The sequence below is a fragment of the Pseudomonas chlororaphis genome (assembly GCF_001921865.1).
Lineage (GTDB): Bacteria > Pseudomonadota > Gammaproteobacteria > Pseudomonadales > Pseudomonadaceae > Aquipseudomonas > Aquipseudomonas chlororaphis_D.
This window is the reverse complement of record NZ_MSCT01000020.1, coordinates 564,805-621,551: the sequence shown is the minus strand read 5'-3', so window position 1 is coordinate 621,551 and position 56,747 is coordinate 564,805. Positions and strand designations below refer to the sequence as shown.

50 protein-coding genes (2 of these 50 only partly in view) are annotated in these 56,747 nt (G+C 64.9%); 32 read left to right on the top strand and 18 right to left on the bottom strand.

Going from position 1 to position 56,747, the window contains the following annotated elements; genetic code table 11:
- A protein-coding gene (locus BTN82_RS25880) for a hydroxymethylpyrimidine/phosphomethylpyrimidine kinase (protein WP_045881137.1) crosses the window boundary here: on the bottom strand, positions 1-252 show its 5' end (the start). The gene continues 546 nt to the left of window position 1, outside the view; the window shows 252 of its 798 coding nt (coding positions 1-252); the start codon lies at positions 250-252; its stop codon lies beyond the left edge, outside the window.
- Here BTN82_RS25880 and BTN82_RS31415 point away from each other — a divergent pair.
- The 5 genes from BTN82_RS31415 to BTN82_RS25860 all read left to right on the top strand — a co-directional run bounded on the left by BTN82_RS31415 (position 142) and on the right by BTN82_RS25860 (position 6,941).
- Positions 142-390, top strand: a complete 249-nt coding sequence (locus tag BTN82_RS31415; protein WP_186828459.1) for a hypothetical protein — start codon at positions 142-144, stop codon at positions 388-390. The two genes, BTN82_RS25880 and BTN82_RS31415, sit on opposite strands and share 111 nt — an antisense overlap.
- A gap of 154 nt (positions 391-544) precedes the next feature.
- Positions 545-2,929 (top strand): hybrid sensor histidine kinase/response regulator, encoded by a 2,385-nt coding sequence (locus BTN82_RS25875; protein WP_075121895.1) that lies wholly within the window; start codon positions 545-547, stop codon positions 2,927-2,929.
- Positions 2,930-3,004: 75 nt separating this feature from the next.
- Positions 3,005-4,654 carry an acyl-CoA dehydrogenase family protein gene (locus BTN82_RS25870; protein WP_075121894.1) on the top strand — a complete coding sequence of 550 codons (1,650 nt, stop codon included), beginning with the start codon at positions 3,005-3,007 and terminating at the stop codon, positions 4,652-4,654.
- Positions 4,655-4,756: 102 nt separating this feature from the next.
- Positions 4,757-6,229, top strand: a complete 1,473-nt coding sequence (gene amn, locus BTN82_RS25865) for an AMP nucleosidase (RefSeq protein WP_186828447.1) — start codon at positions 4,757-4,759, stop codon at positions 6,227-6,229.
- Between the two features lie 145 nt (positions 6,230-6,374).
- On the top strand, positions 6,375-6,941 hold the full coding sequence (locus BTN82_RS25860; protein WP_186828446.1) for a pseudouridine synthase: 567 nt from the start codon (positions 6,375-6,377) through the stop codon (positions 6,939-6,941).
- Here the strand turns inward: BTN82_RS25860 and BTN82_RS25855 are convergent.
- On the bottom strand, positions 6,936-7,145 hold the full coding sequence (locus tag BTN82_RS25855; RefSeq protein ID WP_007927060.1) for a DUF2788 domain-containing protein: 210 nt from the start codon (positions 7,143-7,145) through the stop codon (positions 6,936-6,938). The two genes, BTN82_RS25860 and BTN82_RS25855, sit on opposite strands and share 6 nt — an antisense overlap.
- A 211-nt stretch (positions 7,146-7,356) precedes the next feature.
- Positions 7,357-7,836 carry an Lrp/AsnC family transcriptional regulator gene (locus BTN82_RS25850; RefSeq protein WP_075121891.1) on the bottom strand — a complete coding sequence of 160 codons (480 nt, stop codon included), beginning with the start codon at positions 7,834-7,836 and terminating at the stop codon, positions 7,357-7,359.
- A gap of 447 nt (positions 7,837-8,283) precedes the next feature.
- Here BTN82_RS25850 and BTN82_RS25845 point away from each other — a divergent pair, with 447 nt between their 5' ends.
- A complete protein-coding gene (locus BTN82_RS25845; protein WP_075121890.1) occupies positions 8,284-9,300 on the top strand; it encodes a DUF6515 family protein in 1,017 nt (338 codons plus the stop codon).
- On the opposite strand, the gene BTN82_RS25840 is transcribed toward BTN82_RS25845, so the two are convergent.
- Complete coding sequence (locus tag BTN82_RS25840; RefSeq protein WP_075121889.1) at positions 9,294-10,190, bottom strand: cation diffusion facilitator family transporter; 897 nt, start codon at positions 10,188-10,190, stop codon at positions 9,294-9,296. The two genes, BTN82_RS25845 and BTN82_RS25840, sit on opposite strands and share 7 nt — an antisense overlap.
- A 31-nt stretch (positions 10,191-10,221) precedes the next feature.
- Positions 10,222-10,641, bottom strand: coding sequence for a polyribonucleotide nucleotidyltransferase (locus tag BTN82_RS25835; protein ID WP_075121888.1), 420 nt, complete (start codon positions 10,639-10,641; stop codon positions 10,222-10,224).
- A 105-nt stretch (positions 10,642-10,746) separates the two neighbouring features.
- Between BTN82_RS25835 and hrpB the strand changes: the two genes are divergently transcribed.
- The 4 genes from hrpB (at position 10,747) to BTN82_RS25815 (ending at position 16,718) form a co-directional block, all read left to right on the top strand.
- Positions 10,747-13,269, top strand: a complete 2,523-nt coding sequence (gene hrpB, locus BTN82_RS25830) for an ATP-dependent helicase HrpB (protein WP_075121887.1) — start codon at positions 10,747-10,749, stop codon at positions 13,267-13,269.
- 498 nt (positions 13,270-13,767) lie between these two features.
- Positions 13,768-14,781, top strand: a complete 1,014-nt coding sequence (locus BTN82_RS25825) for a TauD/TfdA family dioxygenase (protein ID WP_075121886.1) — start codon at positions 13,768-13,770, stop codon at positions 14,779-14,781.
- On the top strand, positions 14,775-15,692 hold the full coding sequence (locus BTN82_RS25820) for an AEC family transporter (RefSeq protein WP_075121885.1): 918 nt from the start codon (positions 14,775-14,777) through the stop codon (positions 15,690-15,692). Before BTN82_RS25825 ends, BTN82_RS25820 begins: the two co-directional genes overlap by 7 nt.
- 54 nt (positions 15,693-15,746) lie before the next feature.
- Positions 15,747-16,718 (top strand): D-2-hydroxyacid dehydrogenase family protein, encoded by a 972-nt coding sequence (locus BTN82_RS25815; protein ID WP_075122019.1) that lies wholly within the window; start codon positions 15,747-15,749, stop codon positions 16,716-16,718.
- Positions 16,719-16,771: 53 nt separating this feature from the next.
- Here the strand turns inward: BTN82_RS25815 and BTN82_RS25810 are convergent, their stop codons facing one another.
- Together BTN82_RS25810 and BTN82_RS25805 are read right to left on the bottom strand one after the other, a co-directional pair.
- Positions 16,772-17,851 (bottom strand): endonuclease/exonuclease/phosphatase family protein, encoded by a 1,080-nt coding sequence (locus BTN82_RS25810; protein ID WP_075121884.1) that lies wholly within the window; start codon positions 17,849-17,851, stop codon positions 16,772-16,774.
- Positions 17,852-17,941: 90 nt separating this feature from the next.
- Positions 17,942-18,601 carry a hypothetical protein gene (locus BTN82_RS25805; RefSeq protein WP_075121883.1) on the bottom strand — a complete coding sequence of 220 codons (660 nt, stop codon included), beginning with the start codon at positions 18,599-18,601 and terminating at the stop codon, positions 17,942-17,944.
- A gap of 181 nt (positions 18,602-18,782) precedes the next feature.
- Here BTN82_RS25805 and BTN82_RS25800 point away from each other — a divergent pair, with 181 nt between their 5' ends.
- The 3 genes from BTN82_RS25800 to BTN82_RS25790 all read left to right on the top strand — a co-directional run bounded on the left by BTN82_RS25800 (position 18,783) and on the right by BTN82_RS25790 (position 20,826).
- Positions 18,783-19,565 carry a DUF2076 domain-containing protein gene (locus tag BTN82_RS25800; protein ID WP_075121882.1) on the top strand — a complete coding sequence of 261 codons (783 nt, stop codon included), beginning with the start codon at positions 18,783-18,785 and terminating at the stop codon, positions 19,563-19,565.
- 137 nt (positions 19,566-19,702) lie between these two features.
- Positions 19,703-20,182, top strand: coding sequence for an NYN domain-containing protein (locus BTN82_RS25795; RefSeq protein ID WP_075121881.1), 480 nt, complete (start codon positions 19,703-19,705; stop codon positions 20,180-20,182).
- Positions 20,183-20,214: 32 nt separating this feature from the next.
- Positions 20,215-20,826 (top strand): PolC-type DNA polymerase III, encoded by a 612-nt coding sequence (locus tag BTN82_RS25790; RefSeq protein WP_075121880.1) that lies wholly within the window; start codon positions 20,215-20,217, stop codon positions 20,824-20,826.
- 2 nt (positions 20,827-20,828) lie between these two features.
- Here BTN82_RS25790 and BTN82_RS25785 read toward each other — a convergent pair whose 3' ends face one another.
- On the bottom strand, positions 20,829-21,284 hold the full coding sequence (locus BTN82_RS25785) for an Lrp/AsnC family transcriptional regulator (protein ID WP_075121879.1): 456 nt from the start codon (positions 21,282-21,284) through the stop codon (positions 20,829-20,831).
- 161 nt (positions 21,285-21,445) lie between these two features.
- Between BTN82_RS25785 and yedA the strand changes: the two genes are divergently transcribed.
- A complete protein-coding gene (gene yedA, locus BTN82_RS25780) occupies positions 21,446-22,360 on the top strand; it encodes a drug/metabolite exporter YedA (RefSeq protein WP_075121878.1) in 915 nt (304 codons plus the stop codon).
- A 60-nt stretch (positions 22,361-22,420) separates the two neighbouring features.
- On the opposite strand, the gene BTN82_RS25775 is transcribed toward yedA, so the two are convergent.
- Entirely contained in the window at positions 22,421-25,288 is a 2,868-nt protein-coding gene (locus BTN82_RS25775) for a discoidin domain-containing protein (RefSeq protein WP_075121877.1), read from the bottom strand.
- Between the two features lie 227 nt (positions 25,289-25,515).
- The gene (locus BTN82_RS25770; RefSeq protein ID WP_075121876.1) at positions 25,516-25,974 is read right to left on the bottom strand and encodes a hypothetical protein; all 459 of its coding nucleotides are present in this window, start codon (positions 25,972-25,974) and stop codon (positions 25,516-25,518) included.
- Positions 25,975-26,197: 223 nt separating this feature from the next.
- Between BTN82_RS25770 and BTN82_RS25765 the strand changes: the two genes are divergently transcribed.
- Positions 26,198-27,532, top strand: a complete 1,335-nt coding sequence (locus tag BTN82_RS25765) for a DEAD/DEAH box helicase (protein WP_075121875.1) — start codon at positions 26,198-26,200, stop codon at positions 27,530-27,532.
- Positions 27,533-27,711: 179 nt separating this feature from the next.
- On the opposite strand, the gene BTN82_RS25760 is transcribed toward BTN82_RS25765, so the two are convergent.
- Both BTN82_RS25760 and BTN82_RS25755 read right to left on the bottom strand, forming a co-directional pair.
- Positions 27,712-28,953, bottom strand: a complete 1,242-nt coding sequence (locus BTN82_RS25760) for a TIGR03862 family flavoprotein (protein ID WP_075121874.1) — start codon at positions 28,951-28,953, stop codon at positions 27,712-27,714.
- Between the two features lie 1,225 nt (positions 28,954-30,178).
- Complete coding sequence (locus BTN82_RS25755) at positions 30,179-31,099, bottom strand: histone deacetylase (protein WP_075121873.1); 921 nt, start codon at positions 31,097-31,099, stop codon at positions 30,179-30,181.
- 74 nt (positions 31,100-31,173) lie between these two features.
- Here BTN82_RS25755 and BTN82_RS25750 point away from each other — a divergent pair, with 74 nt between their 5' ends.
- The 3 genes from BTN82_RS25750 (at position 31,174) to BTN82_RS25740 (ending at position 33,303) form a co-directional block, all read left to right on the top strand.
- Positions 31,174-31,743 carry a GNAT family N-acetyltransferase gene (locus tag BTN82_RS25750; protein ID WP_075121872.1) on the top strand — a complete coding sequence of 190 codons (570 nt, stop codon included), beginning with the start codon at positions 31,174-31,176 and terminating at the stop codon, positions 31,741-31,743.
- Positions 31,744-31,843: 100 nt separating this feature from the next.
- Positions 31,844-32,713 (top strand): acyl-CoA thioesterase II, encoded by an 870-nt coding sequence (tesB, locus tag BTN82_RS25745; protein WP_075121871.1) that lies wholly within the window; start codon positions 31,844-31,846, stop codon positions 32,711-32,713.
- Positions 32,710-33,303, top strand: a complete 594-nt coding sequence (locus BTN82_RS25740; RefSeq protein WP_075121870.1) for an HAD family hydrolase — start codon at positions 32,710-32,712, stop codon at positions 33,301-33,303. The genes tesB and BTN82_RS25740 overlap by 4 nt, the downstream gene beginning before the upstream one ends.
- A gap of 88 nt (positions 33,304-33,391) precedes the next feature.
- Here the strand turns inward: BTN82_RS25740 and BTN82_RS25735 are convergent, their stop codons facing one another.
- Positions 33,392-34,369, bottom strand: coding sequence for a hypothetical protein (locus BTN82_RS25735; protein ID WP_075121869.1), 978 nt, complete (start codon positions 34,367-34,369; stop codon positions 33,392-33,394).
- On the bottom strand, positions 34,369-35,259 hold the full coding sequence (locus BTN82_RS25730) for a neutral zinc metallopeptidase (RefSeq protein ID WP_075121868.1): 891 nt from the start codon (positions 35,257-35,259) through the stop codon (positions 34,369-34,371). The genes BTN82_RS25735 and BTN82_RS25730 overlap by 1 nt, the downstream gene beginning before the upstream one ends.
- A gap of 139 nt (positions 35,260-35,398) precedes the next feature.
- On the opposite strand from BTN82_RS25730, the gene pcaQ reads away from it, so the two are divergent.
- The 3 genes from pcaQ (at position 35,399) to pcaG (ending at position 37,767) form a co-directional block, all read left to right on the top strand.
- The gene (gene pcaQ, locus BTN82_RS25725) at positions 35,399-36,328 is read left to right on the top strand and encodes a pca operon transcription factor PcaQ (protein WP_075121867.1); all 930 of its coding nucleotides are present in this window, start codon (positions 35,399-35,401) and stop codon (positions 36,326-36,328) included.
- Positions 36,329-36,431: 103 nt separating this feature from the next.
- Complete coding sequence (gene pcaH, locus BTN82_RS25720) at positions 36,432-37,151, top strand: protocatechuate 3,4-dioxygenase subunit beta (protein WP_075121866.1); 720 nt, start codon at positions 36,432-36,434, stop codon at positions 37,149-37,151.
- 10 nt (positions 37,152-37,161) lie between these two features.
- Positions 37,162-37,767 (top strand): protocatechuate 3,4-dioxygenase subunit alpha, encoded by a 606-nt coding sequence (gene pcaG / locus BTN82_RS25715; protein ID WP_075121865.1) that lies wholly within the window; start codon positions 37,162-37,164, stop codon positions 37,765-37,767.
- A gap of 165 nt (positions 37,768-37,932) precedes the next feature.
- On the opposite strand, the gene BTN82_RS25710 is transcribed toward pcaG, so the two are convergent.
- Positions 37,933-39,660: an FAD-dependent oxidoreductase gene (locus BTN82_RS25710; protein ID WP_075121864.1), complete on the bottom strand. Its 1,728-nt coding sequence runs from the start codon at positions 39,658-39,660 to the stop codon at positions 37,933-37,935.
- Between the two features lie 209 nt (positions 39,661-39,869).
- Here BTN82_RS25710 and BTN82_RS25705 point away from each other — a divergent pair, with 209 nt between their 5' ends.
- From BTN82_RS25705 to BTN82_RS25690, 4 genes are all read left to right on the top strand, one after another.
- Positions 39,870-40,646 (top strand): IclR family transcriptional regulator, encoded by a 777-nt coding sequence (locus BTN82_RS25705; protein WP_075121863.1) that lies wholly within the window; start codon positions 39,870-39,872, stop codon positions 40,644-40,646.
- Positions 40,647-40,954: 308 nt separating this feature from the next.
- Entirely contained in the window at positions 40,955-42,016 is a 1,062-nt protein-coding gene (locus tag BTN82_RS25700) for a Gfo/Idh/MocA family protein (RefSeq protein ID WP_075121862.1), read from the top strand.
- Positions 42,013-42,828, top strand: a complete 816-nt coding sequence (locus tag BTN82_RS25695) for a sugar phosphate isomerase/epimerase family protein (RefSeq protein WP_075121861.1) — start codon at positions 42,013-42,015, stop codon at positions 42,826-42,828. Before BTN82_RS25700 ends, BTN82_RS25695 begins: the two co-directional genes overlap by 4 nt.
- Before the next feature lie 125 nt (positions 42,829-42,953).
- Positions 42,954-43,832 (top strand): DMT family transporter, encoded by an 879-nt coding sequence (locus BTN82_RS25690; protein ID WP_075121860.1) that lies wholly within the window; start codon positions 42,954-42,956, stop codon positions 43,830-43,832.
- Between the two features lie 54 nt (positions 43,833-43,886).
- Here BTN82_RS25690 and BTN82_RS25685 read toward each other — a convergent pair whose 3' ends face one another.
- Positions 43,887-45,224: an MFS transporter gene (locus BTN82_RS25685; RefSeq protein WP_075121859.1), complete on the bottom strand. Its 1,338-nt coding sequence runs from the start codon at positions 45,222-45,224 to the stop codon at positions 43,887-43,889.
- A gap of 548 nt (positions 45,225-45,772) precedes the next feature.
- Here BTN82_RS25685 and quiC point away from each other — a divergent pair.
- Together quiC and BTN82_RS25675 are read left to right on the top strand one after the other, a co-directional pair.
- Positions 45,773-47,683 (top strand): 3-dehydroshikimate dehydratase QuiC, encoded by a 1,911-nt coding sequence (gene quiC / locus BTN82_RS25680; RefSeq protein ID WP_075121858.1) that lies wholly within the window; start codon positions 45,773-45,775, stop codon positions 47,681-47,683.
- 104 nt (positions 47,684-47,787) lie between these two features.
- Positions 47,788-48,465 carry a TetR/AcrR family transcriptional regulator gene (locus tag BTN82_RS25675; RefSeq protein WP_075121857.1) on the top strand — a complete coding sequence of 226 codons (678 nt, stop codon included), beginning with the start codon at positions 47,788-47,790 and terminating at the stop codon, positions 48,463-48,465.
- Positions 48,466-48,519: 54 nt separating this feature from the next.
- Here BTN82_RS25675 and BTN82_RS25670 read toward each other — a convergent pair whose 3' ends face one another.
- Complete coding sequence (locus BTN82_RS25670; protein WP_075121856.1) at positions 48,520-49,374, bottom strand: shikimate dehydrogenase; 855 nt, start codon at positions 49,372-49,374, stop codon at positions 48,520-48,522.
- Positions 49,371-49,820: a type II 3-dehydroquinate dehydratase gene (gene aroQ, locus BTN82_RS25665; protein ID WP_075121855.1), complete on the bottom strand. Its 450-nt coding sequence runs from the start codon at positions 49,818-49,820 to the stop codon at positions 49,371-49,373. Before aroQ ends, BTN82_RS25670 begins: the two co-directional genes overlap by 4 nt.
- A 255-nt stretch (positions 49,821-50,075) precedes the next feature.
- On the opposite strand from aroQ, the gene BTN82_RS25660 reads away from it, so the two are divergent.
- The 5 genes from BTN82_RS25660 to BTN82_RS25640 form a co-directional block, all read left to right on the top strand.
- Positions 50,076-50,594 carry an RNA polymerase sigma factor gene (locus BTN82_RS25660; protein ID WP_075121854.1) on the top strand — a complete coding sequence of 173 codons (519 nt, stop codon included), beginning with the start codon at positions 50,076-50,078 and terminating at the stop codon, positions 50,592-50,594.
- 63 nt (positions 50,595-50,657) lie between these two features.
- Positions 50,658-51,662, top strand: a complete 1,005-nt coding sequence (locus tag BTN82_RS25655; protein ID WP_075121853.1) for a FecR family protein — start codon at positions 50,658-50,660, stop codon at positions 51,660-51,662.
- Between the two features lie 131 nt (positions 51,663-51,793).
- A complete protein-coding gene (locus BTN82_RS25650; protein WP_075121852.1) occupies positions 51,794-54,481 on the top strand; it encodes a TonB-dependent receptor in 2,688 nt (895 codons plus the stop codon).
- A gap of 82 nt (positions 54,482-54,563) precedes the next feature.
- A complete protein-coding gene (locus BTN82_RS25645) occupies positions 54,564-55,184 on the top strand; it encodes a heme acquisition protein HasA (protein WP_075121851.1) in 621 nt (206 codons plus the stop codon).
- Between the two features lie 218 nt (positions 55,185-55,402).
- Positions 55,403-56,747, top strand: the 5' portion of a protein-coding gene (locus BTN82_RS25640) for a type I secretion system permease/ATPase (RefSeq protein ID WP_075121850.1). 443 nt of this gene lie beyond the right edge of the window; 1,345 of the gene's 1,788 nt are visible here — the first part of the coding sequence; its start codon is at positions 55,403-55,405; the stop codon falls past the right edge of the window.

The following is a 56,747-nucleotide window of genomic DNA, read 5'->3' as shown; positions in this document are numbered from 1 at the left end:
CATGCCCAGCTTGACCGCGGCGACCGTCGAATCGTTGAGCACGGCGTTGGCCTGGGCCAGCACCCACTCGCGATCCAGCACACGGAAGTCGCTGACGTTGACCGTATCCTGCACGGTCAGCGCGGTCACAGCAGGAGCTGCATGACAACCCTGGGCGAGCAGGGCTTCGATATCTGCCTGCAGGCCGGCGCCACCACTGGGATCGTGGCCGGAGAGACAGAGGACAACGGGGCGAGAGCTATAGATATTCATGGTGCGCGAGCTTACCACCAAACACCTTTTTTGCGCGGCTCCTCGTGCCTGCGCCGGGGGCGGTTTTTGCGCCGTATCGACAAGCTGACCGAGGCAACAGCTCTAGATCAATGGATAGCGCTGAAGCGCCCGTTCTAGAGCCTTTAAACTAAAATTTTCCGTGGTGTTCAATGGCCGGCAACGGCTATGCTAGAGTGGATCCAAACCAATAACAGGTAATGCCGGTTTTACGTCTGCTCAAAGGGAAATGGGGGGCTTCCTGACACAACCGGATAGGCCACGCTGGGGCTTTATGCGCTATTTGCTGATGTTGCTGTTGAGCTTGCCGATGCTGGCTGGAGCGGTCGAGTTCGACGAGTTCACCCAAAGCCTGCCCCTGGGTCGGGTCATGCAGGTGTTCGAGGACGCAGGTGCTCAGGCAACGATCGCGGATGTCAGCGCACCGGCCATGGCCAGCCGTTTCAAACCCCATGACAAGGCCACGCTCAACGCCGGTTACTCACGTTCGGCATTCTGGCTGAAAATCGACCTCGGCTACCGTCCCGCCAACCCGGCCATCCGCCACACCTGGCTGCTGGAACTGGCCTACCCGCCGCTCGATCACCTGGATCTTTATGTCCCCGACGAAGTCGGTGGCTATCGGCTGGCGCAGCGCACCGGCGACGCCTTGCCGTTCGACAGCCGGCAGATTCGCCAGAACAACTACCTGTTCGACCTGAGCTTTGCGCCCTATGAGCAAAAGACCCTGTACCTGCGCCTGCAGAGCCAGGGTTCGGTCCAGGCGCCGGTGACGCTCTGGTCCAGCACCGCCTACCTGGAAGCGCAGCCGGTACGCCTGTATGTGCTTGGCCTGATCTATGGCGTACTGCTGGGGATGCTGGTCTACAACTTGTTCATCTACCTGAGCGTGCGCGACACCAGCTACCTCTATTACATCTTCTATATCGCCTCGTTCGGCCTGTACCAGTTGTCGGTGAACGGCGCGGCGGTGGAGTACTTCTGGCCGAACAACCCATGGTGGGCCAACGCGGCGACTCCGTTTTTCATCGGCGCGGCCGCCCTGTTCGGCAGCCAGTTCGCCCGTAGCTTCCTGCAAACCGCCCGCCACAGTCGCTGGGTCGATCGCCTGCTGTTGGCGCTGATTCTCTGCAGCGTCGTGGTGATAGTCCTGTCGCTGATGACCAGCTACGCCTTGGCGTTGCGCCTGGCCACGGCCCTGGCGCTGATCTTTACCGTGGTGATCTTCGTTTCCGGCGTCGTCGCCTGGTGCCACGGCATGCGGGTGGCGCGGTATTTCATCATCGCCTGGTCGGCGTTCCTGCTGGGCGGGATCATCAATACCCTGATGGTGCTGGGTTACCTGCCTAACATGTTCCTGACCATGTACTCCAGCCAGATCGGTTCGGCCATCGAAGTGGCGCTGTTGTCGCTGGCCCTGGCCGACCGGATCAACTCGATGCGCGAGCAGCAGGCCCAGACCCTGTTCGATGCCGGGCAGAAGCTTGAAGTGCTCAACCAGCAACTGGCCCACAGCAACCGGCTCAAGGATGAGTTCCTCGCCACCCTGACCCATGAACTGCGCACGCCGATGAACGGGGTGATCGGCTCGCTGGAGCTGATGCAGACCGTCGATCTCGACCCTGAACTGGAGCAATACCAGCAGACCGCCGCCAGTTCGGCGCGGGACATGATGCGTATGGTCAACGGCATCCTGACCCTGACCGAACTGCAGGCCGGCAAGCTCCGCGCCGAGCGCGAGACCTTCAGCCTGCGTTCGCTGCTCGATGCCTTGCAGAACCAGTTTTGCGCCAATGCCTCGGCCAAGGGGCTGGGGTTCGACGTCGACCTGGCCGCCGGTTTGCCCGATCGGCTGCAGGGCGACCGCGGCAAGCTGGGCCAGTGCCTGGAATGCCTGCTGGACAATGCCATCAAGTTCACCCGTGTGGGCGGCCTGGTCCTGCGGGTGACTGGCAAGCCGGTGGCCGCGGGTCGGGTGGCGATGACCTTTGCGGTGATCGACACCGGCATCGGTTTCGTCAATCTGGACGAGGCCACGCTGTATCAGCGTTTCTTCCAGCTCGACGGTTCGATGACCCGCGAGTATGGCGGCCTGGGTGTGGGGCTGGCGATCTGCCGGCAGTTGGTGGAGCTGTTGGGCGGCCGTCTGACCCACGAATCGGAACCGGGACGCGGCAGCTGTTTCCGCCTCGAGGCGACGCTCGAGCTGGACGGCGAGCAACTGCTGGCGGTTCAACCGACCTTGCGAGGGGCTCGCTGTGCCCGGCGCATGCCACAGGATTGCAGCGTGCTGCTGGTGGACGACAACAGCATCAACCAACTGGTGATCCGCGGCATGCTGCTCAAGCTGGGTTATCAGGTACGCACCGCCGAGAACGCTCGCGCGGCCCTGGCCTTGCTGCGCCGGGAGTCGGTGGATGCGGTGTTGCTCGATTGCCAGATCGATCAGGCCGACGCGCTTAAATTGTGCGATCAATTGCATGGCATGCCGGGATGCGCCGGGCTGCCGGTGCTGCTGGTGTCGGCCTCTGGGCAGGGGCTGGAGGCCGAGCGCTGCCTGCTCGACTACCTCTCCAGGCCGGTGAAATTCGAGGAGTTGCAAGGTGCCCTGGCGCGTCGAGTGCTCGCTCCGGAGCAAGGCGAAAGCGCCGGTATTTAGGCGGGTATGCCACTTTGAACGTCCGAAAGGGGGTGCTTAACTGAGGTTCTGGCACACCCCTCAAGGAGCCCCGAGATGAACCTGCACCAGTTCGCCGAGACCCACGAAGTCACCAACCAGCCGCCTTCCCTGGACGGAACCAACCTCTATCGAATCGATCTGCCGTTGCAGGAGTGGGTCCGGCGTTTTGGCGCCGGTTGGGCCGAATCGCGGATCGATGCGTATGGGGCCCTGGCCGGTGGACCGTTGATGGAAGCAGGGTTCCTGGCCAATCAGAACAAGCCGGTATTCACCAGTCACGATCGTTACGGCCATCGCCTCGACCTGGTGGAGTTTCACCCGGCGTATCACCAGTTGATGCAGACCGCCGTCGAACATGGTCTGACTTCGATGCCTTGGACCGCCCCCCAGTCGGGCGCTCATGTCGCCCGCGCCGCCATGTCCTATCTGCACAGCCAGGCCGAAGCCGGCAGCGGTTGTCCGCTGACCATGACCTTCGCCTGCGTACCGGCGTTGAAGCTGCAGGCGGATCTTGCCGAGCAATGGTTGCCGAAAGTGCTGGCCACCGAATATGACCCGCGCAATGTCGGTATGGCCCACAAGGCCGGTGTCACCATCGGCATGGCGATGACCGAGAAACAGGGTGGCACCGATGTGCGGGCCAACACCACCAAGGCCTACCCGGTGGGCGTCGCCGGGCCTGGGCAGGCCTATGAGCTGATAGGCCACAAATGGTTCTGCTCGGCGCCGATGTGCGATGCCTTCCTGACCCTGGCCCAGACCGACAAAGGCCTGTCCTGCTTTCTCTTGCCTCGGCATCGCCCGGACGACAGCCGTAACCAGTTCTATATCCAGCGTCTGAAAAACAAGCTCGGCAATTGTTCCAACGCTTCCAGCGAAGTGGAGTTTCGCGGGGCGCTGGCGTGGATGGTCGGCGAAGAGGGGCGCGGTGTGCCGACCATCATCGAGATGGTCGCCATGACCCGCTTCGATTGCATGGTCGGCTCCAGTTCACTGATGCGCCAGGCGTTGACCCAGGCCAGCCATCACTGCGCCCATCGGCTGGTCGGTGGCCGGGTGCTCAGCGAGCAGCCATTGATGCAGAACGTCCTGGCCGACCTGGCGCTGGAAAGCGAGGCGGCGCTGGCCTTGAGCCTGCGCATGGGCCGTGCACTGGACCATCAGGAAGACCCGCAGGAGGCGCTGTTCTCGCGGCTGGTGACGGCGGTGGGCAAATACTGGATCTGCAAACGCGCCCCGGCCATGATCAACGAAGCCGCCGAATGCATGGGCGGCGCGGGTTATGTCGAGGAAAGCATCTTGCCGCGGCTGTACCGCGAGGCGCCGGTCAATTCGACCTGGGAAGGCTCCGGCAACGTGCAGTGCCTGGATGTGCTGCGGGCCTTGTCGAAGGAGCCGGGCGTGCTCGACGCGCTGTTCGCCGAACTGGGCGACGGCCATGGCGACAAGCGCCTGGCCACCCATATCGCCGAGCTGAAAAACGCGTTCCGCGACACCAGCGACATTCAGTACCGCGCTCGCCAGTTGACCGAGGACATCGCCTTGGGTCTGCAGGCCAAGCTGCTGTTGGAAGCCGGCAACGCGGCGGTCAGCGATGCCTTTATCGTCAGCCGCCTGGGCGCGGGCGGGCGGGCCTACGGCACCTTGCCCCGTGGCCTGGATGTACAGGCGATCGTCGCGCGCTCGACCCCGACAGGCTTCTGATCTCGATGCAGGAGCGAGCACGCTTGCTCCTACAAGGTATTCCGGTGTTTCCGTGCGACGGCGTTGCAGGCAAGATGAGGGCCTGCAAGATCAGAACACAGGATGCTTACCGTGACCGAAGCTTTTATTGTCGTTCAAACCGCCGAGCAAGCCGTGGACCGGCTGGCCGCTTTGCATGAGCGAGCCACCACGGCGCTGAGCCAGGCGCTCAAGCGTTACCTCAAGGATCGTATCGAGCCGGATGCCGACCAGCGCGCCCTGTTTCGTTACCCGGAATTGCGCCTGACCTATCATTGCCAGGGTGAGGTCCCGCAGACTACCCGCGCCTACGCCAAGGTCCAGTTGCCGGGCACCTATAGCGTCACCGTGACTCATCCTGCCGCCTTCCGTAAGTACCTGCTGGAGCAGCTGTTGCCGCTGATGCACGACTTCACCGTGACTGTAGAAGTGGGCGTCAGCGAGCAGAACATTCCGTACCCCTATGTGGTCGAGCAAGGCGATGAACTGGCCGGCTCCGGTGTCACCGCCGCGGTGCTGGCGCGGGTTTTCCCCAGCACCGACCTGTCCGCCGCCACCGATGGCATCGCCGATGGCCTGTACGATTGGGAAAATACCGACCCGCTGCCCCTGGCGCTGTTCGATGCCGCGCGGGTGGACTTTTCCCTGCGCCGCCTGGTGCATTACACCGGCAGCGACTGGCGCCATGTACAGCCGTGGATCCTGCTGACCAACTACCACCGCTATGTCGACCAGTTCATCACCCACGGCCTGGAACAACTGCGCAGCGACCCGCGTTTCGTACGCATGGTCCTGCCGGGCAACGTGATCATCGAAAAGGGCATGGACCACGGCGAAGCCTCGGCGATTGCCGCGGGCGTGGTCTGGCACCGCTACCAGATGCCGGCCTACCACCTGCTGGCCAGCGACGGCCACGGCGTGACCCTGGTGAACATCGGCGTCGGCCCGTCCAACGCCAAGAACATCACCGACCACCTGGCGGTATTGCGTCCGCACTGCTGGCTGATGATCGGCCACTGCGGCGGCCTGCGGCAGTCGCAGACCATCGGCGACTACGTGCTGGCCCATGCCTACATGCGTCGCGACGGCATTCTCGACCGTGTGGTGCCGCCGAACATTCCGATCCCGGCGCTGGCCGAAGTGCAGCTGGCGTTGCAACAAGCGGCGGCCAACGTCACCGGGGAGAAGGGCGACGACCTGAAAAAACGCCTGCGCACTGGCACCGTGCTGACTTACGACGACCGCAACTGGGAGCTGCGCTGGGCTCAGGAACGGCCGCTGATCAACCTGTCCCGCGCGGTGGCGGTGGACATGGAAAGCGGCACCATCGCCGCCCAGGGGTATCGTCTGCGGGTACCGTACGGCACCTTGCTCTGCGTTTCGGACAAGCCGCTGCACAGCGAAATCAAGCTGCCGGGTTCGGCCAACGCGTTCTATGAGCGCGCGGTCAGCCAGCACCTGAAGATCGGCATCGCCGCGGTGGACCTGCTGCGTACCGAGCTCAACTCGCTGCACTCGCGCAAACTGCGCAGCTTCGACGAGCCACCGTTCCGCTGATCGCGGGATGGTCATTTGACGGTCGGGCCACTAGCATGGTCGGTCCTGACCGTTAGATGTTCTTTTCGCCATGTCTCGTCCTTCTCGTCCCGCTTCCCGCCGCCCCGGCGCGAAGAGTTCTTCGCCTGCTTCCACATCGCGTCGGGTGGCCAAAGCGCCGCCAGCCGAGCCGAAGCTGGTCCTGTTCAACAAACCCTTCGATGTGCTGACCCAGTTCAGCGATGGCGAAGGGCGGGCGACCCTCAAGGACTTCATCGCGATCCCCGGTATCTACCCGGCCGGTCGCCTGGACCGCGACAGCGAAGGCTTGCTGCTGTTGACCAACGACGGCCAGTTGCAGGCGCGGATCGCCGACCCGAAACACAAACTGGCCAAGACCTATTGGGTGCAGGTGGAAGGGGAGCCGACTGCCGAACAATTGCAGCGTCTGCGCGAGGGGGTGGAGTTGAATGACGGCATGACCCTGCCCGCCGAAGCCCGACAGCTGGAGGAGCCCGAGCTATGGCCGCGCAACCCGCCGGTGCGGTTTCGCAAGAGTGTGCCCACCAGTTGGCTGGAGTTGATCATTCGTGAAGGGCGCAACCGCCAGGTGCGGCGCATGACCGCCGCCGTGGGCTTGCCGACCTTGCGCCTGGTGCGGGTGCGGATCGGCGACTGGACGATCGACGGGCTCGACCAGGGCCAGTGGAAGGAAGTCCCGGCGCGCTTATAAGGCGCCGGATTCGATCAGGCCGATCACCACGCTCTTGATGATGAACGCGGCCACGCCCAGGCCCAGGACGAAGAACAGAATGAACGAGCCGAAGCGCCCGGCCTTGGACTTCTTCGCCAGATCCCAGACGATGAAGGCCATGAAAATGATCAGGATGGTCACCAGGCCGGTCATCATCCACTCTTCGAATACTGCAGGATCCATTGAACATCTCCAGCGCGGGCAGGGCTAAAAGGCGGGGGCGAGTATACGCCAAGGGTGCGCGGCGCGGCATTGACCCAGGTGCGCTTCGTCGTCACAGGCGCAGCATGTCTTTGTAGGAGCGAGCTTGCTCGCGATAGAAACGTCCGGATGCAGCCGATGTGTGGCCTGGAATATTTATCGCGAGCAAGCTCGCTCCTACAGGGAGCAACCGTCAGCTGCGCAGGTGGGTCAGCGGCAGTTCGGTACTGTTGAGCACCTGGTTGAGCACGAAGCTGGAGCGCACGCTGGTCACGCCTTCGATGCGGGTCAGGTGGCCCAGCAGCAGCTTCTGGTAGTGGTCCATGTCCGGCACCACGACCTTGAGCTGGTAGTCGGCGTCCATCCCGGTCACCAGGCTGCATTCCAGGACTTGCGGCAGGCTGCGGATCGCCCCCTCGAAGTTTTCGAAGCGCTCGGGGGTATGCCGGTCCATGCCGATCAGCACGTAGGCGGTCAGGCTCAGGCCGAGCATCTTGCGGTCGAGCAGGGCGACCTGGCGGGAAATGTAGCCGTCGTCTTCCAGTTGCTTGACCCGACGCGAGCACGGCGAAGGCGACAGGCCGATACGTTCGGCCAGTTCCTGGTTGGAGATGCGGGCATCGCGCTGCAATTCCGCCAAAATACTGAGGTCGTATCGGTCGAGTTTGCTCATGGATCAGGCCTTTATATTAACTATTGCGCGATATTATCTATCTTGAGTTAAAAATTGCGCAAGTCATGTTTAATCGAGCAATCTTAGCAATCATCTGTCGGCGCCCCAAGCCTATTCTTATCACCAGAATCACTGCCCGGACATAGAGTCCACTGCGGCCCGCCGAATCAGGCCTGCCGCGGCCGCCAACCCCACAGGGTTGGGCCGGCCCCCGGGCTGCACACTGTCCAGAAGACGGCGTGAGGTGAGCCGGCGCCATAAGCGTCGAGCACGGACGAAATTCTCAAAGGGGGGCCGACGGGTCCCCCTTTTTTATGGCCTGCGCGCAAGGCCGCAAATATCCCCGGTGGCCTCAATAAATAAGTGTTGTGACTGATAACCTGTCGCAGAACCGGCCTGGGCTTTTCCAGTCTTATCTACAAGCCCCAATCCGCAGTGAGGAATAGCATGAAATCGCGCATCTGGCGTTTGGCAGGTGTTGGTTTGCTGTGTGTGAGCGTCGGCGTGCAAGTGCTGGCCGATGACCGTGACAACCGCAATGACGGTCATGGCGGGCCCAATGGCGGCCAGCGCGGCGAGGATGGGCATCCGGGCAACGATCAGGGGCGAGGCGAAAACCATCAGCCGCGGCCACAGAACGAAATCATCCGGGGCGACAACAGCCGGCAGTTCGAGCGCAACGGCCAGGACGAGCCAAGGCAGAGTCGCGGGCAGAACGACGAAGGACGCGGGCGCCCGGCGCAACCGTCCGCCAGCCTGCCGATCCAGGGACGTCCGGACAGCGTCCGCCAGACCCAGGAACCGCGCCAGGGCTACTACCAGGACATCCCTCGGCGCAACGACTACAACCAGCACTGGCCATCCGGCGGCCCGGGCGGGCGCTCCGACGATCATCGCTGGCCGGGGCGCCCGGACGGCCATGGCAACGGCTGGGGCCCAGGCCCGCAATACCGCCCGGGGTATGTGATCGACCGTTTCCCGGACCGCCACTACCGCGTGCCGTATCGCGGCCAGGACTACTTCTTTTCCGGCGGTTACTGGTACCGCCCGCAAGGTCCGCGTTATGTGGTGGTGCGCCCGCCTTACGGGATTCGCGTGGCCTACTTGCCGGACTATGCGCGGGAAGTGTGGGTCGGCAGCGCGTTGCTCTTCCTCGTGGCGGGGGCCTATTACAGCTACGAGGCCAGCACCCAGCAGTACGTGGTGGTCGAACCGCCGGCAGCCAGCCCGCAGCCCCAGCCGCAACCGGCGGGTAATGGTTATGACGTGCTGGCCTACCCGGTGAGCGGGCAAACCCCGCAGCAGATCGACCAGGACCGCTACGACTGTTATCGCTGGGCGGTACAGCAGAGCGGCTTCGATCCGGCGGCGGTGACCTATGCGCCGGCGCCGCAAGTGGTGCAGGCTTATCGCCAGGCCCAGGGCAGTTGCTTGAGTTCGCGCGGTTACCAGGTGACTTACTGAGTCCGCGCGGCCGGCACCACTTCCTGCGGGTCGGCGTGCACCAGCACTTCGGCCCGTGGGTAGGCCGTGTGAATCGCCTCGGCGGCCTGGTCGCTGATGCCGTGGGCCACTGACAGAGTCAGGTCCCCAGGCAGTTCCAGGTGCAACTGGACGAACCAGTGGCTACCGGAAATCCGCGTACGCAGGTCATGGGCGCCAAGCACCCCGGGAACGCCGCACGCCAGCTCCAGCATGTGCTGGCTGACCTCGGGCGGCAGTTCCTCGTCCATCAGTACCGCGACGCTTTCGCGGGCGATCTGGATCGCGCTCCACAGGATGTAGGCGGCGATAGCCAGGCCGAACCAGGCATCCAGTTGCTGCCAGCCGAAACTGGCCAGTACCAGCGCCAGCAGGATGCTGCTGTTGAGCAGCAGGTCGGAGCGATAATGCAGCGAGTCGGCGCGCACCGCGGTGGAGCCGGTTTCGCGGATCACCCGGTATTGCACCATCAGCAAGGCCACGGTCAGCGCCAGCGACAGCAGCATCACGCCGATGCCGACCCAGGGCGCGCCCAGCGGTTCGGGGTGCTGCAGGCGTTCGACGGCCTGGGCCCCGATCAGCACCGCGCTCACCGCGATGAACAGCGCCTGGGCCATGCCCGACAAGGACTCGGCCTTGCCATGCCCATAGCGGTGATCGTCGTCGGCCGGGCGCAGGGCGTAATGCACCGCCAGCAGGTTGAGGAACGACGCGGCGCCGTCGAGCAGCGAGTCGGTGAGACCCGCCAGCAGGCTGACCGAGCCGCTCAGCCACCAGGCGACGGCCTTGGTCACGATCAGGATGCTGGCCACCGCCAGCGAGGCGCGGGTCGCCAGGCGCAACAGGCGTGCGTGTTCCGGGCTACTGCTCATACAAGGCTTTTTCCTTCAAGAAACGCGAGTCTCAGGCTGCCGGTTGCAGCCCGTACAGGGCCAGTTGCTGGACGTTGCCCTTGTGCTGGATCAGGCGTGGATCGTCCAGCGGGAAGCTGCGGCCCAGTTCGCTTTCGAGGATAGCCTGCAACTTACGCTTATCGACCTGGCCGTCGGCGCCTATGGCGTGCTGGAGTTTCTGCGGGTCGACCTGCGCGGTCTTGCCCGGCTCCAGGTAGATGGCCCCGGTGGCGAAGTCGACACCAAACGCGATCAGCCCCGGAATCACGTAGAACAACAGGCCCACGGCATCGAGCACGGCCACCAGCGGGTCGATCTTGCCGTCGATCTGGCCGCGCCGGTCGGGGAAGAAGATCGAGCCGCAGGCAGTGAGCTGGGTCAGCAGAGTGGCGACCAGGACGCCGCCGATGACGCGGAAGGGAATACGCATGTAAATCTCCTGAGCAGGCACGAAGAGCGTTTTCGGTATGAATTCAGACCGTGATTAACGCCAGGCAGTTCGCCGTTATACTCGCGCCTCTGTTTGGGAGCCAGTATGAATTCTTTGCCAATTGATGAAGTTTTGCCCGCGCTGCGTGAAGCCCTGGCGACACGCCACGAGGTCGTGCTCGAAGCACCGCCCGGTGCCGGCAAGACCACCAGGGTGCCCCTCGCACTGCTGAATGAGCCCTGGCTGGGTGACCAGAAGATCCTGATGCTCGAGCCTCGGCGACTGGCTGCTCGGGCGGCTGCGGAACGTTTGGCGAGCGAACTCGGTGAAAAGGTTGGAGAGACTGTTGGCTACCGCATTCGTCTTGAAAGCAAGGTGGGCCCGCACACCCGAATCGAAGTAGTCACTGAGGGCATCCTGGCTCGCCGGCTTCAGGATGATCCTGCGCTGGATGGCGTGGGCGTGGTCATCTTCGATGAATATCACCTGCGAAACCTGGACTCCGATCTTGCACTGGCGCTGTGCGTGAGCGCTCGTGAGCTTCTGCGTGATGAGCCCCCACTGAAGTTGCTCCTGATGTCGGCAACGCTGGAAGGCGCTCGGCTCTCGAAAACGCTGAATGACGCACCAGTGATTACCAGTGAAGGGCGGATGTACCCCGTCTCCACGATCTGGGGAAGCCCATCTCTATCTGGACAGCATATCGACACGCGGGTGACGGACACCTGTTTGGTCGCCCTCAACGAGCAGCCGGGAAGCCTCTTGGTTTTTCTTCCAGGGCAGGCAGAGATCAGGCGGGTTGCCGAGTCCCTCAAGCAGCAACTGGGCAGCCGTCCGGACGTGATGGTGTGCCCTCTGTACGGTGACCTCGACCTGAATACACAGCGCGCAGCGATAGACCCGGCACCCGCGGGTTCTCGAAAAATCGTTCTGGCAACGAACATCGCCGAGACCAGCTTGACCATCGAAGGCGTCAGGGTGGTGGTGGACAGCGGTCTCGAGCGAGTGCCGAAGTTTGATCCTCGTAGTGGCATGACCAGGCTCGATACTCAGCGCATATCAAAAGCCAGTGCAACTCAGCGAGCGGGTCGTGCAGGGCGTCTGGAGCCGGGTGTCTGCTACCGCCTGTGGTCTGAGTCGCAACACGAGCAAATGGTGGGTTACAGCACTCCGGAAATCCTGCAGGCCGACTTGGCCGGCCTCGCGCTTCAGCTGGCACGGTGGGGGATGAAGCCAGATGAGATGACCTGGCTCGACCAGCCGCCTTCTGCCCCCTTCGCTCAAGCCCGAGACCTGCTCAAGCGCCTGGGCGCCCTGGATGACGCTGGACAGCTCTCGCCTCACGGATCGGCCATGAGCGAGCTTCCAGCGCATCCTCGTATCGCTCATCTGCTTATCAAGGGCAACTCGATGGGCTTGGATGATCTGGCCTGCAACATCGCGGCACTGTTGGGGGAGAAGGACATTCTGCGTGGAGCAGGCGCTGATCTTCATACCAGGTTGAGCGCATTGTCAGGCGAGGAGCATGCTCGTCGAGGCAGTGGCTCCTTCCAGCGGGTGAAGCAGTCCGCTCGGCAGTATCGATCCCTGATGCGTGGAAGGGCCTCCAGCCCCGTCAGCGAGGCCGACCACCCTCGATGGGTCGGTTGCCTCCTGGCGTTCGCGTACCCCGATCGACTTGGCCTGAAAAGGCGTGCAAGTGAAGCTGAGTATCGTCTTTCCAACGGGCGCGCCGCAGTCTTCTCAGAGCCGGATGCACTGACCAAGCATGAGTGGCTGGTGGTGGCTGATCTGGGGAGTAGGCAGGGCCAGCGTGAGGAGCGTATCTACCTGGCGAGTGACCTTGATCCGGCCCTGTTCGATGATGAGCTGGCCGACCTTGTGAGTTCAGTCGATGAGATCGATTGGGATGAGAGGGAAGGGGGGCTCAAGGCTGAGCGGCAGTTGAAGGTGGGACAGCTGGTCCTTGCCACGGCGCCTCTGCCAAGCGTGGACGAGCAAGCCCGTTTGCTCGCGCTGGTCAACCTGGTTCGACGCAAGGGTATCGAACTTCTGCCCTGGACCCCTGAGCTTCGCCAGTGGCAAGCGCGGATAGGGCTGCTGCGCCAACTGGATATCCAGAATGGCCAAGGCGATATCAGATGGCCTGATCTCAGCGATAGCCATCTTCTGGATACCCTTGAGGGATGGCTCGCGCCGTACCTGGGTAAGGTCACCAGGCTCAGTCACTTCAGCCAGCTGGATCTTTCTTCGATCGTCAGAAATCTACTGCCTTGGCCGCTTCCGCAGGAGTTGGAAACCCAGGCGCCCCAGGCGATCCAAGTGCCGTCTGGATCGAATATCGGCATCGATTATTTGCAGCATCCACCCGTCCTGGCCGTGAGGCTGCAGGAACTGTTTGGACTGGCCGAAACGCCTCGGATCGGGCATGGGAAACAGCCGCTGACCCTGCATCTCTTATCGCCGGCCCGAAGGCCCGTGCAGGTCACTCAAGATCTCGCCAGTTTCTGGCGCAATACCTATGCGCAGGTGAAGAAGGACCTCAAGGGTAGATACCCAAAGCACTTTTGGCCTGATGACCCCTTGGTGGCAGAGGCGACCGCTAGAGCCAAGCCCAGAAAGCCGTGAGTGTCCAAGTAATCCTCAGTTTGCGGCCAACTGGGTTCGCAATGTCGCCAGCAACGGGTTGCGCGGGTGTCGCGTAGCGGCCCCAATACGGCTGCTGACTGCTTCAACGATAAAAAGTTATCGACGCCCGTCGGGAATCTTGCTGTTGCATTTACATATGCTATTCTTGCGCCGCTGTGATCACCCCCCCTGTTACACAGTGTTGTCAAACTTGGAAGTTTGACCGTCATCGACGAGCCATGACGCCCTCTCAAGGACATGAAATGAAGTTGGCCCCGCCCTGTTCGCTGTCTATCTGCTGCACTTCAAAACGTACTCCGCATTTGACGGCTGTTTTGGCTATTGTCGTGCCTGGCCGTTGTCCTTCATGGCCTGGCCGGTTGTAAGTTCCAGCTCGGAACCATCCCCAAAAAACCTGCACCCTTGATCCAGCAACAGCTGTCACGCTGATGCTGTGGGTGCGCGCTTGTATCATTAATGGAAGATTGTAGGTATTGCATGGACACGCAACACGTTTTCACGTTGACAGACGCCGAAAGGATTCGCTTGGGTAAAGCCCTGAGTGACATTGCCTATGACCCCCACGGAAGCCTGCGCTACATTACCGACCTGCGGATAATGGCGCTGTCGATCATGCCGCGCCGTCTGATTGATGTACTGGCTGAGCAGCGGGCGTCGATCCGGCCGCGTCCCTATCTGGTATTCAAGAACCTGCCCACGGATGAGCAAGTGTTCAGTACCCCTGACCCCCAGATATTCTCGCCCGGCTCGAAAAGCCACTGGATCAGCGAAAACCTGATCATGACCTTCGCTTCGCTGGTCGGAGAGCCTTACTCGATCGATTTCGAAGGCTCCGACATCGTGAACAACCTGATTCCGACCAAAACCGCCAAACGTGAATACACGGGCCTGGGCTCTGAGGTCGAGCTGGATTTTCATATCGAGAATGCCGCCCTGCGGTTCATGGAAGATTTCAACTTCTCGCCTTTGGGCTTGCTGCTGACCGGCGTCCGCCATGACCCGCAAGGCCCCTTGACCCGGCTTGCCGATGCGCGTGCGGCGCTCAAGCGTCTTTCGCCCGAAGATGTTGAATGCCTGCGTGCCCCGGCGTTCCGGATCAAGGTGCCTTACCGCTGGCGTCGTGGCGAGATCATGCAAACCGAGCCGACTGCGCTGGTACGCGGTCATCTGGATCTTCCAGAGGTCAGTGCGGTGTTTTACCCGGATATGGTGGAGCCACTGACAGCCGCTGCGGCAACGGCGATGAGCAACTTCTATGCGGCGATCAAGGAAGTGTCTTTCGGTGTGGACATCACGCCCGGCAGCCTGGTCTATATCGACAATCGCTTTACCTTGCATTCACGCGACAAGTTCAGCGGCTCTTTCGACGAGGCCGGAAATCCCATGCGCTGGGTACAGCGCGTGTTCATTTCCCCCAACTTGTGGAACCACCGAAATCTGACGCAAGTGAAGTCGCGTGTTTTCCAGCCTGTGGATGCTGAAGCATGCTGAATACATTCTTGTCGATTCTGCCGATCTTTCTGTTGATCGTGGCCGGCTATCTGGCCAGGCATTATTTCCTGACGGACGAAGGGTTCTGGAAAACCGCGGACAAAGCGGTCTATTACCTGTTCTTCCCGTCGCTGCTGGTACTGGAAATCAGCCACGCCAATTTTGATGGCGGCGCGACGACCCACGCCCTCGTCGCGACGGTGGGCGGCACGCTGATAGTGGCGGCGGTCATCCTCATCGGCCAGTGCGTCGTCAATGTAAAGAACGATCTGTTCACGTCCATCTTTCAGGGCGGGGTGCGCTACAACTCCTATGTGTTCATCGCACTGTCGCAATCGTTGTTCGGCACTGAAGGTGTCGCACTCTCGGGGGTGTTCGTTGCTTACATGATCGTGCTGACCAATGTCATGAGTGTGCTGTTGATGAACCACTACGGCACCGGTGGCAAGAAATCGGTGGCCGGCAGCGTGCTCGCGCTGGCGAAGAATCCGTTGATCATCGCCGCCTTGCTGGGCGTCGTGCTTAACCTTGTAGGGGTTAGCATCAACGGCGCGATCAGGCAGTTCCTCGCTTATCTCGGCAATGCCGCAACGCCATTGAGCCTGATGTCGGTGGGCGGCGGGCTGGTGCTGAGCATGCACGTCAGCCGGACGATCGCCACGGCCTATGCCACGGCATTGAAACTGCTGCTGTTGCCCATCTGTACCTTCGTGCTGTTGAAGGCCCTGGGGGTGTCTGGTGTTTCAGCCAATATCGCCTTGTTGTATGCGGCCGTGCCGTGTGCCGGCAACGCTTATATCCTGGCGCGACAAATGGGCGGCGACACTGAAGCGATGGCCTCGATCATCACCTGGACAACACTGTTCTCGGTGGTCACGGTGACCGTGATCCTTGGCACTTTCCTGCTCTGATGGGCTGCGGCCGGTGCCTGTTCATTCCAGTCCTGTTGAAATGGCGAGTCGATGATGAATGTATTGATACCTGACGATTATCAAGGTGCGGCCGCAGCCATGCCCTGCTTGCAAATGATGGCGGAGCACAAGGTCACCTGCCTGGGCGACCTTACGCGGGAGAAGCAGCCCGATGCGATTCTGGCTCAGACCGAGTGCCTGGTCCTGATCAGGGAACGCACGCCGGTGGACAAGGCGCTGCTTGGGAAAATGCCGAACCTGCGGATGATCAGCCAGACCGGTCCGGCAGGGCGACATATCGATATGGAGGCCTGCACGGCTGCAGGGGTGGTGGTCATGGAAGGGACCGGCTCACCCCACGCGCCGGCCGAACTTGCCTGGTTGCTGATCATGAGCGGATTTCGGCGTCTTCATGAAGCGGTCACTGCGTTTCAGGACGGCCAATGGCAAGTCAATAGCGGTCGGGAGTTGCACGGCAGAACGCTGGGTATTCTCGGCTTCGGCAAGCTGGGTAAGCGGGTTGCCGGTTTTGCGCAGGCGTTCGGGATGCAGGTGCAGGTCTGGGGCAGCGAGCGGGCGAGGGCAGAGGCGATCGAGGCCGGTCATACGGCCTGCGAGACACGCGAAGCGTTCTTCGCCAGCAGCGATGTCATCACCCTGCACCTGCGACTGGCGGACCAGACACGCGGCGCCATCACGTTCGAGGATCTGTCGCGGATGAAGCCCGAGTCGATGCTGGTCAATACCAGCCGCGCCGAGCTGATCGCCCCCGGTGCCCTGGAGCGCGCGTTGCGCTTCGGCAGACCGGGTTATGCGGCCGTCGATGTGTACGAGTCGGAGCCCGTCTATCACCGGCAGCACCCATTGATGCAGTTGCCGAACGTGTTGTGTACCCCGCATCTGGGGTATGTCGCCGAACAGAGTTACGACGCGTACCTGCGCAGTGCCTTCGGCAACATTCTGCGGTTCCTGTCGGGCGATCACAGCATGGTGCTCAACCCTGGCGCCCTCAACCGACCAGGTTGATTTCATGCCCGGGCGCGGACTCAGGTCCTGCGCCCGCGGCAGCGGCTACAAGGTCATAGCGCGGCGGGCAACAGGAAGCGGGCAATCACCGGCAGATGATCGGAGATGCGCAGGGTGTCGTCCTGGCGTACCTGGGCCTCGACCCGCTTGATCCGCGGGCTGTGGAACAGGTAGTCGACGGTGCGATCCGGGCCGTTCAGGGCCGGGTCGTTGGGGTAGAGGGTCAGCCATTGGGCGCGGTCGATGCCACTGGCTTCGTTGTTGGTGGGGATCATCGGGTACTTGTCCCAGAGCGTGTGCAGCGCGCTGTCGGCGGAGTAGGGCGTGCGCTGCTCGGGGGCGAGCCGCTGGTACTGGCCCAGGGGCAGCAGGTTGAAGTCGCCGCCAATCAGCCAGGGCGTGCCGCGGGCCTCGAAGCGGTCGAGCATTTTCGCCACCGCTGTCACCTGGGCCTGCAAGGTGGCGTCGGTTTTCGTCGCGCGGTCCAGATGGGTGTTGAGCACCGCCACCTGGCCGCCGTCGCTCAAGGGCAGGTAACTCACCAGTACGGCGTTTTTCGGCTGGAACTGACGGCTGACGAGGTTCGCCTCGGGGATCGGCAATTGCAGGCGCTCGGCATGTTCGATGCGGTAGCGGCTGAGGGTCGCCAGTTGCCGGCCGACGCTGCCGAAAATATGCGGGGAAGGAACGAAATCGGCCTTCCAGTCGAAGGCCTGGGTGCTGCATGGGTAGAGGTCCGAGAGGCGTTCCTGCAGCAGCCTGAGCTGGTCCTGGTAGGCGCTGGCCTTGGCGCCGTTGTCCAGCTCCTGCACCAGCACGATGTCCGGCTGCTCGTCGCGAATCACCCGGGCCACTTCGTCCAGGCTGAAGGCCATGTCTTCCAGGGTCGGGCTTTCGTCCGGGCCCTGGGCCTGGTCATTCCAGAACACGTAGCGTTTACCCGCCAGGTACTGCACGTTCCAGGTCAGCACTTTCAGCGCCTGGCCCGGCACCAGGCTGGGCACCTTGCCGGTGCAGGCGACCGGCAGCGACTCCTTGGCGTCGGGACGCCAGGTCAGGCTGTAGACCAGGGCGGACAGCAGGCCTGCGCTGATCAGCAGGCCCAGCAGGATGAAGCGCAATAGACGGGGCATCGGGCTCGGCTTATGGCGTTGCGGGATTGAGCCCGAGCATAACCGAGAGCGGGGCCGCGGCCCAAGAGGCAGAGCGCGCGGCTTGCGGGTTCATTGCCGCTCGGGCGCGTCGCCGATCAGCATGAACAGGCGGAACACCACCACGCTGGTGAACAATTGCAGGAAGCTGTGGGCGCTTTCGATCGCCAGCGACAGCAGCGGGCTCGGCTCGGGGTACGCCGCCAGGCTGGCGCCCTTGAGCACCCACAGCGGCGCCATCACGGCCAGGATGCACACCAGGATCCGCAGGAAATGCCCGCGGGTCAGGCGGAAGCTTTCCTTGATCGCGGCCAGGGGTTGCAGGCCCTTGAGCACCAGCAGGTATTCGGCAAAGGCCAGGGTGACCATCAGCCACAGGCCGGGCAGGAAATACAGCGACAGGCCCAGCAGGATCAGCAGGGTGTTGATGGCGGTCAGCAGGGCGAAGCGCGGCCACAGGCTGACGGTCGCGGCGAGCAGGTCGCGCGCTAATGGCGATTCGCCACGGCTGCGTGCATCGAGAAACAGGATCAGCACGCCGGTGTACAGCGGGTAGATCAGCAGGCCGACGATCACGCTGTAGCCGGGAAAGGCATCGGGGCCCAGCGAGCCATCCACCGCCTGCTGTAGCAGCGCTTCGAGGACCACCAGCGGCAGGCACAGCTGGACGATGCGCCCCAGGTTGCGCTGGCAGAAATACAGGGAGTCGCGCAGAACGGTTAACGGATTCATCAGTGGTTATCGCAGATCACAAAAAAGCGGTTGGACACTTTAACCGATGCAGCCCCGGGGCGAGCAAACGTAAACGTTAGGTAAAGGCCATTGAAAGCTCGTCGGGCAGCCCCATTACTGCTTGCACCCTGTGCATCACGCCCAGGGCCCCGTTTTCTACCGGCAATCTAAAGAGGTCGCCATGAACAGCGAAGAGCAAACCCTGATCGATGGACTGTTTTCACGGTTGCAGCAAGCCGAGAAGGATTCAGCCCCGCGCGACGCCCAGGCCGAGGCGCGGATCAAGGAGCATCTGACCGGACAGCCTGGCGCCGGGTATTTCATGACCCAGGCGATCCTGGTGCAAGAGGCGGCGCTCAAGAGCCTTGACGAACAGAACAAGCAACTCGCCCAGCAGCTCCAGCAAGCACAGGCGGAACTGCAACAGGCCAGGTCCCAGGCCGCGGCGCCGGCGCCCAGCGGCGGTGGATTCCTTTCGAGCATCTTCGGCGGCAGCTCCCGCGATCCGCAGCCGGCGCAAAGCGCTCCGGCGTCCTCCGGCGGCTGGCGCGAACCGGCGCGGCCGGCGTTCAACTCGCAGCCGCAGCCGCCAGGCTACCCGCAACAAAGTTATCCACAGCAGGGGGCTCCCCAGCAGAACTACGCCGCGCCCCAGCCGCAGGCTCCCGCGGGCAGCAGTTTCCTCGGCGGCGCGCTGAAAACCGCGGCCGGCGTGGCCGGCGGCGTGATGCTGGCGCAAGGCCTGAGCAGCTTGTTCCACGGCAATCAGCAGCCGCAGGAAATCGTCGAGGTGATCAAGGAAGAACCGGCGCCGGCCAGCGACAACTCGGGCGGCTGGGGCAACGACGATCAGCGCATGGCCAACAACGACGCCTGGGGTAACAGCGACCAGGGCGGCTTCAGCGATGCCGACTATGGCAACGACGACAGCTCGTTCTTCTCCGACGACGATTCCTTCGTCTGACCCGCCGCCGGTCCGCAACGCCATGGTGTTGCGGACCGATTATTCGCGGAACCGTCCTTCTGGCTGGCATACTGGGCGACTTTTCGGGGGCTGAGCCCCGGCCCAGTTCGCGCGCGTGAGCGCCATGAGGATAAGCGGTGAAAAAAATCGCTGTGTTCGCCGATGTCCAGAACCTCTATTACACCGTGCGTCAGGCCTATGGCTGTCACTTCAACTACGCCGCCTTGTGGGCCGACATCAGCAAGCAGGGGCAGATCGTCGAGGCCTATGCCTATGCGATCGACCGCGGCGACAGCAAGCAACAGCAGTTCCAGCAGATCCTGCGCAACCTGGGCTTCACGGTAAAACTCAAGCCCTATATCCAGCGCAGCGACGGTTCGGCCAAGGGCGACTGGGACGTGGGTATCACCATCGACATCATGGACGCCGCCGATCACGTCGACGAAGTGGTGCTGGCTTCCGGCGACGGCGATTTCGACCTGTTGCTCGAGCGCATCATCGGCAAGCATGGGGTCGAAGCGGTGGCTTATGGCGTGCCGGGGCTGACCGCCAATTCGCTGATTCGCGCGGCCACGCGCTACGTGCCGATCGAGGGCGCGTTGCTGCTCAAGAGCTGAATTGATTATTTTTTGTACGGAGCTGGACAGGTTTGGAACGCATCGCAGTCATCGACTTTGAAACCACCGGGATCTCCCCGAGCAGCAGTTGCCGGGCCACGGAAATCGCCGTGGTGATCCTTGAACAGGGGCACATCGTCGAGCGTTACCAGAGCCTGATGAATGCCGGCGTGCGGGTGCCGGCGTTCATCGAACAACTGACCGGCATCAGCAACGCCATGTTGCGCAGCGCGCCGCCGGCCGAGCAGGTGATGAACGAGGTCAACGAATTCGTCGGCACCACGCCGCTGCTGGCGCACAACGCCGCGTTCGACCAGAAGTTCTGGGATTTCGAGCTGGGCCGGATCAAACGCACCCGCTTGCAGAACTTCGCCTGTTCGCTGTTGCTGGCGCGCCGGTTGATGCCGGCGGCGCCCAATCACAAGCTCGGCACCCTCACCGCGTTCGCCCGCCTGCCCCATACCGGCCAGGCCCACCGGGCCATGGCCGACGCGGAAATGGCCGCCAACCTCACCGCGCACCTGGCGTTGGAGCTGCAACAGAAACACGGGTTGCGCGAGCTGTCCCACGACTTCCTGTGCAAGTTGCAAAAGGTCCCGGCGGCGAAGATCGGCGAACACCTCAAGCGCCATCGCAGCATCTAGGTTCAGTTGCCGTTCTTGCTGTCCAGGTGCCCCAGCGGCACACGTTGTTCGATGGCGCTGGAGAGCACGATCGAGGTCTTGCTGAAACCGAACTGGGCGACGCGGTCGATCAACGCTTCCAGCTCGGGCATCGAGCCGACGGCGGCGCGCATGATCACGCAGGGGTCGCCGGTGACCCGGTGGCATTCGGTCAACTGCGGGATCCGGCTCAGTTCGTCGTAGGTTTTCTGGTTGCCGTGCTGGGCCAGGCGCAGTTCGATCACGCACTGGATCGGCAGGCCGAGCTTGGCCAGGTCGACCTTGGCCCGGTAGCCGGTAATGACCCCGCTGGCTTCCAGTTTGGCCACCCGCTCGGCCACCGCCGGGGCGGAAAGATTCACCTTGCGCGCCAGTTCGGCGTAGCTCTCCCGGCCATTTTCCAGCAGGGCGGCGAGGAGCATGCGGTCATATTTATCCATGATAAGGCTTCCATAGCTCATGACTTACGAAAGCATTGTTTATAGCCAGGATCTCCATGTTTTGAAAAGTGTACCGGCGCTATAAACAGGTTTTGTAACTTAAAATCCGGTCAGCGGGTTTCTAGAATAACCCTCTCCCTTGCCTTGCCTTCGAGCTGCCCATGTCTGGCCTACGCCGTTTTCCCCTGCCTTTGATTGCCGCTTTTTTTGCGCTGTACGTGATCTGGGGATCGACCTACCTGGTGATCCGGATCGGGGTCGAGTACTGGCCGCCGCTGATGCTCGGCGGTATCCGTTTCGTCATCGCCGGTACCTTGATGTACGGCTTTTTGCGCTGGCGCGGGGTGCCGGCCCCGACCTGGGCGCAATGGAAGGCGGCCGGGATCATCGGCATCCTGCTGCTGACCTTCGGCAACGGCGCGGTCAGCGTCGCCGAACACATGGGCGTGGCCTCCGGGGTGGCGGCGCTGGCGGTGGCCACGGTGCCGCTGTTCACGTTGCTGTGCGGCTACTTCTGGGGCACTCGCAACACTCGCCTGGAATGGGCCGGGATCGTCCTCGGGCTGATCGGCATCGCCATGCTCAACTTGGGGTCCAACCTGCAATCGAGCCCGGCGGGCGCGGCCCTGCTGCTGTTCGCGGCGGCGGCCTGGGCCTTCGGTTCGGTGTGGAGCAAGCACTTGCCGTTGCCGCAGGGCGCCATGGCCAGCGCGGTCGAGATGCTGGTGGGTGGCGTGGTGTTGCTGATCGGCAGTTGGCTGAGCGGCGAGCAGCTGGCCGCGATCCCGCCCCTGGAAGGCTGGGCGGCCCTGGCGTACCTGATCGGCTTCGGCTCGATCATCGCCTTCAATTCCTACATGTACCTGCTCAAACACGTGCGCCCGGCGGCGGCCACCAGCTATGCCTATGTCAATCCGGCGGTGGCGGTGCTGCTGGGAATCGTGTTCGTCGGCGAGACCATCGGCCTGGCGGAAGCCCTGGCGATGGTGGTGATCATCAGTGCCGTGGTGCTGATCGGCCTGCCGCAGTGGCGTCGGCCGAAAGCCAAGGCGCTGGCGGAAGAAACGACCGCCTAAGGCCGGCGGTCGCGATGGTTCGAACGTCCGCACGAGCGCGCCGCGCTCGTGCGCAGGGCCTCAGTTGCAGGCGCCGTCGTCGCGCCAGACCTTGCCGCTGCCTTCGCCGCCGGTGTACGCCGGGTTGCCGGGTTCGTTGCCCTGGGTCCACCAGCGGGCGCTATAGAAGTGGCCGTTGTGGCTGACCTTGTTGCCGGTCACGTAGGCCTTCTGCGCCGTCCACTGGCCTTGGCAGACGCCGGGTTGCCCGCCGCCCTCGGCGCTGACCTGGACCTCGTGCTGGCTGACCACGCTGTGATGGCCGTTGCTCAGTTCGAGGCTGAAACGGTAGCGGGTGTCCTTGTCGCGCTTCGGCGCAACGAACGTCAGCTGCGGCCCGTTGGCCTGGAAGCTCAGGCTCGGGGTGACGCTCCAGCGGTACTCTAGCGGCAGGCCCGCGGGGTCGGCGGAACCCGAGGCGTCGAGCCGCACCGGGTCGCCGGCCTTGGCCTGGGAGACGCCGCTGATGTTCGCCACCGGCGGTTCGACCGGGGCGTCGCCGTCGCATGGGCCGAGGTCTTTCCAGACCTTGCCGCTGCCGTCGGCGCCGGTGAAGGCCGGGTTGCCCGGCTCGCTGCCCTGGACCCACCAGCGGGCCAGGTACTGACGGCCCTTGTGCTGCACTTCCTGGTTCCCCGAATAGGCTTTGCCGGCTTCCCACTGCGGCTTGCAACTGGCTGCGTTGTCGCTGGCCTTGACCAGTACCTCGTGGCTGGCGCTGCTGCTCTGCTTGCCGTTGCTCAAGTTCAAGGTGAAGCGGTAGCGGGTATCGCTGCTCAACCGCGGGGCGACAAAGCTCAGGCGTGGGCCGTCGAAGACGAAGTCCAGGGCCGGCGAGGCTTCCCAGGCGAAATCCAGGGCATGGCCTTGCGGGTCGCTTGAGGCCGAGGCATCGAGCAGCACCTGCTGGCCGGCTTCGGCCTCGTGCTTGCCGCTGATGACCGCCACCGGCGGCAAGGCGCTTTCGATGGGCTTGAGCGACGCCGACTTGACCTCGTTGTCGGCGCTGAACTCGCCGTCGGCCAGCAGCGTCCATGGACCGTCCGGGCCGGCGCCGCCATACACCTGGTACGCCTTGATGTTGCCGCTGGTGCCCTGGTCCTGGCGCGGCAGGTAATGCAGCTGGGAGAAGCTGTTCTCGCTGCCCAGGTCGATCACCAGTTGGTGGGGATAACCGACGCCGTTCGCCGAAGCCCAGAAGGACTTGGGGTTGCCGTCGATGACGTTGCTGCCGGGCGAGCCGGCCAGGCTGCTGCTGGCGGAATGGATGCGCCAGCCGCGCGGCAGGGACTTGCCGCGGGCGTCGGCCAGGTGCAGCTCGGCGATGCTCGCGCCTTCCTTGCCGTCCACCGAAGAGTTGGCCACCAGGCGCACATAGCGGGCCTTGACGGTCTCGTCCTGGGCGGCGAAGGCGTGGCCCTCGACCACCATGCCGTCCACGCTCTTGTTGGTTTGCACGCGCAGCGCCAGGTACCAGCGACCGGCCTGGGGATCGTCGACCGCCAAGGCCACGCCATTGTTTTCCAGCGAGCGGTAGTCATAGTCGCTGGTGCTTGGCTGGCTGCCGCGCTTGAGCAGCAACTGGACCTTGCTCGCCGATTCGTTCTGCGGCCCCTGGGTCACGCTGAACACCAGGCGCCGGGTGCCGGCGGGCACGTCCAGCGGGAAGTAGCGCACTTCGTTCTTGGCCAGGTTGACGTTTTCCTGCAACAGCTGGGTGCCTTGCTCGTCGGCCAAGGGCACCACGGCCGGGGCGTAGGCCGAGATCTTCGCCGCGTTTTCGCGCCAGACCCGGGCCATGTTGGCGGTTTGCGCATCGCCCAGCGGTACGCCGCGGGAGTCCTTGACGTCGGGGTTGGAATAGAAGGGTACCTGGTTGCCGCAGAGGATGGTGCCGACCCGGCCGTTGTTGTAGCCGAAGCGGTAGCTCTTGCCGTCCGAGCAGTGGCTGCCACCGATGTTATGCGCCACTTCGTGGCGGAATACGGTCGGGCCGTTGATGTAGTTGATCGAGTAGCGGCCATTGGTGTACGCCCAGCCGACCGCGGTGTCCTGGCCGGGGACGCCGCGCACGAAGCTGGCCACAAGGTCTGGGCTGTACTGTTTGATGCCGTTGGCGAACAGGGTGCCGAGCTGGGCCAGGTTGCCGCCGGTGATCGCCAGGTCATCGCGGACCACCTGGGTGCCGACCAGGCGCACGCGCACGCCTTCGATCAGCGACTGTTTCACGGAGCGGTTGACCGCCGCGACCTGGGCCAGGGCATAGGCTTCGGGGTCGCCGATGAATTCCGCGGATTTATCCGAGAAGCCGGCCAGCAGGTCGATGACGATCTCCCCGGCAGCGTTGCGGTCCAGCTGGTAGCTGCGCTGGCCCGTGCGCGTTTCGAGCAGGTTGGCGACTGCCTGGCTCGGAGCTTCCAAAGCGTCCGGGGCATGGGTGGGGCGCTGGGGACCGTCGAAACGCAGCAGCGTCTGCTGGCCGTCGGCGTGGCCGCGGATGATCGCGTTGGCTTGCGGCAACAGGGCGACGAAGCTGCCGTCGGGACGGCTGGCGACGATCATTTCGTCCTCTGCCGGCTGGCTGCGGCTGAGGCTTTTGCCGATCAGGACCTTGAGGTCCTTGTAGCGGTCGCCCGCGGCCGGCACGACCGCGCGGATGCTCAGGCCGGTTTCCTGGCGCAGGCGCTCGGTGCCGACCTCGGCGGTGCTGCGGGCGCCCGGGGCGAGGGCCTGCAGGTTGATGAAGGGGCCGCTCTGGGCGGCCGCTGGCTGAGAGCGAGTCTCTTGGGCCACGAGCTCGCCGCTCAGGGGCAGCAGCACGGCCGCCGCGAGGCTGGAGCAGTAAAGGCGATGGGCGCGGGAAAACGCGTTCAATCCGAAGCGAGGCATAACCATTCCTGAAACCGCACGGACGCGCTCCAGCCGATCGGATCGACAGAGTGCCTGTGCGGGTATGTGATGAATAAGGAGGTGTGCCGGCGGCCGGGATCATAGGCGGTGGGTCGGTGCCCTGTACATTGACCCGGCGGCTTTTCGTACCCGTCCGATGCGCTTGGCGTACGGGGGTACAAAAACGCCGGGCGTGGCCCGGCGTTCCTGGTTCCAGACGGTCGTGCTCAGTCCGGGTAGAACACCATCACCAGCGGTACCAGCGCGACGACGATGGCCAGCATGAACAGCAGGCTGATCCCGGCCACGCGCCACAACGAGAAGAATGGCCCCTTGCTGAGTTTGTGTTCGATGACGACCGAGCCGAAGAGCTGGCGTGCGTAAGTGTTCATCGCAAAAATCGGCGGCAGGACAAAGACCACGGTCGGAACGCTTTCCGGCAACACCGCGCCCAGCACCATCATCAGGACGAATACGCCGACACCGATGTACCAGGCCTTCTTCACTTCGCTTTCGCGGCCCAGGGCCTTGAGGTTGCTGGCGATCATGTAGGAGCCTGCCAGAGACGTGCCGAGGAAGGTGGCGAGGCCGACGGCGTTGATGCTGTACAGGTGCAATGACGCGCTTGCCGCAGCCGGGGTCTGCAATTCGGCGGCCGGTGTCTGGAAGGGGTTGGGGGTATCCATACGGGTCAGGCTCCTGAGTCTTGAACGGGGTGACAGGGACAAAAGGGGCTGAATTGTCCCCCGGCGCTTCAAGGTGCGTCCACCGGCATTATCCGCGCCGGCTGCCTGTCGCCCCGCGATGATGGCAGGCAAGGCGGCTCGTGCGCCGAAAGAAACCCGCCTGAATTAGGGTAAACTGCCGCCCATTGCACACCCGCGCTGACCCTTTCCCTACGGTACCCCCATGACATTCGCCACTCTTGGCCTGATCGAACCCTTGCTGCGAGCCCTCGAAACGCTGGGCTACCAGACCCCGACACCGGTGCAGGCGCAAGCCATTCCGGCGGTGCTGGCCGGTCGCGACCTGATGGCCGCGGCCCAGACCGGCACCGGCAAGACCGCCGGCTTCGCCTTGCCGCTCCTGCAACTGTTGGCCATGGAAGGGCCGAAGGTCGCAGCCAACTCGGTGCGGGCGTTGATCCTGGTGCCGACTCGCGAACTGGCCGAGCAGGTGCACGAAGCAGTGCGCCAGTATGCCGAACACCTGCCATTGCGCACTTACGCGGTGTACGGCGGCGTCAGCATCAACCCGCAGATGATGAAGCTGCGCGGCGGCATCGACCTGTTGGTGGCCACCCCCGGCCGTTTGCTCGACCTGTTCCGCCAGAACGCGCTGAAGTTCAACCAGTTGCAGACCCTGGTGCTGGACGAGGCCGACCGCATGCTCGACCTGGGGTTCTCCGAGGAACTGGCGAACATTTACCGCGCGCTGCCGAAGAAGCGCCAGACCCTGCTGTTCTCCGCGACCTTCTCCGACGACATCCGCCTGCTGGCCGGACAGATGCTCAACGATCCGCTGAGCATCGAAGTCAGCCCGCGCAACGTCGCTGCCAATACCGTCAAGCAATGGGTGGTGACGGTGGACAAGAAGCGCAAGCCGGAACTGTTCAGCCATCTGCTGCGCAAGAACCGCTGGAAGCAGGTGCTGGTGTTCGCCAAGACCCGCAATGGCGTCGACGCACTGGTGGAGCGGCTGCAGGGCCAGGGCGTGAACGCCGACGGTATTCACGGCGACAAGCCCCAGGCCACGCGCCAGCGCGCCCTGGACCGGTTCAAGGCCAGCGAGATCCAGATCCTGGTGGCCACCGACGTGGCGGCCCGCGGCCTGGACATCGAGGACCTGCCGTTGGTGGTCAACTTCGACCTGCCGATCGTCGCCGAGGATTACATCCACCGCATCGGCCGTACCGGCCGGGCCGGCTCCACCGGCGAGGCGATCTCGCTGGTCTGCGCCGACGAGGTGAACCTGCTGTCGGCCATCGAGATGCTGACCCGCCAGACCCTCGCGCGCCATGACGAGCCGGACTTCATCCCGGACCACCGCGTGCCGGAAACCGACGCCAGCGGCCAGGTGCTCAAGAAACCGAAAAAACCGAAGAAGCCCAAGACGTCCGGCGGTGGCGGCAAGCGCAACCTGGGCAAGTGGGTAGACAGCGGCGAAGTGGCCGAGGCCCCGGCGGTGAAACCGGTGCGCAAAGTGCCGGCGTTCAACACCGGCCCGCGCAAGCGCAAGCCGTAACACCGGCAAGGGAGCGGCCAACACCGCCCCTGTAGCCGCTGGCGCAGCCTGCGAACGGCTGCGCAGCAGCCGCCAAACCGAACGACCCGGTTTCTCCAGGAGAACCGGGTCGTTTGCTTTTACGAGGACTGCGTCCTCGTGCGCAGGCTGCGCCAGCGGCTACAGGGGGCGCGGTGGGTTCAGGCCTGGCGTTGCAACCACTCGAGCATGCCCAGCCCTGCCACACGCCCGCTGGCGAAGCAGGCGGTGAGCAGGTAGCCGCCGGTCGGGGCTTCCCAGTCGAGCATCTCTCCGGCGCAGAACACCCCGGGCAACTGCTTGAGCATCAAGCGTTGATCCAGCGCCTCGAAGGTCACGCCGCCCGCGCTGCTGATGGCTTCGTCCAGTGGCCGGGTGTTCACCAGGGTCAAGGGCAAGGCCTTGATCGCCGCGGCCAGCAGGGCCGGCTCGGCGAAGCATTCGGCGCCGGTCAGTTCGCGCAACAGCGCGGCTTTCACTCCGTCGATGCCCAACTGGCTGTGCAGATGCTTGGCCATGGAGCGCGAACCCCGGGGCTTGCTCAGGGCAGCCTGGATCTTGTCGCGCGGCCTGCCCGGCAACAGGTCGATATGCACGGTGGCCGAGCCGTGGCGGTTGATTGCTTCCCGAATCGGCGCCGACAGTGCGTAAACCAGGCTGCCTTCGATGCCGGTGGCGGTGATTACGCATTCGCCCAGGCGCGGCGTGTCGTCGTTCAGGCCGATGGCCACGTTCTTCAACGGGGCGCCGGCGAACTTGCTGCGCAACAGGTCGCTCCAGCCTTGTACCTCGAACCCGCAATTGCTCGGTTGCAGCGGCGCCAGGGGGATGCCGCGCTGTTCCAGCTCCAGCATCCAGGCGCCGTCCGAACCCAGGCGGGCCCAGCTGCCGCCGCCCAGGGCCAGCAACAGGGCGTCGGGGCGAAGCGCTGTTTCGCCTTCGGGGCTGGCGATGCGCAGGCTGCCGTCGGCGCTCCAGCCGAGCCAGCGATGGCGGGTGTGGATAACCACGCCGGCATCGCGCAGGCGCTTGAGCCAGGCGCGCAGCAGCGGCGCGGCTTTCATGTCGGTGGGGAACACCCGGCCCGAGCTGCCGACGAAGGTGTCGATGCCCAGGCCGTGGATCCATTGGCACAAGGCCTCGCTGCCAAACTCGCGCAACAGCGGGGCAATCTGCGGCGCCCGTTCGGCATAACGCGAGACAAACGCCGGGTAGGCCTCGGAATGGGTGATGTTCATCCCGCCGACCCCGGCCAGCAGGAACTTGCGGCCGACCGACGGCATGCCGTCGTAGAGGTCGACCCGCACGCCCGCCAGGCTCAGCACCTCGGCCGCCATCAAACCGGCGGGGCCGCCACCGATAATGGCGACTTGATGGGGAAGGGCGGGGCTGGATAAGGTCATGGCAAACGGCGGCGTGGCGGAATAAGCCGCGCATTCTACCCGAGGCCCGCGCCGTGCGACGGTTTTGCAGGTCATACGGTGTCTGGTCGAAAAGTGATCAGCCTCTTGCAGGCCCCGCAGAATGTGGCGTGCAACGGCTTTCCCGCAGGTTATCCACAAGCGGTTCCACAGAGATTGGGGGTAAGGCGCCCAGCGTTCAGTGACACCCTGATGACAAGCCAGGCCCCATTTCCTGTAACCGCTGCCGCAGGCTGCGCAAGGTCCGCAGGACCTCCGGCGATGACAAAAACGCCGCACCCATACCGGTCGTTCGCAGTCTTCGGCAGCTGCCACATGGCGCTGATCAAAAAATAATCGGTACCTTGCGGGCCATATAAACCGTGGCGTGCAACGGCTTTCCCGCAGGTTATCCACAAGCGGTTCCACAGAGATTGGGGGTAAGGCGCCCAGCGTTCAGTGACACCCTGATGACAAGCCAGGCCCCATTTCCTGTAACCGCTGCCGCAGGCTGCGCAAGGTCCGCAGGACCTCCGGCGATGACAAAAACGCCGCACCCATACCGGTCGTTCGCAGTCTTCGGCAGCTGCCACATGGCGCTGATCAAAAAATAATCGGTACCTTGCGGGCCATATAAACCGTGGCGTGCAGCGGCTTTCCCGCAGGTTATCCACAAGCGGCTCCACAGAGATTGGGGGTAAGGCACCCACGTTTCAGTGACGCCCTGATGACAGACCGGACCCCGTTTCCTGTAGCCGCTGCCGCAGGCTGCGCAAGGTCCGCAGGACCTCCGGCGATGGCAAAAACGCCGCACCCATACCGGTCGTTCGCAGTCTTCGGCAGCCGCCACATGGCGCTGATCAAAAAATAATCGGTACCTTGCGGGCCATATAAACCGTGGCGTGCAACGGCTTTCCCGCAGGTTATCCACAAGCGGCTCCACAGAGATTGGGGGTAAGCCACCCACGTTTCAGTGACGCCCTGATGACAGACCGGACCCCGTTTCCTGTAGCCGCTGCCGCAGGCTGCGCAAGGTCCGCAGTACCTCCGGCGATGGCAAAAATGCCGCCCCCCATACCGGTCGTTCGCAGCCTTCGGCAGCCGCCATAGGGCACTGATCAAAAAACAATCAGCGCCTTACGAGCTATATAAGCCGTGGCGTGCAGCAGCTTTCCCGCAGGTTATCCACAGGCGGCTCCACAGAGATTGGGGGTAAGGCACCCAGGTTTCAGTGACACCCTGATGACGTCCACACCCGTTGTGCGCTGTGGTGGAGGATGCCATGGCGCCGGGCCAGGGCCTGGCGGTCCTTGCTGTAGCCGCCGCCGATCACCCCGAGCACCGGAATGTCGCGGCCCAGGCAGTGGCGCATCACGTGTTCGTCGCGGGCGGCGACGCCCTGGTCGGTGAGTTTCAGGTAACCCAGGGCATCGTCCTGGTGCACGTCCACGCCGGCGTCGTACAGCACCAGGTCAGGCTGGTAGAGCGGCAGCAGGTAATTGAGGGCGTCGTCGACCACTTTCAGGTAGTCGGCGTCGCCCATGCCCATCGGCAGGGGGATGTCCCAGTCGCTGGTGGCCTTGCGCGCCGGGAAGTTTTTTTCGCAGTGCAGCGAGACGGTCACGGCGTCGGGGGTATGTTCGAGAATCCGCGCGGTGCCGTCGCCCTGATGCACGTCGCAGTCGAAGATCAGCACCCGGCCGACCCGACCGGCCTCCAGCAGGTAACGGCTGATCACCGCCAGGTCGTTGAAGATACAGAAGCCCGCCGGGTGGTCGTAATGAGCGTGGTGGGTGCCGCCGGCCAGGTGGCAGGCCAAGCCATGCTCCAGGGCCTGCTCGGCGGCCAGCAGCGAGCCGCCGACCGCGCGCACGGTGCGCCGGGCCAGGGCTTCGTTCCAGGGCAGGCCGAGGCGCCGCTGGTCCTCGCGGGACAACTCGCCCGCCATATAACGCTCGATGTACCCGGGGTCGTGGGCCAGGGCGAGGATCTCCGTGGGGCACAGTTGCGGGCGGAGCAGGTCGGCATCGTGGGTCAGGCCGCTGTCCACCAGGTGGTCGCGCAACAGGCGGAACTTGTCCATGGGGAAGCGGTGCTCCGCCGGGAACTCGGGGCTGTAGTCGTCGTGGTAGATCAGCGGCAGTGGCATGGCAATTTCATGTAGGAATCCGAAAAGGATCCTACCAGCGATGTAGACTGGCACGCATGGAAATGGAGGGGACGATGGAGCCGATACTGCAACTCGAGAGCGCTCGACTGCTGTTGCGCCAGTGGCGCGACGAGGATTTGCCGGCGTTCGCGCAGATGTGCGCCGACCCGCAGGTCATGCGTTACTTTCCGGCGCCCCTGAGCCGCCTGGAAAGCGCGGCGCTGATCGGGCGGATTCGCGGGCATTTCGCCGAGCACGGCTTTGGCCTGTGGGCGCTGGAGCGCAAGGACACCGGCGCCTTTATCGGCTTTACCGGGCTGGGCACGGTGGGCTTCGAGGCGCCTTTTACCCCGGCGGTGGAAATCGGCTGGCGCCTGGCGCGCGAGCACTGGGGCCTGGGCTATGCCAGCGAAGCGGCCTGGACCGCGCTGCGCTGCGGTTTCGATCGGCTGGCACTGCAGGAAATCGTCGCCTTCACCACCGCCGGCAACCTGCCGTCGCAGAAGGTCATGCAAGCCATCGGCATGCAACACGACCCGGATGACGATTTTCAACACCCGAAGCTCGGCAGCGAGCATCCACTGCGTCATCATGTGCTGTATCGCATCAACCGCGAACAATGGTTGGAAACCTTGCATGGATAGCAGGCCGGGGGCATCTGGAATGGGCCCGTTGCGTGAATCTGATTGAATCGACCGCGCCAGCCATGACTGCGCGGCATTGCTCTGTGTGAGGAGAGTCTGAATGAGCCAAGTGTTGGATGATCTGGTCGACCTGTTGACCCTGGAACCGATCGAGGAAAACCTGTTTCGCGGTCGCAGCCAGGACCTGGGCTTCCGTCAGCTGTTTGGCGGCCAGGTGTTGGGCCAGTCCCTGTCCGCGGCCAGCCAGACGGTCGAAGACGCCCGCCATGTGCATTCGCTGCACGGTTATTTCCTGCGTCCGGGCGACGCCGCGCTGCCGGTGGTGTACCAGGTCGACCGGGTACGCGACGGCGGCAGTTTCAGTACTCGCCGGGTGACGGCGATCCAGAAGGGCAACCCGATCTTCACCTGCAGCGCCTCGTTCCAGTATGACGAGGAAGGTTTCGAGCACCAGAACGCCATGCCCCAGGTGGTCGGCCCGGAAAACCTGCCGTCGGAACTGGAGATCACCCAGCAGCGCGCGCACCTGATCCCTGAGCACATGCGCGAAAAGCTGTTGTGCCCCAAGCCGATCGAAGTGCGCCCGGTGACTGAGAAGGACCCCTACAACCCGCAGCCGGCGGACCCGGTCAAGTACGTCTGGTTCCGCGCCGACGGCAGCCTGCCGGACCTGCCCGCGCTGCACAAATACCTGCTGGCCTACGCCTCGGACTTCGGTCTGCTGACCACCTCGCTGCTGCCCCACGGCAAGTCGGTGTGGCAGAAAGACATGCAGGTCGCCAGCCTCGATCACGCCCTGTGGTTCCATGCCGACCTGCGCGCCGACGACTGGCTGCTGTACGCCATGGACAGCCCGTGGGCCGGCAATTCCCGCGGTTTCTCCCGCGGCAGCGTGTTCAACCGCGCCGGCCAATTGGTGGCCTCGGTGACCCAGGAAGGCCTGATCCGCCATCGCAAGGACTGGGCATGAGCCTGGCCGAGGTTCGTCACTGGGTATTCGACATGGACGGCACCCTGACAGTGGCCGTGCATGATTTCGCGGCCATCCGCGAAGCGCTGGCGATCCCGCCGGAACACGACATCCTCACCCACCTGGCGGCCTTGCCCGCCGCCGAAGCCGCGGCGAAACACGCCTGGCTGCTGGAGCACGAGCGCGACCTGGCCCTGGGTTCGCGCCCGGCGCCGGGCGCGGTGGAGCTGGTGCGCGAGCTGGCGGCGCGGGGCTATCGCCTGGGGATCCTGACCCGCAATGCGCGGGAGCTGGCCCATGTCACCCTGGAAGCCATCGGCCTGGCCGACTGCTTTGCCGTCGACGACGTACTGGGGCGCGACGAGGCGCCGCCCAAGCCTCATCCCGGCGGTCTGCTGAAACTGGCCGCGGCCTGGGGCGTGGCGCCTGGGGAGATGGTCATGGTCGGCGACTACCGCTTCGACCTCGACTGCGGTCGTGCGGCGGGCACCCACACGGTGCTGGTGAACCTGCCGGATAACCCCTGGCCGGAGCTGACCGACTGGCATGCCGAGGATTGCGGCGCGCTGCAAAGAATGTTGGCGGCTTGAAAGCCATCGCGAGCAAGCCCGCTCCTGCAGACCTTTGCATTCCCCTGCAGGAGCGAGCTTGCTCGCGATAGCGTCCTACCCAACGTACTTACTGGCCGAACAGCGCCTTCTGCCCTTCGGGCGAGGTGAACATCTTGTCGCCGTCATGCCCGACCCCGGGCACTTCGATCAATTGTTGCTGCAACCCCTGGGGATGGCGCTGCTTCAGGTAGTCGAAGAAGTTGTGCCCGCGCACCAGCCGGTAGGCGCCCTGGGCTTCGGCGGCGCAGCTGGTGTCCAGCGCCGGGTGGTGCGGGTCGGTGTCCTGCTTGCCCAGCAGGTAGGTGATATCGCGCTTGATGTAGCTCTGCTCCAGTTGCTGCGGGGTCTGGCCGGCGGCATAGGCGGGCAGCTTGAGCAGGCCGTATTTCCAGTTGTTGAAACCGGGGCAGGCGCCGGCATCGACCTTCACCGGGCGCTGCTCGTCGAAGTAGGCATAGGACGACGGGTTGGCGATCACGTAGCGCAACGCGATGCCGTCGTCCTCCAGGGTCGGATGGTGCTGGCCGAGCAGGGCGAAGCGCTGCACCACCTGGGCGCCGCCGGAGTGGCCGGCGATGACGATCTCGGTCAGGGCGGGGAACTGCCGGCGATCGCTGAGCCGGGTGATGATGGCATCCAGGACCGAGTAGGAGCTCACGGGCTTGGGCCCGCTGGCCGGCTCGCCGGCCATCCAGTCATTGCCCTGCCAGCGCAGCAGCGAGGTCGGCAGCGCGTTGCGCTCGACATCGCTCTGGTTGAGAAACTGCGGGGCGACCACCAGGGTGCGGGCGCTTTGCCCGGCCTGGCTGGCGGCCTGTTCGGCGCTGTGCAGGTAGGTCTGGGCATTGCGCAAGCGTCCGTGGACGATGATCAGTGCTCGCTGGACCTCGGGCAGCGGTTTTTGCCAGTCCTGGCTCAGGCCGACGGCCAGTTCGCTGCCGTCGATGGCCAGCCGCGCCGGGCTGACGCTCTTGACCCCGTGTTCCGCTGCCTGCGCGCCCGCGCAGATCATCCATAACGTCAGCAGCGCCCATGCCCGGCGCATCACAGACTCTTCGCCGCGAAGGTGTCGCACTGGCCGATCTGGCCCTGATTGAAACCGGCCTTGAACCAGCGCACCCGTTGCGCCGAAGTACCGTGGGTGAAGGAGTCCGGCACCACGCGGCCCTGGCCTTGTTGCTGCAGGCGGTCGTCGCCGATGGCGTTGGCGGCGTTCAGGGCCTCTTCGATATCCCCCGGTTCCAGCCAATTCAGGCGTTTCTGCGCATGGTTGGCCCAGACGCCGGCCAGGCAGTCGGCCTGCAGTTCCTGGCGCACCAGCAGGCCGCCGTCGCCTTCCATCTGCCGGCCCTGTTGGCGGGCCGCCTGGATTTTCGCCGAGACGCCCAGCAGGGTCTGCACGTGGTGGCCGATTTCGTGGGCGATCACATAGGCCTGGGCGAAGTCGCCGGCCGCCGAGAAGCGCTGCTCCATCTCGCGGAAGAAGTCCATGTCCAGGTAGACCTGCTGGTCGGCCGGGCAATAGAACGGGCCGGTGGCGGAGGTCGCCGAGCCGCAGGCGGAATTGACCCGGCCGCGGAACAGGATGAGCTTGGGTTGCTGGTAGGAGCGGCCGGCCTGCTGGAAGATCTGGCCCCACGTGTCTTCGGTATCGCCGAGGATGGAGCGCACGAACTCCGCCTGCTCGTCGTTGGCCGGCGGCGCCTGGCGGGTCTGGGTGGTGGCGGGCGCCGAGGACTGGTCCATCTGCCCGGCGAGCTGCCCGAGAATCTGCATCGGGTCCTGGCCGGTGACCCAGCCGATGCCGACGATCAGGATGATCGCGGTCAGGCTCAGGCCCTTGCCGCCGCCGAAACGCAGGCCGCCGCCACCGCCGCCACTGTCGTCGCGAGCATCCACCACGTTGTCGCTGCGCCGTCCTTTCTTCCAAAGCATGGGGTGAATCCTCGTCTTATTTGCTGATCAGTGTTGCTGGTGAGTAGGGCTGGCGCCAGTCCGGTCGTCAGCCTTTTGCATGCGCGCTACCATTGCCCGCAGCCGCATCGACTCTGTTGCGACACATCCGGGGCCTCCTTTGAACATCGATACCCGCATCAAATTCCGTCACCTCGTATGTTTTCTTGAAATGTCTCGCCAGGGCAGCCTGGCGCGGGCCGCGGATGTGCTTGCGGTGAGCCAGCCGGCGATGTCGAAAACCCTCAAGGAACTGGAGGAGTTGCTCGACACCCGGCTGTTCGCCCGGAGCAAGGCCGGGCTCAGCCTGACCGAGGCCGGCCTGGCCTTCCTGCGCTACGCCGGACCTTCGGTGCAGGCGCTGCGCGAAGGGGTGAGCACGTTGCGCGGCGGCGAATACGCCGCCGGGGTGGTGCGCCTCGGCGTGCTCTCGACCGCCGAAAGCCTGCTGCTGCCGGAAGTGGTGCGGCGCCTGCACGAACGGCATTCGGCGCTGGCGGTGAGCGTGGTCACCGGGCCCAGCGCCTACCTGCTGTCGCAACTGCGGGTTGGCGACGTCGACCTGGTGGTCGGGCGCATGACCGACAGCCCGCAGATCCAGGGCCTGAGTTTCGAGCACCTGTACAGCGAGTCCATGACCCTGGTGGCGCGCCCCGATCATCCGTTGCTGCAAGGGGCGCTGGAGCGCGATGCCGTGCAGCGCTTTCCGCTGGTCCTGCCGCTGGCCGGCACCACCATCCGCAAGTTCGCCGACAGCCTGTTCGTGCAGTGCGGCATCAGCCAATCGCGCCAGCGCCTGGAAACCCTCTCGGTGGCCCTGAGCCGGCGTTATGCGTTATCCAGCGACGCGCTGTGGATCGCCCCGCTGGACGCGGTGCGCCTGGACCTGGCCAACGGCGAATTGCGAGAAATCGACCTCGGGCAGCGCGAGCCGGGCGGCTCGGTAGGCATCTGCAGCAACGCCAGCCTGCCGCTGTCGCTGGCGGCGCAGTGGTGCGTCGAGGTGCTGCGGGAGGTGGGGCAGGCTTATCGCGAAGGGCGTTATCCATAACCTTTCGGTTATGCATGGAGGGCGGCTTTTCAATATTCGTCGGGCATCTTTTGTTTGAAACTGCGTGGGCTGTGCTCCATAAATCAAACAACAGGAGAACGACATGTCTGATGCAGACAGCAGTCGCTTCGTCATCCGTGACCGTAATTGGCATCCCAAGGCCCTGACCCCCGACTACAAGACCTCCGTGGCCCGTTCGCCGCGCCAGGCGCTGGTGAGCATCCCGCAATCGGCGAGCGAAACCGGCGGCCCGGACTTTTCCCATCTGAAATTCGGGCGTTTCGACAACGACCTGCTGCTCAACTTCAACAACGGCGGTTTGCCGGTGGGCGAGCGGATCGTCCTCGCCGGCCGCGTCTGCGACCAGTACGGCAAGCCGATTCCCCACACCCTGGTAGAGATCTGGCAAGCCAACGCCGGCGGTCGCTACCGGCACAAGAACGACCGTTACCTGGCGCCCCTGGACCCGAACTTCGGCGGCGTCGGCCGGGCCCTCACCGACCGCGACGGCTACTACAGCTTCCGCACCATCAAGCCCGGCCCGTACCCGTGGCGCAACGGCCCGAACGACTGGCGTCCGGCGCATATCCACGTCTCCATCAGCGGCCCGTCGATTGCCACACGGCTGATCACCCAGCTGTATTTCGAAGGCGACCCGCTGATTCCGCTGTGCCCGATCGTCAAGTCAATCACCAACCCGGAGGCCGTGCAGAGCCTGATCGCGCGGCTGGACATGGGCGGCGCCAACCCGATGGACTGCCTGGCCTACCGCTTCGACATCGTGCTGCGCGGCCAGCGCAAGACCCACTTCGAGAATTGCTGAGGAGCCCGCCATGCCTATCCAATTGCTGCCTGAAACCCCTTCGCAAACGGCCGGCCCTTACGTGCACATCGGCCTGGCCCTGGCCGCCGCGGGCAACCCGACCCGCAACGAGGAAATCTGGAACCGGATGGCCACGCCCGAGGCCCGGGGCGAGAAGATCCTGCTGATCGGCCATGTGTATGACGGCAACGGCCACCTGGTGCGCGACTCGTTCCTGGAGTTCTGGCAGGCCGACCACGAGGGGGTCTACGACCCGGTGTTCGACTCGGAAAAAGCCTTCAACAGCTTTGGCCGGACCGCCACCACCTTCGATGCCGGCGAGTGGACGCTGCACACCGTCAAGCCGGGTGTGGTGAAGAATGCCGCTGGGGTGCCGATGGCGCCGCACATCAACGTGTCGCTGTTCGCCCGGGGGATCAACATCCACCTGCAGACCCGCCTGTATTTCGCCGACGAGGCCGAGGCCAACGCGGCCTGCCCGGTGCTCAACCTGATCGAGCAACCGCAGCGCCGCGAAACCCTGCTGGCCCATCCCTGCGAAGTGGACGGACAGCGGGCGTACCGCTTCGATATCCGGATCCAGGGCGAAGCGGAGACGGTGTTCTTCGATTTCTGATGGGCCATCCGTATTGCGGCTGCTGCTCAGCCGTTCGCAGCCTCGCGGGCTTGGCAGCGGCTACAGGGTCTCCGGCTCCTGTAGCCGCTGCCGAAGGCTGCGCCAAGGCCCGAAGGGCCTTCAAGCGATCTCAAGATCACGTCTCTTTCGCGGGCGATCAGCGCCTTATTCGTAAGCCTCGGCCCCGGCGATATGGCGGCCGGCGATGTAGCCGAAGGTCAGCGCCGGGCCGAGGTTGATCCCGCCGGCGGGGTAGTGGCCGCCCATGATGCTGGCCATGTCGGCGCCGGCGGCGTACAGGCCGGCGATCGGCTGGCCATGGCCGTCGAGCACCTGGGCGTGGGCGTTGACCTTGAGCCCGGCGAAGGTGCCGAAGCAGCCCGGCTGGACTTTCACCGCATAGAACGGCCCCTGCTCGATGGGTGCCACGCAGGGGTTGGGTTGCTGGCGCGGGTCGCCCTGCTTGCGGTTGTAGGGCGTCGAGCCCCGGCCGAACTGCGGGTCCTCGCCTTGCCGGGCGTGCCGGTTGTAGTGCGCCAGGGTAGCGCGCAAGCCGTCTGCCTCGATGCCGCAGGCCAGGGCCAGCGCCTCGATGCTTTCGCCGCGCTTCAGGTAGCCGTTGCGGATCAAGGGCGCCAGCGGCACCGGGAACGGCCGGGAAATGCCCAGGCCGTAGCGGCGCTGGAAGGCATGGCTGCAGATCAGCCACGACGCCACTTCTTCGCCCTCGGGCACGGCCGCGACCATCGCCCGCACATAGTCGTAGTAACCGTCGGCCTCGTTGACGAAACGCTGGCCGTTGCGCAACACGCCGATGACTCCCGGCTTGCCCCGTTCGATGATGTGCGGGAAATGCCCGCGACTGCCGTCCTTGTAGGGCACGGCCGAGACCGGCGCCCAGGCCACCGGCGACTCCAGGTCGGTATTGACCCGCGCGCCGACGCTTTCCCCCAGGCGCAAGCCGTCGCCGGCGACGGCTTGCGGCGGCAGGGCCAGGTGTTCGTGGCCGGTGGGCGTGCGCGGGAACAGCGCCTTGCGCCGTTCGATGTCGTTGGGGAAGCCGCCGGCCGCCAGCACCACGGCCCGGCGCGCGCGGATGCGCAGGGGCCCGCGGTTGGCGCTGCTGACCACCGCCCCAGTCACCGTGTCGCCGTCGCGCAGTAGTTCGATGACCGGCGCCGACTCCCAGAGCTGTACGCCCAGGTCCTCCGCCGATTTGGCCAGGCGCGCCACCAGCGCCACGCCATTGACCAGTTGCAGGGCGCGGCGGTGGATGAGGAGGTCCCACAAGTGGCGGCCCAGGCGTTTGCCCACATGCCAGGCCGCGGGCAGCGAGCGCGTCAGGTTGAGGAAGGCCGCCAGGTCGGCGCCAGCCATGATCGGCATGCCGATGAACGAGGTTTCGCGCAGGGTCTTGCGCAAGCGCTTGAGCAGCGTGCCGAGCTGGCGGCCGTCGTAGGGCGCGGCGATCACCGAGCGCCCGCCGGTGCCGGCGCCCGGGGTGTCGCCGTGGATATCGGCAATGGCGTTGCCGTCGGCGAATTGCAGCGCGGTATGGCGCTCGAAGAACGACACCATGCGCGGACCGGCTTCGAGGAAGGCCTCGATCAGTTCGGGCTGGTAGCGGTCGCCGAGTTCGTGTTTCAGGTAGGTGCGCGGCAGTTCCACGTCCTCGACGATGCCGGCCCGCCGCGCCAGCGGGTTGCACGGTACCCAGGCCCAGCCGCCGGACCAGGCGGTGGCGCCGCCGAACACCGAGTCCTTTTCCACCACTATGACCTTCAGGCCATGCCAGGCGGCGGTCACGGCGGTCGAGAGGCCGGCCGCGCCGGAGCCGACGATCAGCACGTCGCACTCGATATCGGGGTGTTGCGGGGAGGCGGTGGCAGGCATGGAAGAAGTGACTCCGCTAAACGAACGGTTATTATTTTTGGAACTTGATTCCAAAAAATATACGGAGTCGAATAAAGCGCAGCAAGCCGAGGGGGCGATCATCGACCCCCGGGCTACGTTTTTATGGGCGGTTATCGAACGAGGCCGCGTTGTGTTTCCCATTGCGCCGGTTGCCTCTAGAATCGGCCAAATTTCGTCTGGACCCGACCATGGCCGGCAGTCAAATCGAACGCGTCTTCAGCGTTCTGGAAAGTCTTACCAGCGACCCGCGCGGCCTGCCGATGCAGACCCTGGCCGAGCAGCTGGACATCCCCAAAAGCGCCACCCACCGGCTGTTGGCGGAGCTGATCCGCCTGGGTTATGTGCGGCAGAACCCGGACAGCCTGCGTTATCACCTGTCCACCAAACTGGTGGCCATGGGCTTTCGCTACCTTGCCAGCAGCGGCGCGGACATCGTCCAGCCGGTGCTCGACCGGCTGGCCCAGGAAACCGGCGAGCTGGTGCGCCTGGGGGTGATCGAGGACGAGCGCCAGACCTGGATCGCCAAGTCCCAGGGCGCCCGCTCCGGGTTGCGCTACGACCCCGACATGGGGCGCGAGGCGCCGCTGTTCTACACCGCGTCCGGGCACGCCTGGCTGGCCTGCCTGAGCGATGCCGAGGCCTTGTCGCTGGTGGAGCGCCAGGGCGCGGAGACCCCCGCGGACCTTGGCCCGAACGCGCCGCGCTCGAACATCGAACTGCTCGAACGCCTGCGCCTGGCCCGGGAGCAGGGTTACGCCTGGGTCGAGGAAAGCTCGGCGGTGGGCACCTCGGCGGTGGCCGCGGTGGTGCGCCACCCGGTGGACGGTCGGGTGGTCGGGGTGCTGAGCATCGCCGGCCCGAGCGCGCGCATGCCGCTGGAACGTCTGCATGAACTGGCGCCGCTGCTGCTGAAGTTCGCCGACGAACTCTCGGCCGCCAGCCAAGCTTCCGAACTCTTCAACTGACGCCCGATACGCCGCCGCGGCTCCTGCGGAGCCGAACGCCGCCTCGCTGGGGCTACAGGGTTTCGCGTTTTCTGTAGCCGCTGCCGCAGGCTGCGCCCGGGCGCGCAGCGGCCGTAGACCGGGTAATCGGGTTCAGCCTGGTACGCCGCGGTGGTGGATTTGCGGCTCCTGCGGAGCTTCTGTTGGCAACGACGTTCTCTCTCGAAAGCTGTTCGCTGATCGGACACTATTTTTCCTGGCTCTTGTGTGAAAGTGGAACTGAGTTCTAAATATTCGAGTTCCGATAACAATCACAAGAGGACTTCGCCTTGGACGCACCGTTGCGCATTGCCTTGATCGGCGCCGGCAATATGGGCCAGCAGCATTACCAGCATCTCAATACCCTGCCTGAAGCCAGGCTTTGCGCGGTGGTCGATCCTGGCCCGCAAGCCGCGGCCATCGCCGCGGGCTGGGGTGTGCCGCATTACTCAGAGCTGCGGCAGATGTTCGAAGAGGTTCGCCCCGACGCGGCGATCGTCGCCAACCCCAACAACCAGCACGTCAGTAGTGCCCTGGAGTGCCTGGCGGCCGGGGTGCCGGTGCTGCTGGAGAAACCGGTGGGCGTGCACCTGGACGAAGCGCGCGAGCTGGTCGCCGCGGTGAACGCCAGCGGGGTGCCGGTGCTGGTGGGGCATCACCGGCGGCACAACCCGTTGATCGTCCGCGCCCATGAACTGGTGCAGGGCGGGGCCTTGGGCCGGCTGACCACGGTCACCGCGCTCTGGCAGTTGCAGAAGCCCGACCACTATTTCGAGATCCCTTGGCGCCGTGAACCCGGGGCCGGGATGTTGCTGACCAACCTGATTCACGACCTCGACCTGCTGCGGCACCTGTGCGGCGAAGTGCGTCAGGTGCAGGCCATCACCAGCAATACGGTGCGCGGGTTCGCCAACGAGGATTGCGCCGCCGTGCTGTTGCAATTCGCCAACGGCGCCCTGGGCAGCCTGACCGGTTCCGACGCCGTGGCGGCGCCCTGGAGTTGGGAGCTGGGCTCCGGCGAGAACCCGGTGTATCCGCGCCAGGCCGACCAGCCGTGCTATTTGCTGGCTGGCACCGGCGGCGCCTTGAGCATTCCCCAGCTCAAGCGCTGGCAGTACGCCGAGGCCGGCGCCGGCTGGCATCAGCCGTTGCTGGCGGTCGAGGAAGATTTCCGCGCCGGCGAGGCCCTGCGCCTGCAATTGCAGCATTTCGTCAAAGTGGCCCGGCGCGAGGTCGAACCGCTGGTCAGCGTGGCCGATGCGGCGCGGACCCTGGCGCTGATCGAGGCGATCCGCGAAGCGGCCGAAACCGGTCGGGCCTGTGCCCCGGCCCCGGTCGAGGCATGCGCATGAGCGAACGCATCCTGTCCCTGGCCAGCCTCACGGTGCTGGAAGTTTCGCCGCCGCAGATGGTCGAGGTCGCCGCCCGCGCCGGTTACAGCCATGTCGGTTTGCGCCTGGAGCCGGCGACGGCGCAGGAACATCACTTCGCCCTGGTGGCCGACGCCGCTCTGCGCCGGCAGACCCTGGACCGCCTGCGCGACACCGGGGTGCGGGTGCTGGACGTGGAGATCCTGCGGCTCAAGCCGCAGACCCGGGTGGCGGATTTCGAAGCCTTGCTGGCGGTCGGCGCCGAGTTCGGCGCCAGCGAGCTGCTGGTGGCTGGCAACGACCCCGACGAGGGGCGCATGACCGAGCGTTTTGCCGAGCTTTGCGACCTGGCGGCGCTCTATGGCCTGCACCCGAACCTGGAGTTCATGCCCTGGACCGATGCGCGGGACCTGCGGCAGGCGCTGCGGGTGGTGGAGAACGCCGGCCGCGAGAATGCCGCGGTACTGGTGGATGCCTTCCACTTCGACCGCTCGGCGTCGCGCCTGGAGGATCTGGCCTCCGTCGCGCCGTCGCGGCTGCGTTATGCCCAGCTGTGCGATGTCGCCGGCCCGCGCCCGGACGATATGCAGGAGATCCTGCGCCAGGCCCGCAACGAGCGGCGTTTCCCCGGGGAGGGCGATTGCGACCTGGCGGGGTTGCTGGCGTGCCTGCCGGCCAACCTGCCGCTGAGCCTGGAGGTGCCCACGGTGCGGTTGCTCGAACAGGGCGTCAGCGCCCTGGAGCGGGCGCGGATGGCGCTGGACACGACCCGGGCGTTGTTGGCCCGGCTGTAGCGGATGGCCTGTGCGGCCCTTTCGCGGGCAAGCCTCGCTCCTACAGAAAACACAGCGTCTGTAGGAGCGAGGCTTGCTCGCGAAGCTGTTTCTACACCCCAAACCTATCTTGAGAGAGCTCGCGGATGACCCACGGCACGCCCCTTTCCGGTGTCAACCAGCCCTTCAAGGGCATCCTCCTGATCGTCGTGGCGACTTTTCTGTTCGCCAGTCACGATGCCCTGTCGAAATACCTCTCGGGGTTCTATCCGGTGGTGATGGTGGTCTGGGCCCGCTACTTGATCCATACCTTGCTGATGGCCGGGATCTTCCTCCCGCAATCGGGGCTGCGGGTGTTGCGCAGCCGGCGGCCGTTGTTGCAGGTGGTGCGGGCCCTGTGCCTGCTCAGCACCAGCTTGCTGTTCACCTCGGCGTTGCTGTTCATTCCGCTGGCCGAAGCCACCGCGGTCAACTTTCTCGCGCCGGTGCTGGTCACCGCGCTGTCGGTGCCGCTGCTGGGCGAGCGGGTCAGTCGCGGCCAGTGGCTGGCGGTCATCTGCGGCTTTATCGGGGTGCTGATCATCGTTCATCCGGGCGGCGAGCTGTTCACCCCGGCGGTGCTGCTGCCGTTGTGCTCGGCGCTGTTTTTCTGCTTCTACCAATTGCTGACCCGCAAGCTCGCGGAACACGACAGCCCGAGCACCAGCAATTTCTTCGCCGGCCTGTGCAACACCCTGGCGATGAGCGCTCTGGTGCCGTTCTGCTGGCAGTTGCCGAGCGTTTTCCATGGGGTGCTGATGCTGGCGCTGGGGGCCTGCGGGATGACCGCCCACCTGTTCCTGACCCAGGCCTTCCGTCACGCCGCGCCGGCCCTGCTGGCCCCTTTCGGTTATTGCCAGATCGTCTTCGCCGGGTTGTTGGGCTGGCTGTTGTTCGACCATGCGCCACAGCCGATCACCCAACTGGGCATCGCGGTGATCTGCCTCAGCGGCCTGGCGGCTGCCTGGCAACAGCGGTGGGGTTGAATGAGGAGAGGCACAAAAAAGCAGGCCCGGAACCGGGCCTGCGAGAGGTCAGCGTCAGTCTTCGATTTTCGGGATCTTGCGCGGGGCCATGAAGTACATCCAGGTCAGGGCAATGAAGTACATCGCCGGGATCAGGGTGAACAGCAGGGTGTAGTTGTTGTGAGTGACGGTCAGGATATGGCCCACCAGCTGGGTCATGAACATGCCGCCGATGGCCGCGCACATGCCGCCGAAACCGAACACCGTGCTCATCATGTGCTTGGGCGTGTAGTCCATCACCAGGCTCCAGATATTCGCGGTCCAGGCCTGGTGCGCGCCGATGGCCAGGGAAATGGCGAACACCGCCAGCCACAGGTTGCTGGCACCGGCGGCCATGACCACGCCGACGATGCAGCAGGCGAACAGCAGCATCGACATCAGCCGTGCCTTGATCGGGTTGACCCCGCGGCCGATCAGGAACGAGGAGAGGATGCCGCCGCCGACGCTGCCGAAGTCGGCGGTCAGGTAAATGATGATCAGCGGGATGCCCATCTGCGTGACGTTGATGCCCAGGTTGTACTGCTGGTTGAGGAACGGCGGCAGCCAGTACAGGTAGAACCAGAACACTGGCGCGGTGATCGAGTAGGCCAGGGCGAAAGCCCAGGTGCCGCGCATGCGCAGGATGCGCGAGAAGGGCACGCGGGTCTGTTCCGGTTCGACTTCCTGCTGGATGTATTCGAGTTCCGACGGTTTGACTGACGGGTGATCTTCCGGGTTGAAGTACTTCAGGCCCCAGAACAGCAGCCAGATGCCGCCCAGCGCGGCCATGCACAGGAACGCCGCCTGCCAGCCCCAGGCATGCAGGATCAGCGGTAGAAGCATGGGCGTGAACATCGCGCCGACGTTGGTCCCGGCGTTGAAGATGCCGGTGGCCACCGCGCGTTCGCCGGCCGGGAACCACAGGCGCGTGGTCTTCACGCAGGCCGGGTAGTTGGCGGCTTCGGTCAGCCCGAGGATGAAACGACAGACCATGAAGCCCGCGGCCGAAGTGGCCAGGCCGTGGGCGCCGGTGGCCAGGCTCCACAGCAGCACCGCGAAGAAGAACACGCGCTTGACGCCGACCTTGTCGATCAGCCGCCCTTGCAGCACGAAACCGACGGCGTAGCCGACCTGGAACCAGAAGTTGATATTGGCGTAGTCCATCGCCGTCCAGCTCATTTCCTTGGCCAGGATCGGCTGCATCACGCCCAGGGCGGCGCGGTCGATGTAGTTCAGGGTGGTGGCGAAGAACACCAGGGCGAGCATGCCCCAGCGGGTCTTGCCGACCGCCATGGCGCCGCGGATCTTGTCGCCGATGCCGGCGGAGGCGGTGCCCAGGTTCGGGGCCATGCGAGAGCTTTGAGAAGGAATCATGTGTGCCATCCGTTCAATGACTGACGAGGGACGACTCGTCGGGACTCAAGGGCGCGTGATCGATCGTCGGCGGTGCGGACGGGCCGCGTGAGCCCGATGATCGATCGGCTGAGGCTTTCGTCGACGCGCAGCGGGCGCGGGGGTCGAAAGCGGCCGGGTCAGCGTGCAAGCACGGTTCAGCCCAGGGGCCTTGGCGTGTCCGTCTGAAGGTGGCTGTTGGAGGCGTGGCGTGGCGCGAGCCGCAGGTCCAGGCAGAAGCGTGTGGCGTTGAGTGCAAGCATGAGGGTGTACCCGATTTTTGAAATTTTTATGGTGTGTTCTGGGTCTTGGGCGATTGAGGCCGCCGGTTCGGTGACGGCTCAATGTGCTGTCGATGGTGCGCAGCGGACGAAAAATCGTCAATTCGCCAACCGCCATTTTGTTCGATAATCGAACGGAAAACTAACTGGTTCGTACACTTTAGATTGCTGCCTGCCAGGGCCGGCTGAATAATCCGCCCATCCTATAAAAATCGTCCCCGACCCGCCGTCGTTACCGGGAGTTGAAACATGCAGCGTTCCATTGCCACCGTCTCCTTGAGCGGCACCCTGCCGGAAAAGCTCGAAGCCATTGCCGCCGCCGGTTTCGACGGCGTGGAGATCTTCGAGAACGACTTGCTGTACTACGACGGCAGCCCACGTGAAGTGCGGCAGATGTGCGCCGACCTGGGCATCGCCATCACCCTGTTCCAGCCCTTTCGCGATTTCGAAGGCTGTCGCCGCGACCGCCTGCAACGCAACCTGGAACGCGCCGAGCGCAAGTTCGACCTGATGCAGGAACTGGGCACCGACCTGGTGCTGGTGTGCAGCAACGCCGCGGCCGACAGCCTCGGCGACCGGCAGATCCTGGTGGACGACCTGCGCCTGCTGGCCGAACGCGCCGGCCGTCGCGGCCTGCGCATCGGCTACGAAGCCCTGGCCTGGGGCCGGCACGTGAATACTTATCAACAGGTCTGGGACATCGTCCGCGCCGCCGACCACCCGAGCCTGGGCGTGCTGCTCGACAGCTTCCATACCCTGTCGCTCAAGGGCGACCCGAGCGCGATCGCCGAGATCCCCGGGGACAAGATCTTCTTCGTGCAGATGGCCGACGCGCCGATCCTGGCCATGGACGTGCTGGAGTGGAGCCGGCATTTCCGCTGCTTCCCGGGGCAGGGCGATTTCGACTTGCCGGGGTTCCTCGCGCCGATCATCAAGAGCGGCTACAGCGGGCCGTTGTCGCTGGAGATCTTCAACGACAGTTTCCGCGCCGCGCCGCCGCGGGCCAACGCCGCCGACGGCCTGCGCTCGCTGCTGTACCTGGAAGAGAAGACCCGTGAGCGCCTGGCGCAGGAAGCCGCGCCGGTGGCCAATATCGACACCCTGTTCGCACCGCCGCCGGCCAGCGAATACGGCGGCACCGAGTTTCTCGAGTTCGCCGTGGACGATGCATCGGGGGCCAAGCTCGGCGGCTGGCTGGAGCGCCTGGGGTTTGTCAGGGCCGGCCAGCATCGCTCGAAGAACGTCAGCCTGATGCGCCAGGGCGATATCAACCTGATCCTCAACGCCGAGCCGTACTCCTTCGCCCACAGCTTCTTCGAGGCCCACGGCCCCTCGGTGTGCGCCACGGCGATCCGGGTCAAGGACAGCGCCAAGGCGCTGGAGCGCGCGGTGGCCTACAAGGGCCAGCCGTATCGCGGGCTGGTGGGGCCCAACGAGCTGGAGCTGGCCGCGGTGCGCGAGCTCGACGGCAGCCTGATCTACCTGGTGGACCAGGAGCAGGGCGGCCAGCACCTGTACGACACCGACTTCCATATGCTCCCCGGGGCGGTGGCCAAGGGCGGCCTGCAACGCATCGACCACATGGCCATGGCGTTGCCGGCCGACAACCTCGACAGCTGGGTGCTGTTCTACAAGAGCCTGCTGGATTTCACCGCCGACGACGAAGTGGTGCTGCCCGACCCCTACGGCCTGGTGAAGAGCCGGGCGCTGCGCAGCCGGTGCAGCAGCATCCGCCTGCCGCTGAACATTTCCGAAAACCGCAAGACCGCGATCTCCCATGCGCTGTCCAGCTACGGCGGTTCGGGCGTGCACCATATAGCCTTCGATTGCGCGGACATCTTCGCCGAAGTCAGCCGGGCCAAGGAGGCGGGCGTGCCGCTGCTGGACATCCCGCTCAACTACTACGACGACCTGGCGGCGCGCTTCGATTTCGACGACGAATTCCTCAGCGAGCTGGCCTACTTCAATGTGCTCTACGATCGCGACGCCCAAGGCGGCGAGCTGTTCCACGTCTACACCGAGCCGTTCGAGGGGCGCTTCTTCTTCGAGATCATCCAGCGCAAGAACGGCTATGCCGGGTATGGCGCGGCGAACGTCGCGGTGCGCCTGGCGGCCATGGCCAAATCCCGGAGCGGCGGGGTGCGGCAGGCCAAGTTGTAGGAGTTTCGTAACGGCGGCGGCAAAGGGCCGCCGTCCCGCTTTCCTTCGCTGCGCGACGCGGCCCATAATCGCCCGCGTGTGCAGCGATGGCCGTGAGCCCCAGAATGACAATAACCCCAGACCTCTCCGTAGCGCCCGAGCACCCCGTGGCCGAGCCGCGCAAGAGTCGCAAGAACAACCCGGAAAAGACCCGCGAGAACATTCTTCAAGAAGCCATTGTCGAGTTCGTCCAGCAAGGTCTGTCCGGTGCTCGGGTGGATGCCATCGCCGAGCGCATCCACACCTCCAAACGCATGATCTATTACTACTTCGGCAGCAAGGAGCAGCTGTACGTCGAGGTGCTGGAGAAGCTCTACGGCGAGATCCGCAGCACCGAAAGCCGCCTGCACCTGGCCGAGCTCGAGCCGCGCGAAGCGATTCGCCGCATGGTCGAGTTCACCTTCGATCACCATGACCGCAACGTGGATTTCGTGCGCATCGTCAGCACCGAAAATATCCACAAGGCCGAGTACGTGAAGAAGTCGTCGGTGATCCGTTCGATGAACAACACGATTCTCGACGCGCTGAACGAGATTCTGCGGCGCGGGGTCGAGGCCGGGGTGTTCCGCAGCGGGCTGGAGCCGCTGGATGTGCACCTGCTGATCAGTTCGTTCTGCTTCTACCGCGTGTCCAACCGCCATACCTTCAGCGAGATCTTCCAGATCGACCTGCCCGACGAGACGATCAAGCAGCGCCATCGCGAGATGATCTGCGAGTCGGTATTGCGCTACCTGCAGGCCTGACGTTTATGGCGGGCAAGCGCTCCCTGCAGGAGCGAGCTTGCTCGCGATCGCCCCTCAGCCGTTCATGCGCTGGAAATGCGCCAGCATCCGCTGGGCATCCGGCGCCACGCCGCTGAACAGCTCGAACGCCTTCACCGCCTGGAACACCGCCATGTTGCCGCCGTCCAGGGTCCGGCAGCCGAGGGCGCGGGCGCAGCGCAGCAGCTCGGTTTCCAGGGGGAAGTAGACGATCTCCGCGACCCACAGTTCGGCGCGCAACAGCGCGGCGGGCACCGGCATGCCCGGCAGCTTGGCCATGCCCATGGGTGTGGTGTTCACCAGGCCGTCGGCGGCGGCCAGGGTCGCGGGCAGGTCGAGGCCGGCCTTGGCCCGGCCCGGGCCGAAGTGCTGGTTGAGGTTGTCCGCCAGGCTCTGGGCGCGGGCGCTTTCGACATCGAAGATGTTCAGTTGCCGCACGCCTTCGCTGAGCAGCGCATGGGCCACCGCCGCTCCGGCGCCGCCGGCGCCCATTTGCACCACGCGCTCCAGGGCCACGCCCGGCAAGCCGCGGCGAAACCCTTCGGCAAAGCCCAGGCAATCGGTGTTATGGCCGATGCGCTTGCCGTCCTTAAGCACCACGGTATTCACCGCGCCGATACCGCGCGCCTCGGGCGACAGCTCGTCGAGCAGGGGGATGATGCTCTGCTTGCACGGAAAGGTGATGTTCAGCCCGGTGAAGTGCATGCGCTCGGCGGCCAGCAGCAGGTCGGGCAGGGCGCTGCTGTCGAGTCGCAACTGGTCGAGGTCGATCAGCCGGTACAGGTAGCGCAGGCCCTGGGCGTCGCCTTCGTGCTCGTGCAGCGCCGGGGTGCGCGAGGCCTGGATGCCGGCACCGATCAGCCCGGCGAGTACGGTGTTCGGGCGGATCATGCCTGGGCTCCCTGCAAGCGCTGGGCGAAATGCGCCAGCGCCAGGCGATAGCCATGGCTGCCGAAACCGCACATCACCGCCAGGGCGATGCCGGAGACGAAGGAGTGATGGCGGAACGGTTCGCGGGCATGCACGTTCGACAGGTGCACTTCGATCACCGGCAACTCGCTGGCCACCAGCGCGTCGCGGATCGCCACCGAGGTGTGGGTCCAGGCCGCCGGGTTGATCACGATCCCGGCGCAACGGCCACGGGCGCCGTGAATCCAGTCCAGCAATTCGCCTTCATGGTTGGTCTGGCGAAACTCCACGCCCAGGCCGAACTCCTCGGCGGCACGCCCGCACAGGGCGGAAATGTCGGCCAGGGTCTCGTGGCCGTAGGTGGCGGGTTCGCGGGTGCCGAGCAGGTTCAGGTTCGGGCCGTTGAGCACCAGGACGATAGGGCGCATGGGGGGATTCTCCGTTGTTATTGTGGGCGTGGCGCGAGCGGCCAGGGGCTGCGGATAAATTGTACTAACTGGTTAATTTGGTCAATGCGCAGGCCCCAGGCACGGCAATAAGGGTTCGATAATCGAACGCTAGCCGGACGAGATAAGGCGCCGATCAGTGTGTATCGACAAAGATGCGTATTCATGGCAATTGAAAACAATTCTTAATAAGCCGTAAGATGCCGGCCAATTTCCTTCAAGTTCCAGGGAGTCGGTTTGTCGGACGTGGATCTCAAGGGGCTGTTTCTCAAGCACGCCGCTACCTTGCGTGGGTATCTGGCGCGCAAGGTACGGGACCCGCAGTTGGCCGCCGATCTGGTGCAGGAGAGTTTCCTGCGGCTGGCCGAACAGACGCGCGGCGAGCGCATCGACAATTCCCAGGGCTATCTCTACCGCACGGCGAACAATCTGCTGATCGACCATGTCCGTCAGGAGGCACGGCGCAAGACCGACACCGTGTCCCATGAAGCCCTGGCCGAGATCGAAGACGAGCATGCCAGTCTGGAGGCGCAGGCGATGGCGCAACAACAGCGCAAGGCATTAAAGCAGGCCATTCTGGAGTTGCCGCCGCGCACTCAGGAGATTTTCCGCTTGAACCGTATCGAAGGCATGACGCACGCCGAAGTGGCCAGGCACCTGGACATTTCCGACAGTTCGGTGCAGAAACACCTGTCCCGGGCCCTGGCCCACGTGATGCAGCGCCTGGCTACCGACGGTCGCTCGGAGACCGATTGAGTTACGGAAAAACCCGGGGTCAGTCGTCACTGCTTATACATAACGAGAAATCGAGATTCACACGTGAATAGCCAGGGTCCGCAAGAGCGCAGTATCACTGAGGCCGCCGCCGACTGGGCGGTGCGTTTGCATGCCGCTGGACTGAGCGCCGCCGAGCAGGCCGAGCTGGAGCAATGGCTGGCCCGGGACCCGCGCCACCCCCAGGCGCTGGACTTTGCCCGGCAGACCTGGGACGCGCTGGGCGAGCTGCGCCTGGAGCCGGAACTGGCGCAACCGCGCCGGGCGCCCGCCGCCCAGGCCCCGGTCGTTCGTCGACCGCGCCGCCGGCGGTTGCTGCCGCGGGCGGCCAGTGCTGCCGTGTTGGTGCTGGCCGTTACGTTGGGCTGGCTGCAAGGGCCGCAGGCGTTGCTGTGGATGCAGGCCGACTACCTCACCGACAAAGGCCAGGTACGCACTGTGCATCTGGCGGACGGCAGCACGGTGGAGCTGGATTCGGCCAGCGCCATTCGCCTCGATTTCAACCAGACCCAGCGCCAGGTGCACCTGCTCGCCGGTTCGGCGGTGTTCGACGTTGCGCCCATGGGCGGCGAGGAAAGCCGCCCTTTTGTGGTCGAGAGTGCCGGCGGGCAGACCCGCGCCCTGGGCACGCGCTTCGTGGTGGGACGTGAGAGCAGCCAGCAGGCCTGGGTTGGCGTGTTGCAGCACAGCGTTGCCGTGAGCCTGGATACGCCGGCGCGCCAGGGCGTTTCCGAACGCGTGTTGCAGGAAGGACAAAGCGCCCGCTACGACCCGCTGGCCGGCGTGGTCGCCCTCGAGGGCCTCGACCTGCAACGGGCCACCAGCTGGCGCCGGGGCGTGCTGGTCTTCGATCGCCAACCGCTGGCGCTGGTGGTCGAGCAGCTCAACCGCTATCGCCCCGGCCGGGTGGTCCTGGCCGACTCGACCCTGGCCCAGCGCCAGGTCAGCGGGGTGTTCCGCCTGGACATGCTCGACACCGCCCTGGTCACCCTGACCCGCGAATTGCAGGTGCAACACTTCGATCTGGCCGGCGTCAGCCTGATTTACTGAGGCTTGGCGCCGGCTGTTTCCCCTCCATGAAAAATTGTTGAAAAAACCTTACTGAGTTTTCCTGCCTGGCACGTCTAGCTAATTGAGATGCATTCGCATCAACAAAAACAGCCAGCGCAGGAATCACGAGTATGAGTTCAAGCAGTCGCACTGGAGTTCACGCCGCAAGCCGCCTGGCCCTGGCCATTCACCTGGGCGCGGCGGGGCTGCTGCTCGCCGCCGGCCCGGTGCACGCGGCGCAGGCAGGTGCCGTCACCTCGGCGCAGGCCGCGCAGAACCACCTGATGTTCGATATTCCTGCGCAAGCCCTGGACAGCGCCGTGCTGGCCTTCGCCGAACAGGCCGGGCTGCAAGTGCTGTTCGACAGCCAGCGGCTCAAGGGGCTGCGCAGCTCGCCGCTCAAGGGCAGCTACAACGTCCAGGAAGGCCTGGCACGGCTGCTGGGCAACGCGCCGGTGGAGTACCGTTTCACCGGCGACAGCCAGGTCACCCTGAACCGCGTCGCCGCTGAACACGAGGGCGCCCTGGCACTGGCCACCACCACGGTCACCGGCAACCTGGAGGCGCGGAAAAACGACTGGGTCTACAGCGCGCCGCGTTCGGTCAGCGTGGTCGGCCGCGAACAGCTCGATCGCAACCCGCCCCGGCACGCGGCGGACATGCTGGAAGAAGTCAGCGGCGTGTATTCGGCGGTCAGCCAGCAAGACCCGGGCCTGTCGGTGAACATCCGCGGCCTGCAGGATTACGGCCGGGTCAACATGGCGGTCGACGGCATGCGCCAGAACTACCAGCAGAGCGGCCACCAGCAACGCAACGGCACCTTGTACGTCGACCCCGAGTTGCTCTCGGAGGTGGTGATCGAGAAGGGCGCGACGTCCGGCATGGGCGGCGCCGGGGTGATCGGCGGGATCGCCAACTTCCGCACCCTGGAGGCCCGCGACCTGATCAAGCCGGGCGAGGAAATGGGCGGGCGGGTGCGAGTGACCAGCGGCCTCGGCGGGCGTAGCAACGGCACGCACTTTATCGGCAGTTCCGCCTTCGCCGTCGGCACCGAGGTCTGGGACATGCTGATCGCCGCCAGCGAGCGGCACCTGGGCGACTACGACCCGGGAACCCGCGGCAGCATCGGCGAGTTGCGCACCGGCGGCTGGCGCGACCCGTCGATCAACGACCGGGTCAAGCACTCGCCGGTGGCCTATTCCGGCTCGGTGATGCGCTCGCGCCTGGCCAAGCTGGGGCTGAACCTGCCCCAGGACCAGCGCCTGCAATTGAGCTACCTGACCACCCAGGTGTCCTACGACGACGCCAACATGCTCAACACCGAGAACGACCAGCTGTGGGAAAAACTGGGCAGCAGCGACGTGCGCTCGCAGAACTTCGCCCTCGACTACAGCTATATCCCGGACAACCCGCTGGTGGACTTCAAGGCCAAGCTCTACTACGTCGATAACCGCAACGACCAGGACACGCTGCAACGCGGGATCACTCCCGGTTATTCGATCACCTACCAGACCGACACCTACGGTGCCCAGGCGCAGAACACCTCGACCTTTGGCCTGGGCGAAGTGTCGACGCTCAAGGCCAACTACGGCCTGGAGTTCTTCTACGACAAGGTGCGCCCGGACTCCAGCCAGCCCGTGCCGCTGGGTTCGGCGGTGAACGCCCCGGCCTCCGAAGGCATGACGCCCAAGGGCGACCGGGCCCTGGGCAGCCTGTTCGCGCGGCTGGACTACGACTACGACGGCTGGCTGAACCTCAACGCCGGCTTGCGTTACGACCGTTACCGGCTACGCGGCGATACCGGGATCAACACCCGCACCTTCATCCTCGGCACCACCCGCCAGACCACGGTGCCGGTCAACTACGACGTGGACACCGAGGAAGGGCGTTTCTCGCCGACCTTCGGCCTGTCGATCAAGCCCGGGGTGGACTGGTTCCAGCTGTTCACCAGCTACGGCAAGGGCTGGCGTCCGCCGGCGGTCACCGAGACCCTGATCACCGGCCGCCCCCACGGCGGCGGGGCCGAAAGCATGTACCCGAACCCGTTCCTGCGCCCGGAGCGATCCACGACCTGGGAGGCCGGGGTCAATGTGTTCAAGGAAAACCTCTGGTTCAACGACGACCGGTTGGGGATCAAGGTCGCCTACTTCGACACCCGCGTCGAAGACTTCATCTTCATGAACATGGGCGTGCAGCCCCCTGGCTACGGCATGGCCGGGATCGGCAACAGCGCCTACGTCAACAACCTGCAGGACACCCGCTTCAAGGGCGTGGAGTACCAGCTCGACTACGACGCCGGACGCGCCTACGGGCAGTTGGCCTACACCCACATGATCGGCAGCAACGACTTCTGCTCGAAGACCGCCTGGCTGGGCGGGGTGACCCAGACCGTGAAGAACAGCACGGCCGGCCGCGCCCCGGTGGTGGGCATGCGCCCGGACGAGCAGGCCAACAACGCCAGCCATTGCAGCGCGATCCTCGGCTCGGCCGAGCATATGCCGATGGACCGCGGCACGCTGACCCTGGGCGCGCGGTTCTTCGAGCGCAAGCTGGATATCGGCGCCCGTGCCCGCTACAGCGCGGGTTACTCGGAGGGCGGCAGCAACAACCAGCCCATCAGCAGCGTCTACCCGGCGGACTGGAAGTCCTACACCGTCTACGACCTGTACGGCAGCTACCGCGCTACCGACGAACTGACCCTGCGCCTGGCGATGGAGAACGTCACCGACCGCGCCTACCTGGTGCCCATGGGCGACGTGCTGGCCTTCACCCTGGGGCGTGGCCGCACCGTGCAGGGCACCCTCGAATATCAGTTCTGACCGCTTTTGCCCAACGACGGGCAAAACCGCAGCGGGCATTGGTCCGCTGCGGAAGTGACCAACCTATGTACTGGAGTTTTGCATGAGCATTTCAATTTCCTACAGCGCTACCTACGGCGGCGTCAGCGTTGCGAACTACCTCACCGACTGGTCGGCCTACTTCGGCGACGTCAACCATCGCCCGGGCCAGGTGGTCGATGGCACCAACACCGGCGGCTTCAACCCGGGCCCGTTCTCGGGGACCGAGTACGCGCTGAAGAGCACCAACAGCGACGCCGCGTTCGTGGCCGAAGGCAACCTGAACTACACCCTGTTCCAGAGCCCGAGCCACACCCTGTGGGGCTCGCTGAACACCGTTTCGCTGGGCGACACCCTGACCGGCGGCCCGAGCGCCGGCGGCTACGACCTGGTCAGCCAGGAAGTCAGCTTCACCAACCTGGGCCTCAACAGCCTGCGCGACGAAGGCCGCGCCGGCGAGGTGCACAAGGTGGTCTACGGCCTGATGAGCGGCGACAGCTCGGCGCTGGCCGGCGAGATCGATGCCCTGCTCAAGGCGATCAACCCGAGCCTGTCGATCAACTCGACGTTCGACGACCTGGCCGCGGCCGGCGTCGCCCACGTCAACTCGGCCTCCGCCGCCGCGGCCGACATCGGCCTGGTGGGTGTGCAGGACGTGGCCCAGGACTGGGCGCTGGCGGCCTGAGTGGTTGCCTGAGGCATAAAAAAACGAATGAAAGATCGCTCTTCCATTCGTTCGCTTGAATCACCACCGTCGCCCGAGTTTTCGAAGGCCTGGGCGGCGGCGGTGGCAAATTCTGAGGAGCGCCGCGATGCCTGTCAATGCACACGGCGCGCCTCTTGCCGACCCGTTTCGACGGAACGGGTGGCGGTGTTTTCCTCGACTTCCAACAGGACTCCTTGATGAGCAGGCCGAACCCATTCGCCGGTTCCGAGACGCTGGCGGCGCTTGCCGCCTATAAAAGCGGCTTCTTCAACATTGGCCTGTTCTCGGCGGTGATCAACCTGCTGATGCTGGCGCCCGCACTGTACATGTTGCAGGTGTACGACCGAGTGCTGGCGTCCGGCAACCAGATGACCCTGTTGATGCTGACGCTGATGATCCTCGGCCTGTTCGGCTTGATGGGCGCCCTGGAGTGGGTCCGCAGCCAAGTAGTGATCCGCCTCGGCACGCAGATGGACATGCGCCTGAACCGACGGGTCTACGACGCGGCCTTCGAGGCCCAGCTCCAGGGCAGCCCGCAGGCCGCGGGCCAGGCCCTGAACGACCTGACGGCGCTGCGCCAGTTCGCCACGGGCAACGCGCTGTTCGCGTTTTTCGACGCGCCGTGGTTTCCGGTCTACCTGCTGGTGATCTTCCTGTTCCATCCCTGGCTGGGCCTGCTGGCCCTGGCGGGCGCGCTGCTGCTGATGGCCCTGGCCTGGATCAACCATCACATCTGCCAGGCGCCGCTGGCCGAGGCCAGCCAGCTGTCCATCAGCACCAGCCAGCAGGCCACGGCCAACCTGCGCAACGCCGACGCGATCGAGGCCATGGGCATGCTCGGCGCGCTGCGCGGGCGCTGGTTCGCCGGGCACCAGGCGTTCCTCGCCCAGCAGAACCTGGCCAGCGAGAAGACCGCGCTGATCAGCGCCTGGTCCAAGGGCGTGCGCCTGGCCCTGCAATCGCTGGTGCTGGGTCTCGGCGCGCTGCTGGCGGTGCAGGGCGCTATCAGCCCGGGGATGATGATTGCCGGTTCGATCCTGATGGGCCGGGTGCTCAGCCCCATCGACCAACTGATTGCCGTATGGAAGCAGTGGAGCTCGGCGCGCCTGGCCTATGAGCGCTTGTCGCAGCTGTTGCAGGCCCATCCGCCGCGCCCGGCGCGCATGAGCCTGCCCACGCCCAAGGGCGAGTTGAGCGTCGAGCAGTTGAGCGCCTGCGCCCCCGGCAGCCGTCGGCCGGCCCTGGCCAACCTGGGCTTCACCTTGCCGGCCGGGCAGGTACTCGGGGTCATCGGCCCTTCCGGCTGTGGCAAGTCGACCCTGGCGCGATTGCTGGTGGGGGCCTGGACGCCGCTGGCGGGCAAGGTCCGCCTCGACGGCGCGGAACTCGGCCAGTGGGACCGCCAGCAGCTCGGCCCGCACATCGGCTACCTGCCCCAGGACATCCAGCTGTTCGCCGGCAGCATCGCCGAGAACATCGCGCGTTTTGGCGAAGTGAACGCCGAGCAGGTCCTGGCGGCGGCGCAGATGGCCGGGGTGCACC

Excerpts from the sequence above, each read along its gene's own strand:
- BTN82_RS31415 (WP_186828459.1), top strand. The coding sequence starts at position 142 with ATGACAACCCTGGGCGAGCAGGGCTTCGATATCTGCCTGCAGGCCGGC.
- BTN82_RS25875 (WP_075121895.1), top strand. The coding sequence starts at position 545 with ATGCGCTATTTGCTGATGTTGCTGTTGAGCTTGCCGATGCTGGCTGGA.
- BTN82_RS25870 (WP_075121894.1), top strand. The coding sequence starts at position 3,005 with ATGAACCTGCACCAGTTCGCCGAGACCCACGAAGTCACCAACCAGCCG.
- amn (WP_186828447.1), top strand. The coding sequence starts at position 4,757 with ATGCTTACCGTGACCGAAGCTTTTATTGTCGTTCAAACCGCCGAGCAA.
- BTN82_RS25855 (WP_007927060.1), bottom strand. The coding sequence starts at position 7,145 with ATGGATCCTGCAGTATTCGAAGAGTGGATGATGACCGGCCTGGTGACC.
- BTN82_RS25850 (WP_075121891.1), bottom strand. The coding sequence starts at position 7,836 with ATGAGCAAACTCGACCGATACGACCTCAGTATTTTGGCGGAATTGCAG.
- BTN82_RS25845 (WP_075121890.1), top strand. The coding sequence starts at position 8,284 with ATGAAATCGCGCATCTGGCGTTTGGCAGGTGTTGGTTTGCTGTGTGTG.
- BTN82_RS25840 (WP_075121889.1), bottom strand. The coding sequence starts at position 10,190 with ATGAGCAGTAGCCCGGAACACGCACGCCTGTTGCGCCTGGCGACCCGC.
- BTN82_RS25835 (WP_075121888.1), bottom strand. The coding sequence starts at position 10,641 with ATGCGTATTCCCTTCCGCGTCATCGGCGGCGTCCTGGTCGCCACTCTG.
- hrpB (WP_075121887.1), top strand. The coding sequence starts at position 10,747 with ATGAATTCTTTGCCAATTGATGAAGTTTTGCCCGCGCTGCGTGAAGCC.
- BTN82_RS25825 (WP_075121886.1), top strand. The coding sequence starts at position 13,768 with ATGGACACGCAACACGTTTTCACGTTGACAGACGCCGAAAGGATTCGC.
- BTN82_RS25820 (WP_075121885.1), top strand. The coding sequence starts at position 14,775 with ATGCTGAATACATTCTTGTCGATTCTGCCGATCTTTCTGTTGATCGTG.
- BTN82_RS25815 (WP_075122019.1), top strand. The coding sequence starts at position 15,747 with ATGAATGTATTGATACCTGACGATTATCAAGGTGCGGCCGCAGCCATG.
- BTN82_RS25810 (WP_075121884.1), bottom strand. The coding sequence starts at position 17,851 with ATGCCCCGTCTATTGCGCTTCATCCTGCTGGGCCTGCTGATCAGCGCA.
- BTN82_RS25805 (WP_075121883.1), bottom strand. The coding sequence starts at position 18,601 with ATGAATCCGTTAACCGTTCTGCGCGACTCCCTGTATTTCTGCCAGCGC.
- BTN82_RS25800 (WP_075121882.1), top strand. The coding sequence starts at position 18,783 with ATGAACAGCGAAGAGCAAACCCTGATCGATGGACTGTTTTCACGGTTG.
- BTN82_RS25785 (WP_075121879.1), bottom strand. The coding sequence starts at position 21,284 with ATGGATAAATATGACCGCATGCTCCTCGCCGCCCTGCTGGAAAATGGC.
- yedA (WP_075121878.1), top strand. The coding sequence starts at position 21,446 with ATGTCTGGCCTACGCCGTTTTCCCCTGCCTTTGATTGCCGCTTTTTTT.
- BTN82_RS25775 (WP_075121877.1), bottom strand. The coding sequence starts at position 25,288 with ATGCCTCGCTTCGGATTGAACGCGTTTTCCCGCGCCCATCGCCTTTAC.
- BTN82_RS25770 (WP_075121876.1), bottom strand. The coding sequence starts at position 25,974 with ATGGATACCCCCAACCCCTTCCAGACACCGGCCGCCGAATTGCAGACC.
- BTN82_RS25765 (WP_075121875.1), top strand. The coding sequence starts at position 26,198 with ATGACATTCGCCACTCTTGGCCTGATCGAACCCTTGCTGCGAGCCCTC.
- BTN82_RS25760 (WP_075121874.1), bottom strand. The coding sequence starts at position 28,953 with ATGACCTTATCCAGCCCCGCCCTTCCCCATCAAGTCGCCATTATCGGT.
- BTN82_RS25755 (WP_075121873.1), bottom strand. The coding sequence starts at position 31,099 with ATGCCACTGCCGCTGATCTACCACGACGACTACAGCCCCGAGTTCCCG.
- BTN82_RS25750 (WP_075121872.1), top strand. The coding sequence starts at position 31,174 with ATGGAGCCGATACTGCAACTCGAGAGCGCTCGACTGCTGTTGCGCCAG.
- tesB (WP_075121871.1), top strand. The coding sequence starts at position 31,844 with ATGAGCCAAGTGTTGGATGATCTGGTCGACCTGTTGACCCTGGAACCG.
- BTN82_RS25740 (WP_075121870.1), top strand. The coding sequence starts at position 32,710 with ATGAGCCTGGCCGAGGTTCGTCACTGGGTATTCGACATGGACGGCACC.
- BTN82_RS25735 (WP_075121869.1), bottom strand. The coding sequence starts at position 34,369 with ATGCGCCGGGCATGGGCGCTGCTGACGTTATGGATGATCTGCGCGGGC.
- BTN82_RS25730 (WP_075121868.1), bottom strand. The coding sequence starts at position 35,259 with ATGCTTTGGAAGAAAGGACGGCGCAGCGACAACGTGGTGGATGCTCGC.
- pcaH (WP_075121866.1), top strand. The coding sequence starts at position 36,432 with ATGTCTGATGCAGACAGCAGTCGCTTCGTCATCCGTGACCGTAATTGG.
- pcaG (WP_075121865.1), top strand. The coding sequence starts at position 37,162 with ATGCCTATCCAATTGCTGCCTGAAACCCCTTCGCAAACGGCCGGCCCT.
- BTN82_RS25710 (WP_075121864.1), bottom strand. The coding sequence starts at position 39,660 with ATGCCTGCCACCGCCTCCCCGCAACACCCCGATATCGAGTGCGACGTG.
- BTN82_RS25705 (WP_075121863.1), top strand. The coding sequence starts at position 39,870 with ATGGCCGGCAGTCAAATCGAACGCGTCTTCAGCGTTCTGGAAAGTCTT.
- BTN82_RS25695 (WP_075121861.1), top strand. The coding sequence starts at position 42,013 with ATGAGCGAACGCATCCTGTCCCTGGCCAGCCTCACGGTGCTGGAAGTT.
- BTN82_RS25690 (WP_075121860.1), top strand. The coding sequence starts at position 42,954 with ATGACCCACGGCACGCCCCTTTCCGGTGTCAACCAGCCCTTCAAGGGC.
- BTN82_RS25685 (WP_075121859.1), bottom strand. The coding sequence starts at position 45,224 with ATGATTCCTTCTCAAAGCTCTCGCATGGCCCCGAACCTGGGCACCGCC.
- quiC (WP_075121858.1), top strand. The coding sequence starts at position 45,773 with ATGCAGCGTTCCATTGCCACCGTCTCCTTGAGCGGCACCCTGCCGGAA.
- BTN82_RS25675 (WP_075121857.1), top strand. The coding sequence starts at position 47,788 with ATGACAATAACCCCAGACCTCTCCGTAGCGCCCGAGCACCCCGTGGCC.
- BTN82_RS25670 (WP_075121856.1), bottom strand. The coding sequence starts at position 49,374 with ATGATCCGCCCGAACACCGTACTCGCCGGGCTGATCGGTGCCGGCATC.
- aroQ (WP_075121855.1), bottom strand. The coding sequence starts at position 49,820 with ATGCGCCCTATCGTCCTGGTGCTCAACGGCCCGAACCTGAACCTGCTC.
- BTN82_RS25650 (WP_075121852.1), top strand. The coding sequence starts at position 51,794 with ATGAGTTCAAGCAGTCGCACTGGAGTTCACGCCGCAAGCCGCCTGGCC.
- BTN82_RS25645 (WP_075121851.1), top strand. The coding sequence starts at position 54,564 with ATGAGCATTTCAATTTCCTACAGCGCTACCTACGGCGGCGTCAGCGTT.